At 47.7% G+C, this 41,177-nt stretch carries 33 protein-coding genes, 1 tRNA gene and 2 pseudogenes; 29 read left to right on the forward strand and 7 right to left on the reverse strand.

The genetic code is table 11. The features are described from left to right. Positions 1-352: 352 nt before the first annotated feature. From ACFX4O_RS23490 to ACFX4O_RS23540, 11 genes are all read left to right on the forward strand, one after another. Positions 353-437 (forward strand) — tRNA-Leu (locus ACFX4O_RS23490). Between the two features lie 198 nt (positions 438-635). Continuing rightward, positions 636-1,895, forward strand: a complete 1,260-nt coding sequence (locus tag ACFX4O_RS23495) for a tyrosine-type recombinase/integrase (RefSeq protein ID WP_380211631.1) — start codon at positions 636-638, stop codon at positions 1,893-1,895. Positions 1,896-2,371: 476 nt separating this feature from the next. After that, positions 2,372-2,638: a hypothetical protein gene (locus ACFX4O_RS23500; RefSeq protein ID WP_154045413.1), complete on the forward strand. Its 267-nt coding sequence runs from the start codon at positions 2,372-2,374 to the stop codon at positions 2,636-2,638. Between the two features lie 55 nt (positions 2,639-2,693). Beyond that, positions 2,694-3,272, forward strand: a complete 579-nt coding sequence (locus ACFX4O_RS23505; RefSeq protein ID WP_380211633.1) for a restriction endonuclease subunit S — start codon at positions 2,694-2,696, stop codon at positions 3,270-3,272. A gap of 6 nt (positions 3,273-3,278) precedes the next feature. After that, positions 3,279-4,802: a type I restriction-modification system subunit M gene (locus ACFX4O_RS23510; RefSeq protein WP_380211635.1), complete on the forward strand. Its 1,524-nt coding sequence runs from the start codon at positions 3,279-3,281 to the stop codon at positions 4,800-4,802. After that, positions 4,792-6,012 carry a restriction endonuclease subunit S gene (locus ACFX4O_RS23515; protein ID WP_380211637.1) on the forward strand — a complete coding sequence of 407 codons (1,221 nt, stop codon included), beginning with the start codon at positions 4,792-4,794 and terminating at the stop codon, positions 6,010-6,012. The genes ACFX4O_RS23510 and ACFX4O_RS23515 overlap by 11 nt, the downstream gene beginning before the upstream one ends. After that, the gene (locus ACFX4O_RS23520; RefSeq protein ID WP_380211639.1) at positions 6,009-7,055 is read left to right on the forward strand and encodes a virulence RhuM family protein; all 1,047 of its coding nucleotides are present in this window, start codon (positions 6,009-6,011) and stop codon (positions 7,053-7,055) included. The genes ACFX4O_RS23515 and ACFX4O_RS23520 overlap by 4 nt, the downstream gene beginning before the upstream one ends. Beyond that, complete coding sequence (locus ACFX4O_RS23525; RefSeq protein ID WP_380211640.1) at positions 7,052-10,330, forward strand: type I restriction endonuclease subunit R; 3,279 nt, start codon at positions 7,052-7,054, stop codon at positions 10,328-10,330. The genes ACFX4O_RS23520 and ACFX4O_RS23525 overlap by 4 nt, the downstream gene beginning before the upstream one ends. A gap of 18 nt (positions 10,331-10,348) precedes the next feature. Further along, on the forward strand, positions 10,349-11,068 hold the full coding sequence (locus tag ACFX4O_RS23530; RefSeq protein WP_162083258.1) for a M48 family metallopeptidase: 720 nt from the start codon (positions 10,349-10,351) through the stop codon (positions 11,066-11,068). Between the two features lie 57 nt (positions 11,069-11,125). Further along, positions 11,126-11,755, forward strand: coding sequence for a hypothetical protein (locus ACFX4O_RS23535; protein ID WP_380211643.1), 630 nt, complete (start codon positions 11,126-11,128; stop codon positions 11,753-11,755). A gap of 238 nt (positions 11,756-11,993) precedes the next feature. Further along, a complete protein-coding gene (locus ACFX4O_RS23540; RefSeq protein WP_165459699.1) occupies positions 11,994-12,221 on the forward strand; it encodes a hypothetical protein in 228 nt (75 codons plus the stop codon). A gap of 24 nt (positions 12,222-12,245) precedes the next feature. Here the strand turns inward: ACFX4O_RS23540 and ACFX4O_RS23545 are convergent, their stop codons facing one another. Then, the gene (locus ACFX4O_RS23545) at positions 12,246-12,464 is read right to left on the reverse strand and encodes a helix-turn-helix transcriptional regulator (RefSeq protein WP_380211645.1); all 219 of its coding nucleotides are present in this window, start codon (positions 12,462-12,464) and stop codon (positions 12,246-12,248) included. A 112-nt stretch (positions 12,465-12,576) separates the two neighbouring features. Beyond that, the gene (locus ACFX4O_RS23550; protein ID WP_380211646.1) at positions 12,577-13,203 is read right to left on the reverse strand and encodes an inovirus Gp2 family protein; all 627 of its coding nucleotides are present in this window, start codon (positions 13,201-13,203) and stop codon (positions 12,577-12,579) included. 629 nt (positions 13,204-13,832) lie between these two features. Here ACFX4O_RS23550 and ACFX4O_RS23555 point away from each other — a divergent pair. The 12 genes and pseudogenes from ACFX4O_RS23555 (at position 13,833) to ACFX4O_RS23610 (ending at position 27,165) form a co-directional block, all read left to right on the forward strand. Beyond that, positions 13,833-14,570 (forward strand): hypothetical protein, encoded by a 738-nt coding sequence (locus ACFX4O_RS23555; RefSeq protein ID WP_380211648.1) that lies wholly within the window; start codon positions 13,833-13,835, stop codon positions 14,568-14,570. Positions 14,571-14,661: 91 nt separating this feature from the next. Further along, entirely contained in the window at positions 14,662-15,546 is an 885-nt protein-coding gene (locus tag ACFX4O_RS23560) for a GTPase family protein (RefSeq protein ID WP_380211650.1), read from the forward strand. Positions 15,547-15,990: 444 nt separating this feature from the next. Further along, the gene (locus tag ACFX4O_RS23565; RefSeq protein WP_380211651.1) at positions 15,991-16,788 is read left to right on the forward strand and encodes a hypothetical protein; all 798 of its coding nucleotides are present in this window, start codon (positions 15,991-15,993) and stop codon (positions 16,786-16,788) included. A 144-nt stretch (positions 16,789-16,932) separates the two neighbouring features. After that, a complete protein-coding gene (locus ACFX4O_RS23570) occupies positions 16,933-17,751 on the forward strand; it encodes a DUF932 domain-containing protein (RefSeq protein ID WP_380211653.1) in 819 nt (272 codons plus the stop codon). 70 nt (positions 17,752-17,821) lie between these two features. Then, entirely contained in the window at positions 17,822-18,292 is a 471-nt protein-coding gene (gene radC / locus ACFX4O_RS23575) for a DNA repair protein RadC (protein ID WP_380211655.1), read from the forward strand. A 32-nt stretch (positions 18,293-18,324) separates the two neighbouring features. Beyond that, entirely contained in the window at positions 18,325-18,648 is a 324-nt protein-coding gene (locus ACFX4O_RS23580) for a type IV toxin-antitoxin system YeeU family antitoxin (RefSeq protein WP_286457446.1), read from the forward strand. A 36-nt stretch (positions 18,649-18,684) separates the two neighbouring features. Next, positions 18,685-19,005 (forward strand): TA system toxin CbtA family protein, encoded by a 321-nt coding sequence (locus ACFX4O_RS23585; protein WP_380211658.1) that lies wholly within the window; start codon positions 18,685-18,687, stop codon positions 19,003-19,005. A gap of 112 nt (positions 19,006-19,117) precedes the next feature. Beyond that, positions 19,118-19,948, forward strand: a complete 831-nt coding sequence (locus ACFX4O_RS23590) for a DUF4942 domain-containing protein (protein WP_380211660.1) — start codon at positions 19,118-19,120, stop codon at positions 19,946-19,948. A gap of 76 nt (positions 19,949-20,024) precedes the next feature. Continuing rightward, entirely contained in the window at positions 20,025-21,032 is a 1,008-nt protein-coding gene (locus ACFX4O_RS23595) for a restriction endonuclease (protein ID WP_380211662.1), read from the forward strand. Positions 21,033-21,379: 347 nt separating this feature from the next. Further along, positions 21,380-22,648, forward strand: a pseudogene (locus tag ACFX4O_RS23600) (tyrosine-type recombinase/integrase). Between the two features lie 122 nt (positions 22,649-22,770). After that, positions 22,771-25,314: an AAA family ATPase gene (locus tag ACFX4O_RS23605; RefSeq protein ID WP_380211664.1), complete on the forward strand. Its 2,544-nt coding sequence runs from the start codon at positions 22,771-22,773 to the stop codon at positions 25,312-25,314. 9 nt (positions 25,315-25,323) lie between these two features. Further along, on the forward strand, positions 25,324-27,165 hold the full coding sequence (locus tag ACFX4O_RS23610; RefSeq protein ID WP_380211665.1) for a nuclease domain-containing protein: 1,842 nt from the start codon (positions 25,324-25,326) through the stop codon (positions 27,163-27,165). A 211-nt stretch (positions 27,166-27,376) separates the two neighbouring features. Here ACFX4O_RS23610 and ACFX4O_RS23615 read toward each other — a convergent pair. From ACFX4O_RS23615 to ACFX4O_RS23625, 3 genes and pseudogenes are all read right to left on the reverse strand, one after another. Continuing rightward, positions 27,377-28,444, reverse strand: a pseudogene (locus ACFX4O_RS23615) (IS30 family transposase); the annotation flags it as partial. Between the two features lie 353 nt (positions 28,445-28,797). Next, complete coding sequence (locus tag ACFX4O_RS23620) at positions 28,798-29,178, reverse strand: antibiotic biosynthesis monooxygenase family protein (RefSeq protein WP_380211667.1); 381 nt, start codon at positions 29,176-29,178, stop codon at positions 28,798-28,800. Positions 29,179-29,233: 55 nt separating this feature from the next. Beyond that, positions 29,234-30,127, reverse strand: a complete 894-nt coding sequence (locus ACFX4O_RS23625; RefSeq protein ID WP_380211668.1) for an NAD(P)/FAD-dependent oxidoreductase — start codon at positions 30,125-30,127, stop codon at positions 29,234-29,236. A gap of 120 nt (positions 30,128-30,247) precedes the next feature. Between ACFX4O_RS23625 and ACFX4O_RS23630 the strand changes: the two genes are divergently transcribed. Beyond that, entirely contained in the window at positions 30,248-30,907 is a 660-nt protein-coding gene (locus ACFX4O_RS23630; protein WP_380211669.1) for a TetR/AcrR family transcriptional regulator, read from the forward strand. Between the two features lie 91 nt (positions 30,908-30,998). Here the strand turns inward: ACFX4O_RS23630 and ACFX4O_RS23635 are convergent, their stop codons facing one another. Continuing rightward, positions 30,999-31,490 carry an NAD(P)-binding domain-containing protein gene (locus ACFX4O_RS23635; protein WP_380211670.1) on the reverse strand — a complete coding sequence of 164 codons (492 nt, stop codon included), beginning with the start codon at positions 31,488-31,490 and terminating at the stop codon, positions 30,999-31,001. Between the two features lie 74 nt (positions 31,491-31,564). Continuing rightward, complete coding sequence (locus ACFX4O_RS23640) at positions 31,565-33,031, reverse strand: efflux transporter outer membrane subunit (protein ID WP_380211671.1); 1,467 nt, start codon at positions 33,029-33,031, stop codon at positions 31,565-31,567. Between the two features lie 89 nt (positions 33,032-33,120). On the opposite strand from ACFX4O_RS23640, the gene ACFX4O_RS23645 reads away from it, so the two are divergent. The 5 genes from ACFX4O_RS23645 to ACFX4O_RS23665 all read left to right on the forward strand — a co-directional run bounded on the left by ACFX4O_RS23645 (position 33,121) and on the right by ACFX4O_RS23665 (position 41,043). Then, positions 33,121-33,735 (forward strand): TetR/AcrR family transcriptional regulator, encoded by a 615-nt coding sequence (locus tag ACFX4O_RS23645; RefSeq protein WP_380211672.1) that lies wholly within the window; start codon positions 33,121-33,123, stop codon positions 33,733-33,735. Positions 33,736-33,810: 75 nt separating this feature from the next. Beyond that, positions 33,811-34,920, forward strand: a complete 1,110-nt coding sequence (locus tag ACFX4O_RS23650) for an efflux RND transporter periplasmic adaptor subunit (protein ID WP_131413769.1) — start codon at positions 33,811-33,813, stop codon at positions 34,918-34,920. Beyond that, positions 34,917-37,982, forward strand: coding sequence for an efflux RND transporter permease subunit (locus ACFX4O_RS23655; protein WP_380211673.1), 3,066 nt, complete (start codon positions 34,917-34,919; stop codon positions 37,980-37,982). Before ACFX4O_RS23650 ends, ACFX4O_RS23655 begins: the two co-directional genes overlap by 4 nt. A gap of 218 nt (positions 37,983-38,200) precedes the next feature. After that, complete coding sequence (alaE, locus tag ACFX4O_RS23660; protein WP_380211674.1) at positions 38,201-38,662, forward strand: L-alanine exporter AlaE; 462 nt, start codon at positions 38,201-38,203, stop codon at positions 38,660-38,662. 725 nt (positions 38,663-39,387) lie between these two features. Next, on the forward strand, positions 39,388-41,043 hold the full coding sequence (locus ACFX4O_RS23665) for a ShlB/FhaC/HecB family hemolysin secretion/activation protein (protein WP_380211675.1): 1,656 nt from the start codon (positions 39,388-39,390) through the stop codon (positions 41,041-41,043). Positions 41,044-41,177: the final 134 nt, after the last annotated feature.

Genomic DNA, 41,177 nt, shown 5'->3' on the forward strand with positions numbered 1-41,177 from the left:
GCGAAGGGCGAAGGGCGAAGGGCGAAGGGCGAAGGGCGAAGGGCGAAGGGCGAAGGGCGAAGGGCGAAGGGCGAAGGTTGGAGTGCTAGCGGATTGTGATGTTGGAAGGGCTGGGGCTGATGTGGAATGTTCAAAGGTGGGAGCCGGAAGGAGGAACGTTCTGGATCGAAGGGGGGGAGAGCGAGTAAGGGATTAAGAGGCTAGGGGTTAAAGAGGAAAGAATTTATAAAGAGAGAGGTGACAGCTTATAGAACGTTGATTTTTTCAGCACTTAGCGGCGTATGACAACATCGTGACTTGCATAGCCGCCCGCGGCAGGTATAATCCAACACGTTTCCGCATCCCCTTCAGTGCCGAAGTGGCGAAATCGGTAGACGCAGTTGATTCAAAATCAACCGTAGAAATACGTGCCGGTTCGAGTCCGGCCTTCGGCACCATCGGAACATCAATAGACGTCAACGGACGTCTTTTTTTGTGCCTGAAATCCAGTATCCGCAAGGCCTTGCTCGCTTTTTCACTCAACCTAAGTCAACCTGATTCAATATACATCAACTTACTGATGCGGGTACAACTGCGGGTATATCCCGGTTCGATAATGTTTGTACCCACACAGAACCCTTGAAAGGATACTCATCATGGCTCTGAGTGATGTGAAGGTTCGTTCGGCTAAGCCTGAAGCAAAAGCCTATAAACTAACTGACGGCGACGGTATGGTTTTGCTGGTTCACCCTAACGGCTCCAAATACTGGCGGCTACGTTATCGCTTCGGTGGTAAAGAGAAGATGTTGGCGTTGGGGAAATACCCTGAAGTTTCGCTGGCGGATGCCAGGGCTCGCCGGGATGAAGCCCGTAAGCTGTTAGCTAATGGTGTAGATCCCAGTGAGAACAAGAAAGCCGTGAAGGTAGAGCTGGAGCAAGAGGCTATAACGTTTGAAGTGGTAGCCAGAGACTGGCATGCCAGTAATCAAAAGTGGTCTGAGTCTCATAGTGCTCGTGTATTGAAAAGCCTCGAAGATAATCTCTTTACTGCTATCGGTAAGCGGAACATTGCGGAACTAAAAACGCGGGATCTGCTTGTACCCATTAAAGCCGTCGAGTCATCAGGTCGTCTTGAAGTTGCCGCTCGTTTACAACAGCGCACTACCGCGATTATGCGCTTTGCTGTTCAGAGCGGCTTAATCGACTACAACCCCGCGCAAGAGATTGCCGGTGCTGTTGCTACGGCTAAAAGACAGCACCGTGCTGCTCTGGAACTTAATCGCATACCTGAATTACTCCATCGTATTGATCACTATTCTGGCAGGCCGTTAACTCGACTTGTGGTCGAACTCACATTGTTGGTCTTCATCCGTTCAAGTGAACTGCGTTTTGCCCGTTGGTCAGAAGTGGATTTTGAAACGGCTATGTGGACGATTCCGGGCGAGCGTGAACCTCTGGAAGGCATTAAACACTCTCAGCGAGGCTCAAAGATGAAGACGCCGCATCTTGTTCCCTTATCGCGTCAAGCTCTCGCTATTTTGGAAAAGATCAAAAGCATGAGTGGAAACCGAGAGCTGATTTTCGTTGGTGATCATGATCCACGTAAGCCAATGAGTGAAAACACTGTTAATAAATCACTGCGAGTCATGGGCTACGATACGAAGGTTGAAGTATGTGGTCATGGTTTCAGAACAATGGCCTGTAGTTCATTAATTGAGTCAGGATTGTGGTCGAGGGATGCGGTAGAGCGGCAGATGAGTCACCAGGAACGTAACTCTGTGCGTGCGGCTTATATTCATAAGGCCGAGCATCTGGATGAGCGCAGACTGATGCTGCAGTGGTGGGCTGATTATCTGGATATTAATCGAGAAAAATCAATTAGTCCGTTTGACTTTGCTAAGTTGAAGACTAAGTAAATTTAGCAAACGAGAACGATTTGGTTTCCACCAAACGGAAAGCCATTTGTGGCATGTATAAATATGCGCCCTATCTGGAGGGAAGACGGGGGATGGTACACGTGTATGGGATAATCTTGCGTCAATTTTGAATGATGTTACACAGATTATTTAACAAAAATGCATAAAAGTGCGCAGGTTATAAAAATATTTGCGCATATTTCATTCATGTTCGATTATTTTTTATTGATTTAAAATCAATCGCTTGAGTCGTAAGACGTTTGTTTTTTTTGCACTTAATTTACGATCACGCATTTCTGTAGGGCTGCTACTGCATTATTTTTTTGGTTTACATTCTGATCTTTTTGCTCAATCATAGCTTCACCAAGTCACTTTTAACTCTGTACAGAAGCTACAGATTAGAGTGGTGAGGTGCGACAGACTGCAATCTGTCGCGTTGACTCAAACCCAAACGTCTAAATTAGGAGATCAAATCTGTGGCAGCTTATCAAATTTCTTACGATCTGCGAAAGCAGAAAGATTATGCCCCGCTCATTGAGCGCATCAAGTCTTATGGGACCTGGTGTCATCCTCTGGAATCAACCTGGATTATTGTCACCGAGCAAACGGCAACACAAGTTCGCGATTATCTCAAAGCCGTTATGGATAACGATGATGGTCTACTCGTCACTGGTTTGCGGGGAGACGGTGCGTGGTATGGGCTTTCTGACAATATCTCTCAATGGCTTAAAAACAACTTATAATCGCCACGCTTAAGAATAGATGCGCCAGGGATGGTGCAATAAATCAGGGGCCCGTATGCCAACATCTTTAAAAAAGTTAGGCCAAATTGCAGGCATCCGTTCAGGCCACACTCTAAGGGGAGCAATCACGCCTGACCCTGAAGGAGATGTGCGTCTGTTACAGATTAAAGACCTCGATCAGGACTGGCAGTTCAATGACAAAGCACTACCTACTGTCGTGTGGGAACAACGCATCGCTCCCCCATTTCTTGAACAGGGGGAGATTGTTGTTGCCGCCAGAGGGAATCGTAATCTGGCAGTTGTATATCGTGGCCAGGTTCCTGTGGTTGCTACGAGCCAGTTCCTGATTGTTAGTCTCAAAAGAAAAGAGAGTGAGATTGCCCCTGAGTACGTGTGCTGGCTGTTAAACCATCCGATGATTCAGCAATGGTTTCATCGGAGCGGCACCAACATTCAGTTAATAACGAAATCAGCGCTGCTGGATGTCGCTATCCCGGTTCCGCCTATTGAAACTCAATTACAGCTTATCGAGCTCCAGCGTATATGGCAGAAAGAAGATGAACTTATCAATAAGTTACAGGAAAATCGCCATCAGCTTGAACTTGGTATTTTACAAAAATTACTTAAGGATTAACTTGTTATGAGCAATATGATCGATCAGGACCGCATCAATCGCGTGCTATGGGGCGTATGTGACACTTTCCGTGGCACCATCAGCCCTGATACTTACAAAGATTTCATTCTTACTATGCTGTTTCTGAAGTACATCTCGGATGTCTGGCAGGATCACTATGATGGTTACAAAGCCCAGTATGGCGATGAACCAGAGCTGATTGAAGAGATGATGAAGAATGAACGCTTTGTTCTCCCGAAAGATGCTAGCTTTTATGCGCTCTATAAGCGTCGAAGTGAGGCGGGTAACGGTGAACGTATCGATGTAGCTCTACACGCAATTGAAGAAGCTAACGGCACTAAGCTGAAAGATGGCAGCAAGAGCGTGTTCCAGGAAATTTCATTTAATACCAATAAGCTTGGTGATGAAAAACAAAAGAATCTGATTTTGAAGCAGTTACTCGAAGATTTTACTCATCCAGAGCTGAATCTTAAGCCAAGCCGGGTGGGTGGATTAGACGTAATTGGTAACGCTTATGAATATTTGATTGGCAAGTTTGCTGCGAACAGCGGCCAGAAAGCCGGAGAGTACTATACGCCACCTGAAGTGTCAGATCTGCTCGCAGCTTTGCTTGACCCACAGCCAGGAGAATCTATCTGTGACCCAACCTGTGGTTCTGCTTCGCTTTTGATGAAATGTGGCAAGTGGGTGGCTCAACAGCACCATAGCAAGAACTATGAGCTTTATGGTCAGGAGGCAATTGGTTCCACCTGGTCGCTGGCTAAAATGAACATGTTTCTGCACGGCGAGGACAACCACAAGATCGAGTGGGGTGACACTATCCGCAACCCCAAGCTACTCGATAAAAATGCCAACCTGATGCTGTTTGATGTGGTTACCGCTAACCCACCTTTCTCATTGGAGAAATGGGGGATTGATGATGTGGCTGACGATCATTATGGTCGGTTCCGCCGTGGGCTTCCGCCTAAAACCAAGGGTGACTTTGCGTTTATCCTTCATATGATCGAAACCATGAAGCCGAAAACTGGACGTATGGGGGTGGTGGTTCCACATGGCGTGTTGTTCCGTGGTTCCAGCGAAGGAAAAATTCGGCAGAAGTTGATAGACGAAAATCTTCTCGATGCGGTGATTGGTTTGCCAGAAAAGTTGTTTTTCGGTACAGGTATACCTGCGGCAATCCTGATATTTAAAAAGAGTAAAGTGGACGATAACGTGTTGTTTATCGATGCCAGTCGTGAGTTTAAACCGGGTAAAAATCAGAACCAGTTGAGTGCGGATAATATTGCCAAAATTGTTAAAACCTATTGTGATGGCGATAATGTTGACAAATATGCTTATCTCGCTAGTAAGCAAGAGGTCCGTGACAACGACTATAACCTGAACATCTCCCGCTATGTCGATACCTTTGAAGAAGAAGATGAAATTGACCTGATGTCGGTCCGCGCCGAGCGTAGACAACTGCAATCACGATTGACTGAGCTAGAAGCAGAAATGGCGAAATACTTGGAGGAGTTGGGCTATGGTGCCTGAGGGATGGAGCTTGGTAGATACTATCGAAATTTGTGAGTCAATTTCTGTTGGCGTTGTTATTAAGCCTTCCCAATACTACGTGGACGAAAGTTTGGGTATTAAAGCGTTTCGATCGGCAAATGTCAGAGAAGGGTTTATTAACGACTCTGATTGGGTCTATTTTTCTCCAGAAGGGCACTTGATTAACAAGAAGAGCCAGCTTAAGTCTGGTGATGTTTTAATTGTAAGAACAGGATATCCCGGCACAGCCTGCGTTGTTACACCAGAATTTGAAGGGACAAATGCTATTGATATCATCATAGCTAGACCCCTAAAGGAAAAAGTACTTCCCGAGTATTTATGTGCTTATACGAATTCTTCTGTTGGTAAGTCACAGGTATTAAACCTTCAGGGTGGAATGGCACAAAAACACCTTAATGTGGGTGCCTACCAAAATTTAAAAGTAAAATTACCATTATTATTTGAACAAAAAAAGATCGTAAAAATACTTTCTACTTGGGATAAGGCGATCGTTACAACTGAACAACTACTTACCAATAGCCAGCAGCAGAAAAAAGCACTGACGCAGCAATTGATTACCGGTAATAGGCGTTTCCCAGAGTTTAAGGGGCGGTGGGAGAAGAGAGCATTATCTGAAATATGTATTTTAGGTGCAGGGCAACCAGCCCCACAAGAAGCAAAGTATTTTATCGATGGGAATCATGATTTCCTCAGAGTCTCCGACTTGGGTTCAAGTACCTGCCGATGGGCGCCACAATCGCGTGACAAAGTCAATCAATTAGCAATAAGAGAATGTAGCCTTGGAGTCGTACCAGCAAAGGCGACTCTATTTACAAAAAGTGGAGCATCCCTTCTTTTAAATCAAAGGGCTCAGCTGAAAGAGAACTCATTTATTGTGAGCCACCTCGGTTTTGCAAAAGCTAAAGATGGTGTGTCTGATGATTTTGTTTTCTACCTTATGTGCTCCATAGATTTCAACCGTTATGCGGCAGGGACCAGCCTCCCTGCTTTGCAGTTATCTGTATTGAAATCTTTGAAAGTTTTGGTGCCACCCTATGAAGAGCAGATAAAAATTGCTTCGATGTTCTCTGATGCTGATATGGAAATTTCTATTCTTGAAAAGAAACTATTTTTGCTTAAGCAAGAAAAAAAAGCCTTGATGCAGCAACTGCTCACCGGTAAACGCCGGGTAAAGGTGGAGGCCACATGACTGATAAACAGTTACCTCAGCCCCCTGCAGGTGAATTCCTGCTGTTCCAAAGCGAAGATGGTCGCACACGTGTTGAATGCCGATTTCAGTCAGATACGCTTTGGCTCACTCAAGCATCCATGGCTGAGCTATATGGTAAGGATGTTCGTACCATCAACGAGCACCTGATCAACATCTTTTCAGAAGGCGAACTTGGTCAAAATTCAACTATCCGGAAATTCCGGATAGTTCGCCAGGAAGGAAAACGTCAGGTTTCCAGAGAGATAGAGCACTACAGTCTCGAAGCCATATTGGCCGTAGGCTATCGTGTTCGCTCAGTTCGGGGGACTCAGTTCCGCCAGTGGGCCACGCAAACCCTACAGGAATATCTGATTAAAGGGTTTGTGATGGATGACGAGCGGCTAAAGAATCCGCCCGTTGGCTCTTCTGTGGTGCCCGACTACTTTGACGAGATGCTGGAACGTATCCGAGATATTCGTGCCAGCGAGCGGCGCGTCTATCTGCGTGTGCGGGAGATTTTCGCGCTGGCTGCTGATTATCAGCCGACTCTGAAAGAGACCACCCTCTTCTTTCAAACCATCCAGAACAAACTGCACTTTGCCTGCACTGGGCGTACAGCCGCTGAGCTGATCCACCAGCGGGCAGATGCCAGCCAGCCTCATATGGGGCTCACCAGCTATAAAGGCAGTGACGTGCGAAAAGGCGATGTCACGGTTGCTAAGAATTACCTGACCCAAAAAGAGGTCAGTGAGCTGAACCGTGTAGTGAATATGTGGCTGGACTATGCCGAAGATCAGGCGCTGCGCCGTCAGCAGGTTTTTTTACAGGACTGGCAGGAGAAGCTGGATCAGTTCCTGCAGTTCAACGACCGCAATGTGCTACAGGGTGCTGGTACTGTCAGTAAGAAAATGGCAGTTGAAAAAGCTCAGGTTGAATATGCAAGATTTACAGAGCAACGGCGTTTATTAAAAGAGGCCGAGGGTGAAAAGGATATTACCGAGCTGCTGCACTGGAAAGCCGATAAAGATAAGGGAACATCATGAGCATGCAAATCGCGCCAAAATTCCAGGAAGAGTACAGTGCTAAGCTCCCGGCGCTGGCTCTCTTGAGCAATTTAGGCTGGACGTATATTTCACCTCAGCAAGCCATGTCTGCGCGAGCAGGCAAGGCAGATCAGGTGGTTTTAAACCAGATTTTGCGTGAACAGTTAGCCAAGAGAACGTTTATCTTTGCCGGTAAAGAGCATGTCATTTCCGACAAAGCGATTGAGAGCCTTATCGCCGAAGTTAACAGCCCGGCATTAAACCAGGGATTAATTACCGCCAATGAACATTTGTACAACCACTTGTTGTACGGCATTTCAGTGACGGAATTTATTGATGGTAAGCGGGTGAACCCAACAATCTCGTTGATTGACTGGAACAACCCGCAAAATAACAGCTTTGTTTTCACCGAAGAATTCAGTGTGACACGCGCTAACGGCATTGAGGCACGCAGGCCCGATATTGTCTGCTTTGTGAATGGTATTCCGCTGGTTGTTATCGAGGCTAAGCGCCCGGACGGCAATGCTAAAAAAGGGCCGACTATTGACGAGGGGATTTCTCAAAGTCTGCGAAACCAGCGTCATGATGAAATTCCACGACTGTTTGCCTACAGCCAGATCTTACTGTCGATAAACGGCCATGATGGACGTTATGGGACTTGCGGAACACCGACCAAATTTTGGGCTACATGGCGGGAAGAAGATATCTCCGATCTGGAGATGCTTGCCATCAAAAACCGTAAGCTCACAGCGCAGCAGATTGATTCAATCTTCAGCCACCGTCCGGTTGCATGCCTGGAATGGTATCAAAATCTGACAACAGCGGGTGATTTGGCTATAACGGGTCAGGACCAGTTGCTTATCAGTCTGCTGTTACCCGAGCGCCTGCTGGATATGGCTCGCTTCTTCACATTGTTTGATAAGAGAGCCGGTAAGGTCATTGCCCGATATCAGCAGGTATTCAGTATCAAACGGCTGCTACAGCGGATAGAAACGAAGAACCCTGATGGCAGCCGCAACGGTGGGGTTATCTGGCATACCACGGGTTCAGGTAAGTCACTGACGATGGTTTTCCTCAGCAAGGCGCTGATTCTAAGTGAAACTCTCAAGCAGTGCCGCATCGTAGTGGTGACCGATCGCGTCGATTTGGAAAACCAGCTCAGTCGCACCTTTATCTCAACCGGGGAGCTGGCAGGTAAAAGGGATAAAGCCGATGCCATTGCCACCTCTGGCAGGAGTTTAGCCGAACAGATTGGCAAGGGTACTGAGCGCATTCTCTTCTCGTTGATTCAGAAATTTAATACGGCCACTCGCTTGCCCGAGTGCGTGAATACCAGCCCCGATATCATTGTGCTGATTGATGAAGGCCACCGTAGCCATGGCGGTGAGAGTCATCAACGCATGAAGCTGGCTCTACCCAACGCGGCCTTTGTTGCTTTCACCGGTACGCCGTTGCTGAAAGATGATAAGACTACTAATAAATTCGGTCCCATCGTTCATGCTTACACCATGCAGCGTGCGGTAGAGGACAAGACTGTCACTCCGCTTCTCTACGAAGAGCGGCCACCTGAGCTGAATGTTAATGAACGAGCTATAGATAGCTGGTTTGACCGTATCACCGAGGGGTTAACGGAAAAACAAAAAACCGACTTGAAGCGTAAGTTTGCTAGTAAAGGGCAGGTTTATAATGCCGACGACCGCATCCACCTTATTGCGTTGGATATCGCCAACCATTTTGTCAAAAACATCGATGATGGTTTGAAAGGGCAACTTGCCTGTGACAGTAAAGCAGCAGCGATAAAATACAAAAAATATCTTGATGAAGCCGGACTGTTTGAGTCTGCCGTGGTCATTAGTTCTCCTGACACGCGTGAAGGGAATACCGAGGTGGATGAATCTGGCATCCCTGATGTGACCAAATGGTGGCAAGATAATGTCGGCTCTCAGGATGAGCAGGTTTACACGCGCAATGTCATTGAGCGTTTTGATAAAGATGATTCGCTGAAGCTACTTATTGTGGTCGATAAATTACTTACCGGCTTTGATGAACCCAAAAATACCGTGCTTTACATCGATAAGCCTCTTAAAGGGCATAACCTTATTCAGGCAATAGCCCGTGTTAACCGCCTACACCCTAAGAAAAAATTTGGTCTGCTAATCGATTATCGGGGCATCCTCAAAGAGCTAGATACCACCATTGAGGATTACCAGAAGCTGGCATCTCGCACGCAGGGCGGGTTTGACATCGACGATCTGGTGGGGCTTTACGGTCAGATGAGTACGGAGTACAAGCGCCTTCCCCAGCTGTATAAAAATCTGTGGGCGATTTTCGCAGGTGTAAAAAACAAAAACGATATTGAGCAACTCCGTCAGGTGCTGGTGCCGCGCACGGAAGAAAAGCATGGCGAAATGGTTGATGTGCATCTTAAAGTCCGTGAAGACTTTTATGAGGCACTCACGCAATTTGCCAGCTGCCTGAAAGTGGCGTTGCAGTCGGCTACCTTCTTTGAGGATAAGAGTTTCAGCGAAGAAGACCGCCAGCACTATAAAGAGACGCTCAGACAATTTACCAGCCTGCGTCAGCTGGTGAAGCAGGATGCCGGTGAGACGGTAGATTATGATCAGTACACGGAACAGGTTAAAAAGCTGCTGGATAAACACGTTGTTGGTGTAGAAGTCCGCGAGCCTGATGGAGTGTATGAAGTCAGCAAAATGGGACAACGGCCCGAAGAGTGGAGTGAAGATAAAACTCGCAACGAAACGGATATTATTAAAACCCGCGTAACCCGGATGATTGAGCAGGATTTACGTGATGATCCTTATGCCCAGGAAGCCTTCTCGAAGTTACTGCGTCTGGCTATTGAAGAGGCCGAAAAACTGTTTGATCACCCTCTCAAGCAGTACATGCTATTTCGTGAGTTTGAGGAGCAAGTACAGGAACGGCGGCTGAACGAAATACCCGACGTATTTGCTGGTAATCACCATGCACAGGCTTACTTCGGCGTGTACAAAAAAGTACTGCCGGAGGTTTTTGCCATTACCGATTCTCAGGTTATCGATAAGTGGGTGAAGCTTGCTTTTGAAGTAGACCTGGCTGTTGATATCTCAGTGGCTGAGAACTCGATCAATCCGCAAAATATCGAGGCTGATATTCGCAAGAAGCTTCTACCGATGATGTTTAAAGAGTGTAAGGCAATAGGTGGCGGAATGGATCAGGCGAAAAAGATTGTGGAAATGATCGTCCAGATTACCCGCGTAGGGCTGAGCGGAGTCTAAATTTTGGGCGAAAGAGCAATGAGCTTCATTTATGGTGATGAACGCATTACCTTCGAGTGTAAACCCCGACCGTTGGTAAATGGGCGTATCCTGATAAAAGTTCATCCCGACTGCCGGGTTGTAGTATCCGCGCCGCAGGATACCGATGACCAACAGGTTCTGAATGCCGTTGAAAAGCGTGGGCGCTGGATCTATCAGCAGCTACGGGACTTCCGTAAGCAGCTGGAATATATAACTCCACGACAGTATATCAGCGGTGAGAGTCACTATTACCTGGGCAAACAGTACATGCTTAAGGTGATAGTGGCCCCCTCTGAGGCTCAGGGCGTAAAAATGTTGCGTGGCAAGCTGGAAGTCACCTTACGCCATAAGAGCGCTGAAAAGGTTCTGCAGTTGCTGACTGACTGGTATAAGGCTCGAGCCCGCGAAGTCTTCGCCAAAAGGCTGAGCGCTATGCTGGAGCAAGCGTTATGGGTCAGTGACTCACCGCCATTGCGTATTCTTACCATGCAGACTCAGTGGGGAAGTTGTTCCCCCAATGGAAGGGTGACCCTGAATCCCAATCTGGTAAAGGCCCCACGTGAGTGCATCGATTACGTTATTTTGCATGAGCTATGTCATCTGGCCGAGCATAACCATAGTGAACGCTTCTACCGGCTCATGGGGCAGGTAATGCCTGACTGGGAGAAGATCAAGAAGCGTTTGGACGGGATGGCTGGGATGATAATGACAAGCTGAACATAATGGCGTGCGATGCTTCAATCCTGCAGCATCCATCGCATGAGGGAGTAGGATATGGAAAAAATCATATGTGCTCTGTGTAATACCGCAGTCGAAGTGACGGTGCTGTCCAGTCATTTGCTAACCAATCATGGCTGGAAGATGGCACCTCATCTTGCTAAGTCGGTAGCTGAGGCACCGCTTATTGCCCGTCAAACCTGCAAATGTCCAGTATGTAACGTTTCTTTCAAGGACGCGAAAAGATTAGAAAAGCATATAAATAAAGCCCATTCAGAAAGACCAAGCTCTTCTCCCATCAGTAGTAATCCTTCAAAGAAAAACAGTGTAACGACGATTTCCTATCAATGGGCGATAACTCAACCGCTCGATAAAAAATACTCCGCTGTAGTAGAGAAATTCGTTGCTGAAAAAACGTTATCTGAAATTGAAAAAGAAATAATGACCATCGTGAATGGCTATGATGCGGCGGATACTTCCAGACAGAGTTTGATGTCAGGGCGGCTCATTCTGCTTGCCCATGCCAAGAAAAGACTTGCTGCAAAAAGCAAATCTAGCAAAAACAAGAAAGTAACGGCAAAGGGTAAAAAAAACAAAGGTGCCAAGTCACGAGACATTATGGACCAATACATTGGCGGACGTAGGATTGTTGTCTCCGGTGGTTTACCTTCTCTGGGAAAAAGATAATGTACCGCTGCGCACTATGTTCAAAAAGCGAAGCAGGCCAAAAACACTGTGTTTTGATGTATTAGCTCAGACCTGATCTGATACCGTCACGATACAGGGCTAAACCTAATTTGACTGAGCTGCTCGCTTTAATGGTGTGTGAATTTTATCTTAAGTTTAGAGAGTTCTGTCACATATCCTTTTCATTTGAATGGTTATTGTTGAGCTGCAATAAGCATTTATTTAACAAGGATATTAAATGGAAAAGTATCAAAATCGTGGTGGCGATTCAGGTGTTGTAGGGTTTGAAATAGGGGATGACTCAATCACTGTCCAATTTCGTGATAACTCTCTGTACCTATACAACTCTATCCGACCAGGCCAAGTTACGGTTGACCACATGAAAATGCTTGCAAGGGCTGGTCAGGGGCTTAACAGTTACATCAGCCGTACTGTACGCAAGAATTTTTATCAAAAACTACGATAATTTCTCACCATCGTATGTCCAGAGTTACGTTGCTCTGGACAGTTCAATCTTTTCCTCTAGCCAGCTTTTTACCTCACTTTCCTTCCAGCGGGAGCTACGTCCTAGCTTAATCGGCTTCGGAAACTTCCCTTCGCTGATCAGTTTGTAAAACCACTTGTCGCTCAGTCCTGTAAATTCGGTGATGAACACCATATCCACCAGTTTGTCGTTCATCAGGTCAATGTTGTTACTTTGTATGGTCATGACGATTTCTCTTGTCTTTATGAGTTGAAAGACAGGAGCTCGAGGTTCAATCATTTTTTGATATTGCCTGTCACTCCGCCATAACCATCCGTTTCTCAGTAATTAATAATTTTTAGTTCTGACTGCAGCCAAAGTTTCGCTCTCCATCTTCATTGCTTTTTGTTGCTACCTTAGCCATGTAGGCAGTACGAAACTTCAGCGCATCCATGTGCGTATTTATCGATGTAATTAACTCTTTCTCCCCTTTGCTGTTCAGATGGTAGTAACCATTTGTTGGAAAGTGAACCAAGCCCCGGTCAACCGGATATGAAAGCCCTAGAGCATTCACCCAGGCTCCGGCTATCATTGACGCCAATGTCCCACTGTCTTTGTTGAAATCTCCAGGATGAAAGTAAGCGTCTTTATTCAGGAGAAGCAGGACGTGGTAATGCTTTTTCCCTTCAAGATTAAATTCCCTCACCCATACATAACGAAGTCGACAGGGGTAGGTCCGCTTACCTGCTTTCTTTTTACGTTTCAAATCCGCCTTAATACGCTCCTTCAGAGATTTCATACAACGCGTGATAACCGAAGCATCAACTCTGGCTTTCTCCAGTTTCTCTTTACACATGGGTAAGCGGAAATCTACTCTGACAGCCAGTAAGCGAGGGTACTCCTCCTGAGCTTTACGGATACTCTCCTGAATTCGTTTCAAATACTCCTCTCTCAAATCCCCATAGCATCCTGAATAATCTTCCATTGCTTTCACCTCTGTTCTTAAAAATTCATTACATGGGAAATGGAGTAAGTTTTTGTTTTAAGAAAGACTTAGTGTGAGAGGGGAATAATTGTCTTGTCTTAGGGTTTGTTGGTTAATGTATTTGTTAATTAAATTATAGATATATTATTAATCCGGCAAAAAGAGCTGTGGTGAAAGTCAAGATCCAATAGAAGAAGGAAAAGAGTCGCTATGCTTTTTATGCTGTTTTTTTTACCCGCAAGTTAGTTTGTTGAGGCCAGGTATCTTGTGGTCACTTTGCGCGTTGTCACATCTGTACCTTAAGTGAGTCTGCAGCTTGTTCAGGTCTGACTCTTATACATGTCCTAAGGCTAATCCGGGAGGGGGGCGTGATCGTTCTTACGCATAATAGGGATGCCAGTTTTTTTTCACTAATCCCTGCATGGATTCCTCGATGAGGATAAGGATAAGAATTGATTAAAATTATAATCTATTGATTTATGTAAATTTCAACAAAAGTACGGTACCTTATTATTACGGAAAAACACACATGAGTAAGAGGGCATATGCCAGGAAAATTTCAGGAGACTGCGTACCTTCCAGCGCAGGGGTTACAGGAATTTGTGGAGCGTTCAGCGGAGGAGCAAGGTATGTCAAAATCCAGATACCTGGGAAGTCTGGTTGAAAAAGAAGCGGCATCTATGTCTGTAAAAACCAGTCGGCCAGCTCTTGTCTTACATAAGCCTTACCCTACAGATATAAATTTTGTATGCAGTGGAGTATTCGAATATCTCCCCGGAGCTGCAAAGTCAGACTTGTACAAATACGTTATGCTTGAGACAGCAGAAAGTATAATTACCAGTTTTAAAGATATTATTCGAAAGCGGTTGAAGAACAACCCTGAATACCTCAGAGATTCCTGCTTTGTGTTATTAAGGACTTTAATTAAAGGTGTGTATCAAAAAACTAATTCAGGCTCTTTAAAGGGTCGTTATGATGTTAAAGTTACCTTAATAAGAGTGTCTGAAAAAGAGTGGTTAAAATATGATGGTTGCTATGATTTCTTTAACATAAAGTATTACAGTTATTACGATTTAACGACTAAAACCAGACTTTCTGGCATCAGAATGCTTACCCCTATATTTGATGATAAGTATAAGGACGGCGCTTTTTTCATACCTGTGTATGATGCCAGTTCGAACTTTCAACACAGAATCGCTGATGATAATATCAAGGGTGTTGGTTTGGGTGATGGTGAAGTTGCGAAGTGTATTATTCTTGGCGTAGATCATCGTTCAGTTAGTGAGCGGTTCTCAGTAGTATTTGGTGAGGGAACAAATAACGGGTTCAAAACAAACTCTGGGCGGCGTTACAAGGTTTTTAAGTAGTTGTGGTTTATTTTTAGAATTTAATTATATTTAAGCCTATATCACCCGTTAGATATAAATCAGATGATTTAAATTTAACGGGAGATACTAAATGAGTAGCGAGAAACATAACGGGTTAAAAATTCTGGGGCTTCACCTTTCACTTTACCCTGAATACATAAGGAATGAAGTACTTAACAAAATACGAAACACTATTACTTATGAGCCCGTAATTGGCATCATGGGTAAAACGGGAGTTGGTAAATCCAGTCTGGTTAATGCACTTTTTCAGCACCCACTGAGCACGGTCAGCCATAATACTGGCTGCACCCGCGAGGCTCTCCATTTCAAATTTGAAGTTGGAGAGCGGAAGATGACATTGATTGATTTACCTGGGGCAGGGGAAAGTCTTGCGTATGACAAAAAGTATCGCACGCTGTACCAGTCGCTATTACCGGACCTCAACCTCATTCTCTGGATCATGAAAGCTGATGATCGGGCCTGCTCCACTGATGAAGCGTTTTATCAGTTTCTGCTGGAATGCGGCGTCTCACCAGACTGCATTGTGTTTGTCATCAATCAGGCCGATAAGGCTGAACCCTCCCTGGAGTGGTGTCGTGAAACAGCCACCCCCTCTGCAGAGCAATTACTGACTCTTGCCGCCAGGTGCAATGCAGTATCACAACAATTTCGCCCCCCTCATCCGGTACATCCTGTTTCCGCCAGCACCGGTTATAATCTGCCCCTTCTGGTCGAAACCCTTGTCAGTGCCCTGCCAGTATCAGCCAGCAGCGGTGTGTTCTGCCAGATAAAAGAAATTCATCGTACATCTGAAGCTGAGCAGGTTGTTCGACAGGACTTCGGTGAACTGGTGGGGGAGTTATTTAGCCGCATTATTGACGCGGTGCCATTACCAGAAGCACTAAAGGACCGACTCCACGCTATCCGTGAAAGCCTCGCCAGCGCCGCTTCAACACTTTGGCACTGGTTCTTCTAATGCCTTCCTGTGACATTTTTCTTCGCTAGTCCCTCTTCTTACGAACAAGTTTGTTTATCAATGATCGATCTTGTCGATCGATACGATCTGATTATCTCATTATACCTTCAATCCGAAGGGATATAAGATTTTACGAGGTAAGTACAACTTACTGTTTTAACTGTAAATAATTAAATGTGACTGATGTGTCTGGTCACCAGGCACGCATTTTGACTCACCTTTGTAAGGAGACATACATGTCCGCTACCAGGTTTCAGCGGAAATCAGTAATGAAGTGGCAATTCTTTGCCGGCCTCACCGTATAACGGGAAGAGTCTGAAGTGGGCCATCGCAAAGCTGATATTCCTCTCCAACCTGCCGCTGTCGTCAATGTAATCAGTTATGACCTTCAGAATGACGATGTTGTTGAACAAGATGGCTTTTAATCAAACAAGGAATTTCCCTGTGAAAACCCTACCTACAGTAATTTTTACCCTGTCTACTCTGTTTACCACTGTCTGTGCTGCTGCTGATTTTGATCTGAAATGTACGCTGGCTGATAACAGTATCATGACGCTTTCACACAGTGCTCAGACTGTCTATATCGGCTTTACGAACCCAGGAGATGTAGAAAGTGAAGGGGCGGTCATTAAGTTAGATGTTCCATCGGGAGAAGCGGTTCAGACTGTTGGTTCCCGACCTGTTTTTTACGAGAAATTTTTCAACCTGCGTGGTACCGGAGAAGAGATTGAAGGGGCTGTTGCCATTACTTATGCCGAACATAAAGGTGTGAAATCAGCAGGCTATACAGAGATAAATTTATTGGGTAATGAAACCAAAAGTATCTCCTGTAAGCCGGGCACCATTAAAGTAGCGAACGGGTTATTAACGAACGGTATTGCCGGTATGGAGAAACAAGTGTCGCATACCGGGGATACGACCAATAATAGGCCAGATGAGGACGTGAGTGACCAGCCTGTCATTAAAGTTTCTACAGAGCATTTCTATCTTGTTAACCAGTTCCCGAACTGGCGTATTACTTTGACCAGTGTCGGTAATAATATCATTGTAAAAAATGCCATTATGAATCGCGGTAATTGCACGCTCCGCCCGAATGGGAATGGTGACCGCTTTAATGTTCCACTGAAATTTGGTGATACGTTAAAGTTTAATGTGACAACGGATGAAAATTTTTCTAAGTGTCAATTGCTTGAGCTGGTTGTAGAGACAAACAAAGGTACGTTCACATTTAAACCTGATTGATGTCATCGTATCTGTTGTTTCACTCATTCACCGCGCAAGTGATTTCGGTATCATCATTATCATTAACCCTTTGATATAACTACACCAAAAAACAAAAAGGTCATGACCCGTAAGGGCATGGCCTTTTTTTATAAGGAATTTTTCATGAAATTAGCCAGCCGTTTTGGGCAAATCAATCAGATACGCCGCGACCGTCCGTTAACTCGTGAGGAGATGATGCATGTCGTCCCCAGCGTGTTCGGAGAAGATAAACATGTATCACGTTCAGATCGCTATACATACATCCCCACTATAACCCTGCTGGAAAATCTACAGCGTGAGGGCTTTCAGCCATTCTTTGCCTGTCAAACTCGCGTGCGCGATCAAAGCAAACGTGAACATACCAAACATATGCTGCGCCTTCGCCGTGAGGGACAAATTACAGGCAAGCAGGTACCGGAAATTATTCTGCTGAACAGCCACGACGGCTCAAGTTCATACCAGATGCTGCCGGGCCTGTTTCGCTTTGTTTGTCAGAATGGCCTTGTCTGTGGCGAAAGCTTTGGGGAGGTACGTGTTCCACATAAAGGCAACGTAGTAGAGAAAGTAATCGAAGGGGCATACGAAGTATTGGGGATATTTGACCGCGTCGAAGAGAAACGCGATGCCATGCAGTCGCTTTTGTTGCCGCCACTTGCTCAGCAGGCAATGGCGAAAGCGGCATTAACCTATCGCTTTGGAGAAGAGCATCAGCCGGTGGCGGAATCGCAAATCCTTTCCCCGCGCCGCTGGCAGGATGAGAGCAACGACCTGTGGACCACTTACCAGCGTATTCAGGAAAACCTGATTAAAGGCGGTCTGCCTGGACGAACGACTAAAGGCAAACGTGCACATACCCGTGCTGTAAAAGGTATCGACGGTGATGTGAAGCTTAATCGCGCCCTCTGGGTGATGGCCGAGAATATGCTGCAGCTTGCTTCATGAACCTTTTTATTATCCCTTCCCTCAGGCTTTGCCAATAAACCGGCGAGGCTTTTTGTTTTAAGGAACTGTGATGTCCGAAATCGCATTATCTCCCGTTTTTCCGGTTAACGAACAACGCATTATCCGTCGAGCCCTGCGTCTGCTGGAGAAATATCAGCGCCTGCCGGGAGAGTCGTTTACCTCAACCAGCTTCACTAAAACCTGGCTGCAGCTGCAAATGGCGGGCCTTGAGCGGGAATTTTTTATCGTCCTGTACCTCGATAACCAGCATCGTTTGCTGGAGCGTGAAACGCTGTTTACCGGCACGCTCAGCCATACGGAGGTACATCCTCGCGAAGTGGTCAAAGCGGCTCTACGCCATAACGCCGCTGCGGTCATTCTGGCCCACAACCATCCATCCGGCGAAACGGAGCCCAGCCAGGCAGATCGGCACATCACAAAGCGGGTAATGAATGCACTGGCCTTGGTCGAAGTGCGTGTGCTGGATCACCTCGTGGTAGGGGATGACGTGATGTCATTTGCAGAGTGCGGTTGGCTGTAGGTCCGGCAAAATATCAACAAAAGGAAACTGTTATGTCGTTATCTGATTCTCCCCAATGGGGACTGCAAAGTGATATTACCCCCCGCTTTGGCGCAAGGCTGGTACAGGAGGGCAAGCGTCTGCATTACCTGGCTGACAGGGCTGGATTGACGGGGTGTTTTACCCCAGAGCAACTACAGAAATTGGACCAAGATTTCCCGCTGTTTGTAGCACAACTGGAAGATATGCTGCGTGCTGGCGAACTAAATCCACATCAGCAACGTCAGGTGAACATTCAACTTGCGAGTTTAACCTGTATAGCTGATACCCGTGGTAGCTGCGGTTACGTTTACATTTCTATTTATCCAACCCCGTAACACCTTCTCTCTTCTCCTTTTCTCAGGATTCTACCCATGCACATTTCAACTGTACCGGTCACGGTGCCGGTTTCGTCACGTCTGTCGCCTGTACAGGTCTGGCAGCAACTATTAACTTATCTGCTAGAACACCATTACGGTCTAACGCTAAACGACACACCATTCCATGATGATTCAGCTATTCAGGAACATATCGAAGCAGGAATAACACTGGCTGATGCGGTGAACTTTCTGGTGGAACGCTATGAACTAATACGCACTGACCGCAAAGGGTTTACATGGCAAGAGCAGACACCATTTCTGACCGCTATCGATATTCTCAGAGCCAGGCGAGCTACCGGATTAATGAATATATAAATTCTTCGAGCACCATTCCTTATTTTTACCTCTGAACTTCCACCTTTTTTATTCATCGCATAATGCGCCTGCCATTTCCGGCAGGCGTGTTTGCTTTTATGGATGATTGACGATGCAAACAGAACCCGATGTATTAACGGAACACAATGAACTCATCTGTTCGACCAGTATCGAACGAGTAGTTTCTGGCCGCGATGCAGCGCTGCAGCAAATTGAACAGCTCATCCAGCAGCTTGATGCCATTTCACGGCTAACCTCAGAAATTGGCGGTGGTACGGCGCAAGACTGGGCGATGAAGTCCGGGCACCGCTACGATAGCTGGCTGACTGAGAAGGCTGATAAAGCGATGCCTGCCGTCACCCGCAATATAGATCGCAGCATCTGGCGCGATTTGATGCTGAAGTCCGGCATGATGGCATTGATGGACGCACAGGCTCGCGACCAGTGGCACAAGAACCTGGAAGAGGGCGATCTTCCTGCTATCAGTGAGGCGAACATTCTCAGTACTTTTGAAGAGTTACATCTGAACAAAATGGAAGTCTTTGAGCGCGGGATCATTAACGTCTTCAAAGGTCTGTCGTGGGATTATAAAACCAATAGTCCCTGCAGCTTTGGTAAGAAAATCATCGTCAACAATCTGGTGACACATAACCGCTGGGGCTTTAGCCTTAACTGGGGTTGGCGGAGGGATCAGTTGGCAGACCTGGAGCGAATGCTGTTTTTGCTAGATGGTAAATCAATGCCTGATAACCGTAGCGATATAACTACTCACTTGATGGCGCATATTCGAGATAACCCGAATAAGGATGTTTATGAGGATGAGTTCTTCCGCGTTCGCTACTTTCAGAAGGGCACTGCGCACTTGACTTTTAAGCGCCTGGAGTTGGTTGAGAGGATGAACGATATTATCGCTAAACACTACCCAGGAATGTTAGCGAAGTAATTTTGGATAGTTTTGACGCCTACGGCTAACAAGCTTATGATCCAGCGTAATTTCTTTTCCTCATGAAGGAACGCGTATGGGCAACAGAATGTGGATGATTCGCGGTGACGGCGGCAAACTCTATGACGATTTTCGCGATAAGCAAATTGTAGGCATCGGTTGGTCTCAGCTGGCTCCATTAGTCAAACCCGGCCTGTCCCGAGCCCAGTTGCTCGCCTTATACCAGGAGGCAGATCCCTTAACAAAGCTGGGAACTGCGCGTTCTGGTGCATCGCAGGTCTGGCGTTTTGTGAATGAGATCCAAAAGGGTGATTGGGTTATTACCTATTCGCCAGCCAACCGTACTTATTTGCTAGGCAAAGTCACTTCAGAATTCCAATATCATCCTGAATGGGTGGAAGAGGGGATGGGGATCGCTCGGCAGGTTAAATGGAATACTCAAGAAATCGACCGCGATAGACTGTCTGTTGCTACCAAAAACACATTGGGTTCCACGTTGACGGTTTTCCAGCTTCCAGAATATGCGTTAGAGGAGCTTTTGCAGGATAAGAAACCCACTGCAGATGTTATTACTCAGAATCCAATTGTGATAGATGAAGATGAGATCGTTTCTGATCCGCTTCGCGATATGGAGTCGTTGGCGCGTGAAGGTATTAAAGATCGAGTTAATGGGCTCGATCCGAAGGAGATGGAGTATCTGGTTGCAGGTGTTTTACGCAGCATGGGATATAAAACACAGGTGTCTCCTGTGGGTCCAGATCGTGGTAAGGATATCATCGCTTCACCTGATGGATTTGGATTTGAGAATCCACGTATTGTCGTTGAGGTAAAACATCGTAGAGGGCAAATGGGAAGCCAACAGATCCGTAGCTTTATCGGTGGACGTCATAAAGACGATCGAGGGCTTTATGTCAGTACCGGTGGTTTTACAAAAGATGCTCGCTATGAAGCCGACCGCTCGACTATACCGCTAACGCTCTGGACGCTGGACGATCTCGTCCGGGCGCTTATTGAGAACTACGAGCAGGTTGATATCGAGACCAAACTTTTGGTTCCTCTGAAGAAAACGTTCCTGCCTGCCTGAATCTTGCTTTGATGGCCATATCGGTGTTCTACTGATATGGCTTTATACCCCACTAGTAATGTCTATTTTTTGTACGAATATTAACTTGTGGGTACAAGTGCGGGTATAAACATTTATTCCTGCTTTTAAACTACATTGATATCAGTCTATTAGGTGTTAAATTCGAGTCCGGCCTTCGCACCAAGACCTCTTCCAAGACCATCCGAGAAAGTCCACTAAACCCTTTAAAATCAAGGCTTCTAGCGATTTCTGCATCCGGTATTGTCCGAGTCCGTCCGTTGAAATCCGGGGGGCACTGGGGGCATAATTGGGGGCATCTTAACTTCGATTAGAAATGTGCCCCCAAAATGAAGCTCAATGCCAGACAGGTAGAGACTGCAAAGCCTAAAGACAAAACCTACAAAATGGCCGATGGCGGTGGTTTGTATCTTGAGGTTTCGGCCAAGGGTTCTAAATACTGGCGGATGAAATACAGACGACCCTCTGACAAAAAAGAAGATCGTCTAGCTTTTGGTGTCTGGCCCACAGTTACGCTTGCTCAGGCTAGAACAAAGCGCGATGAAGCTAAAAAGCTGTTAGTGCAGGGCATTGACCCAAAAGCGGAACAGAAGGAAGCTCTGGCCGAAAACGCGGGGGCATATACTTTTCAAACCATCGCCCTCGAATGGCATGCCAGCAATAAGCGCTGGAGCGAAGACCATCGATCACGCGTTCTCCGTTACCTTGAGCTGTATATCTTTCCTTATATCGGCTCGTCTGATATCCGGCAGCTTAAAACCAGCCATCTGCTAGCCCCGATCAAGAAAGTTGATGCCAGCGGTAAGCATGACGTCGCGCAGCGCCTGCAACAGCGTGTCACGGCCATTATGCGTTATGCAGTACAGAACGATTACATCGACTCTAATCCGGCCAGTGATATGGCCGGTGCGCTATCTACAACCAAAGCGCGACATTACCCCGCTTTACCCTCTGGCAGATTCCCTGAGTTCCTTGCACGTCTTGCTGCATATCGTGGCCGTGTAATGACACGGATCGCGGTTGAACTTTCCTTATTGACTTTTGTGCGTTCTAGTTAATTACGTTTTGCGCGCTGGGATGAATTCGACTTTGATAAATCTCTTTGGCGTATACCTGCAAAAAGAGAAGAAATTAAAGGCGTGCGTTACTCTCATCGTGGCATGAAGATGAAAGAGGAACATATCGTTCCGCTTAGTCGTCAGGCGTTGGCTTTGCTTGAGCAGCTTAAGCAGATTAGTGGCGGTAAAGAGCTACTTTTCCCCGGTGATCACGATGCTGCGAAAGTCATGAGCGAGAACACGGTTAATAGTGCCTTACGCACAATGGGGTATGACACGAAAACCGAGGTTTGCGGGCATGGATTTAGAACTATGGCGCGCGGTGCGCTGGGTGAGTCAGGTTTATGGAGCGACGATGCGATTGAGCGTCAACTAAGCCACTCAGAGCGCAACAATGTTCGTGCGGCGTATACTCATACTTCTGAGCATTTGGAAGAGCGTAGGTTAATGGTTCAGTGGTGGGCAGATTTTATAGACTATAACCGTTTTAAAGTTATTACAGCTTTTGAGTTCGCGAAAATCAATAAGTCATATAAGTAATTGATAATAAATGAAATTCGATCACCTTAATTTTTATAAAAAAATAATGTTTTCTTACAAATTCCTGTTAGATTAATCTTATTTAATAATCCTCCTCTTCTGGAGGGACTAATGGGGAAGTTATGGACGATCGTTTACTCGTTGTTAAAGATGAAAATCATTCAGCAAACCCTGATATGGGATTAGTTATACCTTTGTCACACTATAGCCTTGATGGAAGCCTCACTGACATCCAGCCAGGTGAATTTCCGAATGGCGCAATATTTGTTTCAAAGAATTTTCTTAGCATGAATCAGTCATTTAAGAACGATGAAATATTCATCCTTAATGAATACTTCGAGAGTGATGAAGATGACTGGAAAAGAAACTCAAGACTGCAAAAGCATTATACATTAGGAAATAAAAGCGAGCGACTGGAGAGGCATTTATTTATTCCGGTTCTTAATATCAATCTTCCTGATATTGCCACTGGCTTTGTAGATTATGCATTCGACTTACCTAGTAATTATTTTTTTATAAGCGACAAGGACAGCCTGTACGGGCCATTTAAGGCCACGAAACAAGATGATAACTGGTTATTATCGCCTCTAACTACCCCATCTCCTCTACAACTTAATACTGATTATATTGCTAAAATACCTCTTTCTGAATTAAATGAAAAAGGGCTAGTTGTTGACCTTAAGATAAAGGGCTCTAAAAAAACATTCATTCGTAATCTGAAGGATATTTCGACTATAAACTTTGAACAGATAGATTACATTTCTGATGTGCGGCTTATTTCTTATTTTACCAAAAATAATTTTGGGAAGGGTAAGAATTCTTTGCTGGGTAAAAGTGAGGCACAGCGTTTATCACAAGGAATTGAAGATTATGTAAAGAAAAACAAAGCAATAAGTAATAATGAAAGGCTTGAACGCCTCAAGCATCTGTTGTCTGATTTTTTGGATAAAAGCGACTATGGTAAGGACATTATCAACGAATATCTCACTGATAACAGAGAAGGAAGTCTTTACCTTAACAGTTACTTCGAAAAAAATAGAGACTTTTTGCTTAAAGAGAAAAATGAGGAGTTAGAAAAAAACTTTGCTAATAAGAAAAATGAAATCAATGCTGAAATAAAGGAAATAGAAAGACAGCTACATCTTAAAAAAGAAGAGCTTTCTAATGAAAACCTAAAGATAGAAGTCGAAAAGAAAAGAGCTAAAGAACGTATTGAAGAAATAAAGAAACAATCAGATGAAGATGCTCATCAAGCTCTTTTAGTTAAACAAAGAGAACTGACTGAAGATAATCTGAAGTTAGAGAAAAGCATTGTCGAGCATAAGAAAACAATTGATTCATTCTTATCGATGCATGAAAACATTAAGGAGTTTGGTTCCCTGCATAAGGAACTGGATTATTTGAAGCGTCGTAAACACGAAATGGAAACAGAAAATCGTGTTATAGAAAACGCATTTATAACTCAGAAAGCAATGCTAGAATCACCCCAGTTGCCTGATAAACTCGCTGAAATTAGTACGTTAACTACAATTTTGCGCGGCGATAAGAAAAAGAATGATACAACAACTGTTATTATAAATAAGATTAAAAAGTCGGATATTTCCTATGAAAAAGAGAACCGAGCTGATTATATAAACTATTTGATCCAGCGGTTTGATGCGGACGGAGGAAGAACGTTTTCCTTTGATGAAATGGCTAATTTGGTAATATGTACATCTCAATCTCTTATGACTGTTTTAGCTGGTCCTCCCGGTACCGGCAAGACTTCGACAGCGATTCGCTTGGCTAGACATTTGAATTTAACCGACGATGATTTCAAATTTAACGGCACAAATTTCTTAAACATCGCAGTAGGCAGGGCATGGGTTTCTGGAAGAGATATACTGGGGTTTTATAACTCTCTTAAAGATTCTTATCAACCGGCGAGAACAGGGCTGTATGAGTTCCTGACAAATGATAAAAATAATGATTTCTTAAAACTTATACTTTTAGATGAAGCAAACTTATCTAGTATTGAACATTATTGGTCAGATTTCTTGGGGATGTGTGATCCTGAGGGAGTGAACAGAGTGCTTGACACCGGTATACCCAACCAAAAGGAACGTTATTTAAATGTTGGGAAGAATATCAGATTCATTGCAACTATAAATAATGATTCTACCACAGAAAGGCTATCCCCGCGCTTGATAGATAGGGTTCCTGTAATCACGATGGATCATAGTTTTAATTTAAATGCTGTATCGCAGCAGCATAATAACTATGATGGAGCGATTGACTTCAATATGTTTGAAGATAGCTTCAATATAAACTCTATTGATGCTTCTTTTACACAAGAAGAGCAAAATATTTTGAATAATATAGTTGAAGCCCTTGCTGCGCCTATAAAAAGAACAACATCTATCAAAGTTAGTCAGCGTAAAATAAATGCTATGAAACGATATTGTCATGTTGCAAATGAGATTGAGGGTATGCACACGCCACCGTTAGATTATGCTGTAAGTCAACATATTCTACCGTTGATAGATGGCTATGGTAGTGCTTTTAAAGAACGCCTCGTCGATTTGGAGCAAAAATTAAATGAGTATGATTTCACAATATCGAAAGCTGCTCTGAATAGCATAATAAACCAAGGCGACGTTTTCGGTGATTCCTATTCATTTTTCTAGGGGGCTGTTATGCTTGAGTTTGTTGTCTTGAATGGCAATCGCAAAGGGAGCTCGTTTGTGCTCCCCTTACGTGATTATGCTCAAAGTCTAACTCCTTTCCTTCTTGAAGATGAATCTGTTATTTTGAAATTTAGAAGCACTGTTGAGTATGATACTGTTACGCTTTACTTACATGAAAATGAAGTTGAATTTAGCCAATGCGAGCATGACTCAGTTAATGATGAGTGGATTTACTCATGGATACCAAGAAAAATCGGAGGTAAGTATTATGAAAGCTTCTTCCATAATTTCTTTGGCATAGCCGAGTTATATCTTTATACGTGCTGTAGTAAAGAAGAGAAATACTTTCATTTAGCACGGCTTGATGTTTTGGCTAAAAAGTTAAATGCCGATCGTGTCGAAAACATGTTGTCATTTCTTTCAAAACATAATAATGACGCCCTATGTGCTTTTTTTCGTGTAACGCGGCGTAATGCGGGATATAAAGATGGCGATACGCCTGCGGATATATTTTTGGAATGGATAGAGCATAATACTAATTCATTAGTTAAACTTATTGGTGACGTTATTGCTGAACCGGTAACTAAGTTGGTATCTTCTTATAAGTTAGTTACTCCTGCTTTAAGTTCAAATATTGACGATCGCACGTTGAGTTGGCTTTGTGATAACGCAGAAGAGTTATTTGAGACCGAGGATGATGCTAGTGCGATTATTAAATTAGATGGCAATTTTTATGGCAGTACTAAAATAAGAGAAAATGTTCTGATAAGAGATACTGACCTATATGAAAATCAGGTGATACATGGCTTTATTCATACTTTGAAAATTTCAGTTTCAGGTTTGCTCGCAGGTTATGATACCGATGTATCGCAAAAGAAAATTAAGCCCGTAAGTGATGGTTATGTTAGTTTTTATAACCAAATAAATAGGTTTCAGCGCAAAATTAATGAAAGGAAAATCGTTAAATGCAATGACATCCTGTTGCTCTTAAATTTAATTCAAAACAAAATTAATAAGTTCATACCCGTAAAAAGGAAAGTGGTTGGCATCCCCTCCCTAACAATGAAGGCGAAATACAATCGAGCTTATTTGACTATCTTTAACAAGATAATAAGTTGGTATCGCTTTGGGAGTCCTGACTGGAGCAAACAGGATGAGTTGCTATCAATTAAAAGCATACCTAAACTTTTTGAATATTATTGTTTGTTTTATCTTAAAGAGCAACTTGATAAAAAATTAAGAATGCAACCTTCGCTTGATAGTGGAGTAAGTTCTCTTGATTTTACTTACCATTTATATGGGCATTATATCACTCTGCAATATGAGCCAAAGTATTGGATGTCACTTAACAAAAATGCTGACTCAGCAGATTTAGTAAATACTGAAGCTTGGACATTCCATAACGACACCCTTAGTGTTAGGAGTCATCATAAACTTTTCTCTCATCGTTCTCCTGACTTTGTTATAAAAGTCAAAAGCGAAAGTAATATTTATCATTATATTTTAGATGCTAAATATACAACCCCTAAAAAAGCATTCACACATTACTTACCTGAGTTGACATTGAAATATCTTCATGGGCTGCATTCAAAGCATGGTGAAAGTACCCTTCTAGGGCTAACTCTAATTGCTCCAAATGAGCAGCCTCAAGTGAATCATTATCATGGTGAGGGGTTCAATATATTGGCGCCTGTACCAGTACTTCCAGCCTTGAATATAGCTATGGTGAGCCCCGGTAGTGAGTTTGAAGGGAATGTGGCCTTTGAAAAGGTTGTCGAAAGAATAGTTGATTTACTTCTTAGTAAAGCTCTTCCAGAAAGAGAAGGTTTAGATCTTTTTAAGAGGGCATGACTTGCATCAAAACCCCTCAGAGTTCGGAAATCTCTGAGGGGTTTTTTAGTATTGATATTTATTTTATTTATTTATGCGCGCAGTGCTTTCCCCGCCTCGCCTGCCCGCTTTACAGGGCAGTTTAAATGCATATGCATGACCGGGATCAGGCCGCGCCGGGACTGGCGCTGACGGGGTTCAAACTTGCAAAGAAATAAATGCAGTTAAATGCACTGTTTAGTCTTTGCTGGCTGTGAACTGATAAGTCAGTTCCTTTTGGAAAATACTGTCTGAGTAACCTGTTTGTATTTTCATTTGAGCCGCGTTGCCAGGGGGATTGAGGATCGCAGAAGTAAACCTGAATATCTGTGGCTACGGTAAACCGGGTATGGCTGGTCATTTCAGCACCCCGGTCCCATGTTAATGTTTTATAAAGCTCAGCAGGTAATTCCCGGGCTTGTTTGATGAGTGCAGATATAACCGTTATGGTCTTGTTGTCCCTGACTTTGGCCAGCATAACAAAACGGGAATGACGTTCTACGAGGGTGACGATATAGGAGTTTTTAGAGTCCTGAATCAGGTCACCTTCCCAGTGACCGGGTATGGCTCTGTCAGCTGCTTCAGGTGGCCTTTCGCTGATAGAGATCGTATCCGGGATTGACCCTAATCCTTTCCCTTTAAGCGATGATGTTCTGGATCTACGCACGACTCTTCCGCTTCTGAGGCATTGCTGCAGTTCTTTTTTTAACGCTCCCCGGGTTTGTATAAAAAGCGTTTTATATATCGTTTCGTGTGACACATGCATTTCCTGACTATCCGGATAACAGCGTGTCAGCCAACCGGCGATCTGTTCCGGTGACCAGTCCTGATGCATCTTCTCTGCAATGATTTTACACAATGCGGGGCTTTCAATTAGCTTGCAGGGTTTTGGTCTCAGAGCATTTTCCCACGCAGCAGTATCGGCTTTTGCTGCACGATATTGTTTTGCACCGCCGTGCCTCCTGATCTCGCGGCTAATCGTTGAGGGAGCTCTTGATAATTTGGCAGCAATGTCCCTGATGCTGCGTTTTGCTACCAGTCCTCTGGATATCTCTTCTCTTTCACCTAGCGAAAGCGCTAACCGGTGCCGCTTTCGCACGGGAGGACGGTAGCCACCTGTCTGGTGGATTGTGGGCATAATAGAAGAGTGAAATCTGTCGAACATTCTGGCGATATCATGCAGGGAATCACCTTGCTTATATCTGTCCCAGATAATCGCCTTTTGTTCTGGTGTGTAGTAGATGCGAGTTCTTCGTTTCATGGCAACGTCCCCCTTCGATTAAGGATAGCGTTGCATCGACCCGTTGAACTCACAGCGAGGAGCGGACGATGAATTGGCGCGTTCATGTCCGTCAAATCTGCAGCGACTCAAATATGACGCTACTCAATATCAGAGATAAGACACCAGACCCGCGCATTATCATCTCGGGCGTCGCAAGTCGAGGGAGCCGCGCTCCTGCCACTCCGTCAAACTCGACGATACGTATTCCACCTCTCTGATCTACACCAACCTCTGCGAAGGCGACGACACAACCGGAGAAGAATCTATGCTCTCAAACCCGCATCGACTGCTGGCGAAGATTCCCGCCGTCGAGCCTTGTCATATTTCCGGAGTCAGGCAGTGCAGAAACCGGGAACGGCGACCTTCTGGAACAGGTGCGGGCTGGCCACGACGGATGAAGGATAAGCCGGAAGTTTCGCGAGGAACCCGGGATCAGCGAAGGCGGCGCGGACCGCCTCGGTGGATTCCCACATTACATAGTTCAGGTAAGTCGGGCTATCGCCGATCGCCCGATGTAGTTGCATGGAAATGAAGCCCGGTGCCTTCGTTATGACTTCTGCAGCCGCCCGGAAAGCGTCCAAAAAACCCGCTTCATCGGCGGGATCGACGACCGTGAAGAGGTTGATGAGCACAAGAGGTGCGGCCGCAATACCGAGTTGGCGGTCAAACGGAAATTTCTCGTCTAAAGGTTTGAATGGTTTTATGGCGGCCATGGTGGCGCTCCTGTCTATGGTGAAATTGAACTGGGGTGATCGATGCTGCCTGCACTCAGACGAGCATCGACTGCTGGGCGAAAATACCTGCCATCACGCCCTGCCATGTTGCCGTGGTGACCGAGGGTATTCCGGGGTTGGCAAGGTCACCGGCGGCGTAGATACCGGGCATGCTGGTTTCGCGGCGCTCGTCGGTCTTGAGGGCGATGCCGGTCGGCGTATTGACCGTGGCGAGGCCCAGTGCGTCATGAAGGCTTGCGGACGGCCTGGTACGCGGATGCGCGAACAGGACATCGACTGCGACATCGGGGCCGGTATCGATCCTGATGGTGGCACTATGGCTCCCGTGACGTGCGATTTCGGAGATCCAGCCATCAACGAGAGGTACCTGGCGGGCCGCCAGATCGGCCCGTATATCGGGGGTGATGTCGTGACCATTGCTGAAGACCGTCAACCTGTCGGTCCAGTCGTGAAACAGCCTGACCTGATTCATCGACTGCGGGCCAGACCAGACGAGGCCCCAGTGCTGGTCAGCAACTTCGAAACCATCACAATAGGGGCATGGGATGACGGATGTGCCCCAGTCTTCAGCAAAGCCAGGAATATCAGGCATCTGGTCAACAACGCCATAGCTGAGGATCAGGCGGCGCGCGCTCAGGGTTTCACCATCACTAGTGAGGACGGAGAAATTCTCGATGGTACCGGAGATGCTGTCCGCGCGGACATTAACCATCCTGATAGCAGGGTAGCGCGCGAGTTGCTCCCGCGCCGCGGCCAGGATGTCGGACGGTGGCTTGTCATCGTGGCCGAGTACACCGTGCGAGCGGCTAGCAAAGCGGTTGCGCTGAAGGCCAGTACCGAGAACGGTGACCGTGCGACGGGCACGGCCAAGCTGCAGGGCGGCGGCGAGGCCTGCAAAGCTGCCGCCGATGATAATGACGTCATTCATGGTGATGGGCTCCGGGTTTTGGATGGAGGGAGATGGGCTGCGTCTGGCGTACCTTGCATATTTATGAAACTGTGTGGTATCTTAATTATGGAATTATGATACTGTCAAGGACTATATTTAGTGACCAATAAAAACAGCCAGACCCGGCGGGGCCGGCCCGTCAACGAGGCGCTTGGCCAGACAATCATTGATGCCGCGTCCGAACTCTTTGTGGAATTGGGATTTCAGGCGACGACACTGGACAAAATCGCCCAGCGAGCGAAAATATCCAAGCTCAGCATCTATCGGCACTTCGATAACAAGGAGGCGCTGTTCAGTGCGGCTATTGTGGCCGGCTGCCATCAGTTTTTTGCGCCACAGGCTCTTCTTGAAGGCGTCGATGGTTCGGTTGAAGATCAGCTGATGGCGGTGGGATCATTACTGCTTCGCACGCTGTTGAGATCAGACGTCAGTAGTGTCGAAGCTATGGTCATGGCCGACAAGACGAATCAAAAGTCGTTAAGCAAACTCCATTACGAAGCCGGGCCCGTTCATGTCATCGCCCAAATCGAGGTCCTTCTGCGTCAGTTGCACGCGAAGCAGCTTCTGAACGTTCCCGATCCTCTTCAGTCCGCTCGCTTGTTTGCCGCGCTTTTCAAAGGCTCCGACCTTCTGATGATCGCGCGCTTTGATGAGACCAGAGCAGAGGATGACAACGAAATCGAATCCTATTGTCGGTCGGCCGTCGCCATGTTCATCGCTGCACACGGTGGCATCCAGGGGACGCTAGCACGGATGTGATCCTGCCACATATTCCCGGTTCCATCCTGGTCGCAACGTAACGCCCAGGCGTCTTAGCTGGCGCCTGCAAAGATTGCTGTCAAGATAGGGTTCATTCAGATGACGATCTGAAATTGACATCAAGCGTATGCACGGGTTTCATTGCCACTAACAGGACCTTAAGAATAAAAAGATAATCATCAATCTGCACTTCTGTTAAATGAATGAATGGTGAAATGTTAGCCAGCGCCACATGTCTGGTTGTAAAGTTTATTTTTTTATCCGTCTGGGGTGAAATTACCTGACTGTTTATTGATGGCCATGCTTCCAAAAAAAAGACTAATTGTGATTTTCGGTACTCGAGTTTTTCCTGCGGGTTTTCAGAGGAAGATGTTTCTGTCGTAATGATAATGGTATCTGCTTCGTTAATTACCGCCTGAACATCATCCTGAATCCAGCACGGAAACTTCCTTGCCAGCAGGTTTGCGCGCTCATGATCCCCGGATGAAAGAAAAACATAAGCGTGAGGGTCAAGGCGGAATAACTCAGACAGAAAGGTTTCAGTCAGATCATTTATTCCAAGAATGCCAATTCGCGTCATCATATAGCCACCGTTTTTCCGTTACGCTCATTCGAATAAACAATTTTTTGCTCGTACTGATAAAACCAGCGGCTCCTTTAACCGGGTTTATTTGTTATTTCGCCAGGTAATGACGATTGCCAGCCACCGCCCAGCGCCCTGAATGCCGCCACTGCTGCACGGGCCGATTCTGTCTGCGCCTGCGCTCTGGCATCGGAAGCCTGGAGAAGCGTTTCATTGTTGTGCAGCACGTCAATCAGGCTGGCTGTTCCTTGCTGAAAAGCGATAAAAGAAGACTGTCGGGCGCTGGACAGGGCGGTTTCACCGCGGGTCAGTGTGGCTGCTTGTGTCTGGCGATTGACCAGTGCCGAGAAGGCATTCTCAACATCTTCGGTTGCGCGTAACACTGACAGACGATAAGCGGCAAGAGCTTCTGCTTCCTGGCCTTTAGCCTGCTCTATCTGGGCGTTAATACGACCAAAGTCAAAAAGCCGCCAGCGTAATCCCAGCACACCCGACGACTGGCTGGCACCGGCAGTGAAAAGATTATCGCCTGACACTGCCGTTGCGCTGCCAAGCAGTGCGTTAAGGGAAAACTTTGGATAATACTCGCTGACAGCCACACCGATACGGGCGCTTGATGCGGCCAGATGACGCTCGGCGACAATAATATCGGGTCTGCGGCGAAGCAGATCTGCAGGCGTACCCATTGCGGTGATTTCGGGTGTCTGCGGAATAGCACCCGGCAAAGAGAGCTGAGCCCTGTGGCTCCCGGGCGGGGTACCGAGCATAACGTCCAGCGCATTCATGGCGGCATCAAGCCCGTTGTACAGAACTGGTACTGTTGCCTGCACCTGTGCCAGCGCGCCTTCAGCCTGGTGGACCTGGTATTGAGGCGCCAGCCCTTTGCTGTATAAACGCTGAATTTTTTCCAGAAGTTGCTGCTCTGTGATGACCTGTTTATTCGCAATATCCAGACGGGTCTGTAATCCACGCAGGGTGATATAGATATCCGCAGTCTGCGCGGCGACAGCAAGACGTGTCGCCGCGACACCGGCCTCAGAAGCCTGATAATCGGCCTGGGCCGCCTGACGGCCTCGTCTCAGGCCATCGAACAGGTCTATCTCCCAGCCTGCATTGAGATCGGTTTCATAGGAATTGCCGTAGCGATTATAATCCGGCGTTGAACTGACCACCTGACCCAATGGTGTTTCAACCGACTGATAAGCGCGCGCAGCTTGCCCACTGACACTTCCGGAAGGTAGCAGTGCCGCTGTTGCGGCTCCCAGCCCGGCCCGGGCCTGAGCCATTCTGGCGGAAGCCTGTGCAAGGTCGAGATTTTGCGCAAGTGCATCTGAAATGAGCCTGCTCAACAGAGGGTCTCTGAAACCCTCCCACCAGACAGATAAACTGGCAGGTAGGGGAGTACTGCGTTGCTGTAAGGCCGGTTGAGCCTGATAACGTTCCGCAAGTGGAGCCGCAGGGCGATGGTAGTCTGGCCCAACGGTACAGCCTGCCAGAGTGCAGGCACCTACAATTAGTGCAAGTGTATTTAGGGAAAACATGAAGAACCCTTGAGTCGAATTTGAGTTGTGACTACATTACCAAATGGTCACTCGTTGTCAATCAGGCTTCATTGAGCTAAGATGGAAAAATGACTAAACAAATGAATGAAACCCCTTCCAGGGGACCTTCCGACCATAGCGTTCGTGAACAGGTCGTTGACGCAGCCACTGAGCATTTCGGTCACTTTGGCTACGAAAAAACAACTGTCTCCGACCTCGCCAAAGCAATTGGTTTTTCAAAGGCTTATATCTATAAATTTTTCGATTCCAAACAGGCGATCGGAGAAGTGATCTGCGCTAACCGGCTGGCGATCATAAGGGACATTGTCAACGCAGCGATTGTGGATGCACCAACAGCCGCAGAGAAAATAAGGCGGTTGTTCAGGGCGTTATCAGAATCCGGATGCGATTTATTTTTTCATGACCGTAAGTTGCACGACATCGCGGCCGTTGCTGTGCGTGACAAATGGCCCTCAGCACAAGCTCATGAGCAGCAGCTGCGGCAGCTCATTGAGCAGATCATTGTTGAAGGGCGCCAGGCTGGTGAGTTCGAAAGAAAAACGCCACTGGACGAAGCAGCGGATGCGATTTTTATGGTCATGCGTCCCTATATCAGCCCGGTTCAGCTGCAATATAATCTGGAAACCGCCCAGGCAGCGGCGGTGTTGCTGCCATCACTGATTCTGAGAAGTTTGTCACCCTGATATTGTGACTATTGACAAAATTAGTCACAAGTATAAGTATGGGTTCCTGTCCTGTTTAATTAATTAAGGGAACCCATGCTCGGGCTGAAACCTGTCACCTTTGCTGTCTGCCTGTTGCCGTTTGCCCTTGTGGCCTGCGGTGATGCTTCCGATAACAGCGATCCACGCAGTCTGCCGCCTCTGGTCAGGTCTGCCGCAGCGATCAATGCAACCGACATTTCCCGCGCTTTTACGGGGGTGGTTGTTGCACGAATTCAGAGCGACCTTGGTTTCAGGGTTCAAGGCAAAATCCTGGAACGTCTTGTTGATACCGGTCAGGCCGTGAAACGTGGTCAGCCGTTAATGCGGCTGGACCCGGTTGATCTGAGCCTGCAGGCTCAGGCTCAGCAGCAGACTGTCGCCGCAGCAAAAGCGCGTGCCCGACAGACAGCGGATGACGAATCGCGTTATCGCGGTCTGGTCACTACCGGAGCCGTATCGGCATCCGCTTACGATCAGATTAAGGCTGCCGCAGATACAGCCAGGGCTGACCTCAGTGCCGCCCAGGCGCAGGCGAATGTGGCGCAAAACGCCATGAGCTACGCGGTCCTGGTGGCCGATGCCGACGGGGTGGTGATGGATACGCTGGCCGAACCAGGTCAGGTGGTCAGTGCCGGACAGCCGGTAATCCGGCTTGCGAGGGCTGGACAACGCGAAGCGGTCGTCCAGTTACCTGAGACGCTGCGCCCGGTAGTTGGAAGCGCGGCACAAGCCTCACTGTACGGCAGCGATACACAATCTGTTTCCGCGACACTGCGGTTACTCTCTGATGCAGCCGACCCACTAACGCGCACGTTTGAGGCAAGGTATGTGCTCGACGGTCCATTGTCTGGCGCCCCTCTGGGATCCACTGTCACCATCCATATTGCGCAGAGCAGAGCATCGCAGCCGTTGCTGCAGGTGCCTTTAGCAGCCGTGTTTGACGCGGGTAAAGGTCCGGGGGTCTGGCGCATTTCAGGCAATCCCGCCAGAGTGACATGGCGGCCCGTGCAGGTCGTCAGCCTCGGGGATGATGCGGCAAGCGTGACCGGCAGCCTTAAGCCTGGCGAACAGGTCGTGGCGCTGGGGGCTCATCTGCTCCATGACGGTGAGACTGTCCGGCTGGCGAAGCAGAGCGATGTCAGTGTCGCCGGGAGTCGTCCATGAGTCGCGGGCGTTTCAATCTTTCCGCGCTCGCGGTGCGCGAGCGTTCCATCACACTGTTTCTCATTCTGCTGATTACGGTTGCCGGTATTCTCTCGTTCCTTGGACTGGGGCGCGCAGAAGACCCGCCTTTTACGGTCAAGCAGATGACCATCATTTCTGCCTGGCCCGGCGCGACGGCTCAGGAAATGCAGGATCAGGTGGCCGAACCGCTGGAGAAGCGTCTCCAGGAGCTCAAGTGGTATGACCGTACCGAGACCTACACGCGTCCCGGTCTGGCTTTTACCATGCTCTCATTGCTGGACAGTACTCCCCCCTCAGAGGTCCAGGAAGAATTCTATCAGGCACGCAAAAAACTCAGCGATGAGGCTAAAAACCTGCCGGCAGGGGTATCTGGACCGATGGTCAACGATGAGTTCTCTGATGTCACGTTTGCGCTCTTTGCGCTGAAGGCAAAAGGAGAGCCACAGCGGCTACTGGTGCGCGATGCCGAGTCATTACGCCAGCGCTTATTGCATGTTCCCGGGGTGAAAAAGGTCAATATTATCGGTGAGCAGGCCGAGCGGATATTTGTCTCATTTTCCCATGACCGTCTGGCAACCCTGGGGGTCTCTGCTCAGGATATCTTTGCTGCCCTGAACAACCAGAACATGCTGACACCTGCCGGCTCGATAGACACACACGGGCCACAGGTTTTTATCCGTCTGGATGGCGCTTTTGACAAACTGGAAAAAATTCGTGAAACGCCGGTTGTGGCGCAGGGAAGGACGCTGAAGCTTTCTGATGTGGCGACGGTCGAGCGCGGCTACGAAGATCCGGCGACCTTTATGGTGCGTAACCAGGGCGAACCTGCACTTCTGCTGGGTATCGTGATGCGTGAGGGCTGGAACGGTCTGGAGTTGGGTAAAGCGCTGGATAAGGAAGCCGCCAGCATCAATGCGGACATGCCTCTCGGCATGACTTTTGCGAAAGTCACCGATCAGTCCGTTAACATCAGCTCCGCCGTAGACGAGTTCATGATCAAGTTTTTTGTGGCGCTGCTGGTGGTGATGGTGGTCTGCTTTCTCAGCATGGGCTGGCGCGTCGGTGTCGTGGTTGCCGCTGCGGTTCCTTTAACATTGGCGGCTGTTTTTGTGGTGATGGAAGCCACGGGCAAGAATTTTGACCGAATAACCCTGGGATCGCTCATCCTGGCGCTGGGGCTACTGGTGGATGATGCCATTATTGCCATCGAAATGATGGTGGTGAAAATGGAGGAGGGATACGACCGGATCAAAGCCTCGGCCTATGCCTGGAGCCACACCGCTGCGCCAATGCTGGCTGGTACGCTGGTCACGGCCGTCGGCTTTATGCCCAACGGCTTTGCGCAATCCACGGCGGGTGAATATACCAGCAACATGTTCTGGATTGTGGGAATTGCCTTAATCGCCTCTTGGGTGGTGGCGGTGGTGTTTACGCCGTATCTCGGGGTGAAAATGCTGCCGGACATCAAAACGGTTGAAGGGGGGCATGATGCTATCTACAACACCCGCCGCTACAACCGTTTTCGTCAGTTGCTGACGCGGGTAATCGCGCGAAAATGGCTGGTCGCAGGTTCTGTCATCGCGGTATTCACCGTTGCCATTCTCGGTATGGCGCTGGTGAAAAAACAGTTTTTCCCGACGTCTGATCGGCCTGAGGTTCTCGTAGAAGTGCAGATGCCGTATGGCACTTCCATTGAACAAACCAGCGCCGCCGTGACAAAAATTGAGGTCTGGCTGAAGCGCCAGAAAGAAGCAAAAATCGTGACGGCTTATATCGGGCAAGGGTCACCCCGCTTTTATCTCGCCATGGCGCCGGAACTGCCCGATCCCTCTTTTGCGAAAATTGTTATCCTGACGGACAGTCAGGAATCCCGTGAGGCACTCAAGTTCCGTCTTCGCCAGGCGGTGGCCGATGGACTGGCTCCTGAGGCGCGGGTTCGCGTGACCCAACTGGTGTTTGGCCCCTATTCACCCTATCCGGTTGCCTTCCGTGTGACAGGGCCTGATCCGACTGTATTACGCGACATTGCAGATAAGGTGAAAACGCTGATGCAGGCCAGCCCGCTGATGAGAACGGTCAACACGGACTGGGGCTCACGCGTACCGACACTGCATTTCACCCTGAATCAGGATCGCCTGCAGGCGGTAGGGCTGACATCAAACGCCGTTGCACAGCAGCTTCAGTTCCTGCTTTCGGGCATCCCGATCACCGCTGTGCGAGAAGATATTCGTTCGGTGCAGGTTATGGGGCGTGCTGCCGGGGATATCAGGCTTGATCCTGCGAAAATAGCGGGTTTCACCCTGGTCGGCTCCGCAGGGCAGCGTATCCCATTATCGCAGGTTGGCGAGGTCGAAGTGCGCATGGAAGACCCGGTCCTGCGACGTCGTGACCGTACGCCAACCATTACCGTGCGGGGTGATATCGCTGAATCCCAGCAGCCGCCGGATGTCTCCACTGCAATTATGAAGCAACTGCAGCCCATCATCACAACGCTTCCGGATGGATACCGTATTGATGAAGCTGGCTCGATTGAGGAGTCAGGGAAAGCCACCAAAGCGATGGCCCCCTTATTCCCAATCATGATAGCCATGACACTGCTGATCATTATCCTTCAGGTGCGTTCGATGGCGGCGATGGTGATGGTGTTTATGACTGCACCTCTGGGGCTGGTAGGCGTGGTGCCAACCTTGCTGCTCTTCAACCAGCCCTTTGGCATCAATGCGCTGGTTGGTTTGATTGCTTTGTCTGGGATTTTGATGCGTAACACGCTGATTCTTATAGGGCAGATTCATCATAATGAGCAGGAAGGGCTTGAACCATTCCATGCGGTCATTGAGGCAACGGTACAGCGCTCCAGGCCTGTACTGCTCACGGCGATGGCGGCCATTCTGGCCTTTATCCCGTTAACACATTCGGTGTTCTGGGGAACCCTTGCCTATACCCTGATAGGTGGGACACTGGGTGGGACCATCATTACGCTGGTATTCCTGCCTGCCATGTATGCCATCTGGTTCCGGATAAAGAGCCCGGCTTCAACCTAATATTTTTGGCGTGGTGTGGTGCATTACGGCGATGACGTTCAGGAATCCGCGGTTGCAAAGCGATAAGAAATTCGCAAACGCAGTTCGCTGCCCGTGATTTACCGCTTTCTGAGCAATAGCGGCCTGAGCGGCTCACTCCGCCCTTTGTACTACTATTACGAGTCATCTGTTTTTGATGAATGCGCGTTTTAACACCACACCACGACAGGAAATAAAATTTGCCTCAGCGTCCGGAGCAGACAAAACGTCGAACTGCATTTTTGGCAGACACCACCGCGTTAATCGTTTTTTTCACCATCACGGGCATCATTAATGAACGCGTTCTCGCGGGCATGTCGTGGGAACAAGTGTTTCATGCCAGGCTTCTCGGGGCAGCGCTGATGGTTCCGGTGGCAAGGCCATACGGCATATGGCGGGATTGGTTAATGAAGCGTGCCGGTACAAGTCGGCTTTCAAAATTGCTATGGGACAGCGTTGCACTTGTAAGTTTTCAAGTGCCTATTTATGCAGTGATCATTGCGGTGAGTGGGGCCTCGGGAAGCGGGCTGATAAAAGGGACTTTAGGTGCAGCGTTGATGATGCTCTTTCTGGGGCGCCCTTATGGTGCTTTTCTTAATGCGGTGCGTAAGCTGTTTGGCTTACCACCAGGCGGCGACAAACCGATGTCATTGAATAACTGAATTTTCTCCTGTGCCCGAGGCTAACTTTTCCCCGGCATGTTAAGCCATCGGGAGCCAATCACAATCCGACGATGATGAATTAGCAGGGTTGCCTGGGGGAAAGTGAAACTCATTGAGCACCGCTTGAGCAAATCATCGTTGTTGGTGGCAAACCTGTTAAGGTGAGGCTTTTCTTTCAATAGGGGGGAACAGGGGATCTTATTTATTTGTGGTCAATGCTCAATTTCATAAGATCCTGTTTAGAATAATGCAACGATACATAATATATTTCGAGTTTAATCCCTGGTATTTTCTCACGGCAGTTAATCATTTTATTCTGTCATGGCTGATTAGCCGTTTTAGAATACGCTCACCATGCTCATGTGTTTAATCTTTACCTTTGAAATTATTAAATCATCGCTCATGAAGTGTTAGTGAATTTTCCACTTTTCGGTTTATGTATAACGAAAGGTCATGAGAAATAGTTTCAAATAGCGATGTGAACTGTTGGATTATTGTTAATCCTGCTCAGTTTATGTTTCTCCAATCGGTTAGGTTACTCTAAATAATGAATATGGAATATATCCGGCGCTAAACCTAAATTTAGATAGGATTTGTCTATTTGCGTCCTGAATATTGTTTTTTCATTAAGCCCATAAGAAAATACTTAAAAATGATGACTATAACTAACCTAACCAAAATTTACTGGTGAGGGTTACCTTTATTCTGGTCAGGGATGGGCTTACGTGCGCTATTTAGTGGTGTGGTTATTTTTTGTCACGGCGGCATTGCAGGCCGCACCCTTATCACCGGCGGATCGTGATGCCGTCCGTCAGCAGCAGGAACAACTGCTGCGCCAGAACCAGCAGCAGCGCGACGAGCTGGAGCGCAGTACACCGCTGCCGCGCGCAGGCCGCACCCCGTCTGACACGCAGGCCGGTGGCCCCTGTTTTGATATCCACACCATCACCCTTTCCGGCGTGACGCTCATCAGTGAAAAAGCGCAGCAGAAGCTGCTCGCGCCCTGGCAGAACCAGTGCCTGAATATGGCGAAAATAACCGGACTCACCGCCGCCATTTCCGACTGGTATATCAGCCGGGGCTATATTACCAGCCGCGCGTTTCTTACCGAGCAGGATTTATCCCACGGCGAATTACGCATTGTGGTGCTGGAGGGGAAATTACGTCATATCCGTCTGGAAGGTGAATCCCCGCGCATGCTGAAAATGGTATTTCCGGGGCGGGAAGGGAAAGTTCTCAACCTGCGGGATATTGAGCAGGGCATGGAGCAGATTAACCGTCTGCGCAGTCAGCCGGTACAGATTGAAATAGTGCCGGACAGCGAACCCGGTTATTCCACCGTGAATTTAACCGCCACGCCGGAATTTCCGTTAAGTACCTCTGTGTCGCTGGATAACAGCGGGCAGAAAAGCACCGGTGAAAATCAGCTGAACGGCTCACTGACCGGCAACAATTTACTGGGGCTGGCGGATAAATGGTTTGTCAGCGGCGGGCGCAGCAGCGATTTCGCCACCGGGTATGACGCGCAGAGTTTTCAGGCCGGGCTCAGTATTCCGTATGGTTACAGCCTGCTGGATTACAGCTACGCCTGGAGCAACTACCGCACCACCATCCTCAACCAGGGGTTTCCGTGGGTCTCCACCGGGGACACGAAAACCCACCGCCTGAACCTCTCGCGCGTGGTGTTCCGCAACGGCGATATCAAAACCGCGCTCAGCGCCGGCATCACGCAGCGCGCATCGCGCAACTGGCTTAACGACGCCCCGCTGGTCAGCAGCACGCGCAACCTCTCCAGCCTGCAGCTTGGCATCAGCCACACACAGAAACTACTGGGCGGCGTGGCGACCTTTAACCCGACCTACAGCCACGGCATGCCGTGGTTTAACGCCGAAACCGATGAAGGCAAAACCGGTGATGTGCCGCGCGCGCAGTTCCGCAAGGGGAGCCTCAGCGCCAGTTTTCAGCGCCCGCTCACCAGCGACCTGCTGTGGCTGACCAGCCTGTACGGGCAGTGGTCGCCGGACCGGCTCTACGGCAGCGAGCGCCTGACGCTTGGTGGTGAAAGCTCGGTGCGTGGTTTCAAAGAGCAGTACATCTCCGGCGATAACGGCGGTTACTGGCGCAACGAAGTGAATTACACCCTCTTCACGCTGCCGGTGCTCGGGCAGATAAGCGCCACCGCGGCGCTGGACGGCGGCTGGCTGGAGAAAGACCGGCTTGACCGGTACGCCGCCGGCACGCTCTGGGGAACCTCTGCGGGCCTGGGCAGCGCCGGGCGCTGGTTCGCAAGCCAGGTCTCTGTCGGCACACCGCTGCGTTACCCGGACTGGCTCGGCCCGGACCACCTGATATTTAACTGGCGAGTGGCTGTCACTTTTTAAAGGAAGACAAGGATGAATACCGATAAACCGGTTCGTTTTTCGCAGCGCGCACTCAGTTGGCTGATTATCGGCCTGCTGGTCTGGCAGCCCGTGGCACCTTCCTTCGCGGCGGCCATCACGCCGACCGGCCCGGC

Origin of the sequence: Kosakonia sp. YIM B13571, assembly GCF_042788095.1 — a bacterium.
GTDB lineage: Bacteria > Pseudomonadota > Gammaproteobacteria > Enterobacterales > Enterobacteriaceae > Kosakonia > Kosakonia quasisacchari.

What these genes read in the sequence shown, in the direction of transcription:
- ACFX4O_RS23590 (WP_380211660.1), top strand. Translation starts at nt 19,118, where the DNA reads ATGCAAACAGAACCCGATGTATTAACGGAACACAATGAACTCATCTGT.
- ACFX4O_RS23570 (WP_380211653.1), top strand. Translation starts at nt 16,933, where the DNA reads ATGAAATTAGCCAGCCGTTTTGGGCAAATCAATCAGATACGCCGCGAC.
- ACFX4O_RS23555 (WP_380211648.1), top strand. Translation starts at nt 13,833, where the DNA reads ATGTCAAAATCCAGATACCTGGGAAGTCTGGTTGAAAAAGAAGCGGCA.
- ACFX4O_RS23605 (WP_380211664.1), top strand. Translation starts at nt 22,771, where the DNA reads ATGGACGATCGTTTACTCGTTGTTAAAGATGAAAATCATTCAGCAAAC.
- ACFX4O_RS23595 (WP_380211662.1), top strand. Translation starts at nt 20,025, where the DNA reads ATGGGCAACAGAATGTGGATGATTCGCGGTGACGGCGGCAAACTCTAT.
- ACFX4O_RS23580 (WP_286457446.1), top strand. Translation starts at nt 18,325, where the DNA reads ATGTCGTTATCTGATTCTCCCCAATGGGGACTGCAAAGTGATATTACC.
- ACFX4O_RS23585 (WP_380211658.1), top strand. Translation starts at nt 18,685, where the DNA reads ATGCACATTTCAACTGTACCGGTCACGGTGCCGGTTTCGTCACGTCTG.
- ACFX4O_RS23530 (WP_162083258.1), top strand. Translation starts at nt 10,349, where the DNA reads ATGAGCTTCATTTATGGTGATGAACGCATTACCTTCGAGTGTAAACCC.
- ACFX4O_RS23525 (WP_380211640.1), top strand. Translation starts at nt 7,052, where the DNA reads ATGAGCATGCAAATCGCGCCAAAATTCCAGGAAGAGTACAGTGCTAAG.
- ACFX4O_RS23560 (WP_380211650.1), top strand. Translation starts at nt 14,662, where the DNA reads ATGAGTAGCGAGAAACATAACGGGTTAAAAATTCTGGGGCTTCACCTT.
- ACFX4O_RS23635 (WP_380211670.1), bottom strand. Translation starts at nt 31,490, where the DNA reads ATGATGACGCGAATTGGCATTCTTGGAATAAATGATCTGACTGAAACC.
- ACFX4O_RS23545 (WP_380211645.1), bottom strand. Translation starts at nt 12,464, where the DNA reads ATGACCATACAAAGTAACAACATTGACCTGATGAACGACAAACTGGTG.
- ACFX4O_RS23550 (WP_380211646.1), bottom strand. Translation starts at nt 13,203, where the DNA reads ATGGAAGATTATTCAGGATGCTATGGGGATTTGAGAGAGGAGTATTTG.
- ACFX4O_RS23520 (WP_380211639.1), top strand. Translation starts at nt 6,009, where the DNA reads ATGACTGATAAACAGTTACCTCAGCCCCCTGCAGGTGAATTCCTGCTG.
- ACFX4O_RS23540 (WP_165459699.1), top strand. Translation starts at nt 11,994, where the DNA reads ATGGAAAAGTATCAAAATCGTGGTGGCGATTCAGGTGTTGTAGGGTTT.
- ACFX4O_RS23645 (WP_380211672.1), top strand. Translation starts at nt 33,121, where the DNA reads ATGACTAAACAAATGAATGAAACCCCTTCCAGGGGACCTTCCGACCAT.
- ACFX4O_RS23650 (WP_131413769.1), top strand. Translation starts at nt 33,811, where the DNA reads ATGCTCGGGCTGAAACCTGTCACCTTTGCTGTCTGCCTGTTGCCGTTT.
- ACFX4O_RS23505 (WP_380211633.1), top strand. Translation starts at nt 2,694, where the DNA reads ATGCCAACATCTTTAAAAAAGTTAGGCCAAATTGCAGGCATCCGTTCA.
- ACFX4O_RS23625 (WP_380211668.1), bottom strand. Translation starts at nt 30,127, where the DNA reads ATGAATGACGTCATTATCATCGGCGGCAGCTTTGCAGGCCTCGCCGCC.
- ACFX4O_RS23510 (WP_380211635.1), top strand. Translation starts at nt 3,279, where the DNA reads ATGAGCAATATGATCGATCAGGACCGCATCAATCGCGTGCTATGGGGC.
- ACFX4O_RS23515 (WP_380211637.1), top strand. Translation starts at nt 4,792, where the DNA reads ATGGTGCCTGAGGGATGGAGCTTGGTAGATACTATCGAAATTTGTGAG.
- radC (WP_380211655.1), top strand. Translation starts at nt 17,822, where the DNA reads ATGTCCGAAATCGCATTATCTCCCGTTTTTCCGGTTAACGAACAACGC.
- ACFX4O_RS23610 (WP_380211665.1), top strand. Translation starts at nt 25,324, where the DNA reads ATGCTTGAGTTTGTTGTCTTGAATGGCAATCGCAAAGGGAGCTCGTTT.
- ACFX4O_RS23495 (WP_380211631.1), top strand. Translation starts at nt 636, where the DNA reads ATGGCTCTGAGTGATGTGAAGGTTCGTTCGGCTAAGCCTGAAGCAAAA.
- ACFX4O_RS23640 (WP_380211671.1), bottom strand. Translation starts at nt 33,031, where the DNA reads ATGTTTTCCCTAAATACACTTGCACTAATTGTAGGTGCCTGCACTCTG.
- ACFX4O_RS23620 (WP_380211667.1), bottom strand. Translation starts at nt 29,178, where the DNA reads ATGGCCGCCATAAAACCATTCAAACCTTTAGACGAGAAATTTCCGTTT.
- ACFX4O_RS23535 (WP_380211643.1), top strand. Translation starts at nt 11,126, where the DNA reads ATGGAAAAAATCATATGTGCTCTGTGTAATACCGCAGTCGAAGTGACG.
- ACFX4O_RS23655 (WP_380211673.1), top strand. Translation starts at nt 34,917, where the DNA reads ATGAGTCGCGGGCGTTTCAATCTTTCCGCGCTCGCGGTGCGCGAGCGT.